Annotated in this window: 50 protein-coding genes (2 of these 50 only partly in view); 9 read left to right on the forward strand and 41 right to left on the reverse strand. The window is 36.1% G+C overall.

All coding sequences use genetic code 11. The features are described from left to right. The 3 genes from xylB to RBU59_RS10900 all read right to left on the reverse strand — a co-directional run. Positions 1 to 463 carry the beginning of a xylulokinase gene (gene xylB, locus RBU59_RS10890; protein WP_308147894.1) on the reverse strand. It extends 1049 nt beyond the left edge of the window, so 463 of the gene's 1512 nt are visible here — the first part of the coding sequence; its start codon is at positions 461 to 463; the stop codon falls past the left edge of the window. 202 nt (positions 464 to 665) lie between these two features. Beyond that, positions 666 to 1676 (reverse strand): LacI family DNA-binding transcriptional regulator, encoded by a 1011-nt coding sequence (locus RBU59_RS10895; RefSeq protein WP_308147895.1) that lies wholly within the window; start codon positions 1674 to 1676, stop codon positions 666 to 668. A 42-nt stretch (positions 1677 to 1718) separates the two neighbouring features. After that, the gene (locus RBU59_RS10900) at positions 1719 to 2573 is read right to left on the reverse strand and encodes a class II fructose-bisphosphate aldolase (RefSeq protein ID WP_308147896.1); all 855 of its coding nucleotides are present in this window, start codon (positions 2571 to 2573) and stop codon (positions 1719 to 1721) included. 184 nt (positions 2574 to 2757) lie between these two features. Here RBU59_RS10900 and RBU59_RS10905 point away from each other — a divergent pair, with 184 nt between their 5' ends. After that, complete coding sequence (locus RBU59_RS10905; RefSeq protein ID WP_308147897.1) at positions 2758 to 3639, forward strand: aldose 1-epimerase family protein; 882 nt, start codon at positions 2758 to 2760, stop codon at positions 3637 to 3639. 160 nt (positions 3640 to 3799) lie between these two features. On the opposite strand, the gene RBU59_RS10910 is transcribed toward RBU59_RS10905, so the two are convergent. The 4 genes from RBU59_RS10910 to RBU59_RS10925 all read right to left on the reverse strand — a co-directional run bounded on the left by RBU59_RS10910 (position 3800) and on the right by RBU59_RS10925 (position 9453). Then, a complete protein-coding gene (locus RBU59_RS10910; protein WP_308147898.1) occupies positions 3800 to 5164 on the reverse strand; it encodes an MATE family efflux transporter in 1365 nt (454 codons plus the stop codon). Between the two features lie 129 nt (positions 5165 to 5293). Continuing rightward, positions 5294 to 5713, reverse strand: a complete 420-nt coding sequence (locus tag RBU59_RS10915) for a MarR family winged helix-turn-helix transcriptional regulator (protein ID WP_308147899.1) — start codon at positions 5711 to 5713, stop codon at positions 5294 to 5296. Between the two features lie 92 nt (positions 5714 to 5805). Beyond that, complete coding sequence (locus tag RBU59_RS10920) at positions 5806 to 7143, reverse strand: MATE family efflux transporter (protein WP_308147900.1); 1338 nt, start codon at positions 7141 to 7143, stop codon at positions 5806 to 5808. Between the two features lie 390 nt (positions 7144 to 7533). Beyond that, the gene (locus RBU59_RS10925; RefSeq protein WP_308147901.1) at positions 7534 to 9453 is read right to left on the reverse strand and encodes a glycoside hydrolase family 127 protein; all 1920 of its coding nucleotides are present in this window, start codon (positions 9451 to 9453) and stop codon (positions 7534 to 7536) included. 245 nt (positions 9454 to 9698) lie between these two features. On the opposite strand from RBU59_RS10925, the gene RBU59_RS10930 reads away from it, so the two are divergent. Next, a complete protein-coding gene (locus RBU59_RS10930; protein ID WP_308147902.1) occupies positions 9699 to 10580 on the forward strand; it encodes an AraC family transcriptional regulator in 882 nt (293 codons plus the stop codon). 350 nt (positions 10581 to 10930) lie between these two features. Continuing rightward, positions 10931 to 11629, forward strand: a complete 699-nt coding sequence (locus tag RBU59_RS10935; protein ID WP_308147903.1) for a class I SAM-dependent methyltransferase — start codon at positions 10931 to 10933, stop codon at positions 11627 to 11629. Between the two features lie 214 nt (positions 11630 to 11843). On the opposite strand, the gene RBU59_RS10940 is transcribed toward RBU59_RS10935, so the two are convergent. From RBU59_RS10940 to RBU59_RS10950, 3 genes are all read right to left on the reverse strand, one after another. Next, positions 11844 to 13604: a helix-turn-helix domain-containing protein gene (locus RBU59_RS10940; RefSeq protein ID WP_308147904.1), complete on the reverse strand. Its 1761-nt coding sequence runs from the start codon at positions 13602 to 13604 to the stop codon at positions 11844 to 11846. Positions 13605 to 13863: 259 nt separating this feature from the next. Then, positions 13864 to 14283, reverse strand: coding sequence for a hypothetical protein (locus RBU59_RS10945; protein ID WP_308147905.1), 420 nt, complete (start codon positions 14281 to 14283; stop codon positions 13864 to 13866). Positions 14284 to 14477: 194 nt separating this feature from the next. After that, positions 14478 to 14786, reverse strand: coding sequence for a GyrI-like domain-containing protein (locus tag RBU59_RS10950; protein WP_308147906.1), 309 nt, complete (start codon positions 14784 to 14786; stop codon positions 14478 to 14480). Positions 14787 to 15037: 251 nt separating this feature from the next. On the opposite strand from RBU59_RS10950, the gene fosX reads away from it, so the two are divergent. Then, positions 15038 to 15466 (forward strand): FosX/FosE/FosI family fosfomycin resistance hydrolase, encoded by a 429-nt coding sequence (gene fosX, locus RBU59_RS10955; RefSeq protein WP_308147907.1) that lies wholly within the window; start codon positions 15038 to 15040, stop codon positions 15464 to 15466. Here the strand turns inward: fosX and RBU59_RS10960 are convergent. From RBU59_RS10960 to RBU59_RS11015, 12 genes are all read right to left on the reverse strand, one after another. Continuing rightward, positions 15394 to 15690, reverse strand: a complete 297-nt coding sequence (locus RBU59_RS10960; RefSeq protein ID WP_308147908.1) for a hypothetical protein — start codon at positions 15688 to 15690, stop codon at positions 15394 to 15396. The two genes, fosX and RBU59_RS10960, sit on opposite strands and share 73 nt — an antisense overlap. Before the next feature lie 94 nt (positions 15691 to 15784). Next, entirely contained in the window at positions 15785 to 16525 is a 741-nt protein-coding gene (locus RBU59_RS10965; RefSeq protein ID WP_308147909.1) for a response regulator transcription factor, read from the reverse strand. A 68-nt stretch (positions 16526 to 16593) separates the two neighbouring features. Next, positions 16594 to 18348, reverse strand: coding sequence for a cache domain-containing sensor histidine kinase (locus RBU59_RS10970; RefSeq protein WP_308147910.1), 1755 nt, complete (start codon positions 18346 to 18348; stop codon positions 16594 to 16596). A 205-nt stretch (positions 18349 to 18553) separates the two neighbouring features. Continuing rightward, positions 18554 to 19450 carry a carbohydrate ABC transporter permease gene (locus tag RBU59_RS10975; protein WP_308147911.1) on the reverse strand — a complete coding sequence of 299 codons (897 nt, stop codon included), beginning with the start codon at positions 19448 to 19450 and terminating at the stop codon, positions 18554 to 18556. Positions 19451 to 19454: 4 nt separating this feature from the next. Further along, entirely contained in the window at positions 19455 to 20336 is an 882-nt protein-coding gene (locus RBU59_RS10980; protein WP_308147912.1) for a carbohydrate ABC transporter permease, read from the reverse strand. Positions 20337 to 20487: 151 nt separating this feature from the next. Further along, positions 20488 to 21846 carry an ABC transporter substrate-binding protein gene (locus tag RBU59_RS10985; protein WP_308147913.1) on the reverse strand — a complete coding sequence of 453 codons (1359 nt, stop codon included), beginning with the start codon at positions 21844 to 21846 and terminating at the stop codon, positions 20488 to 20490. A 187-nt stretch (positions 21847 to 22033) separates the two neighbouring features. After that, positions 22034 to 22207, reverse strand: coding sequence for a hypothetical protein (locus RBU59_RS10990; protein ID WP_308147914.1), 174 nt, complete (start codon positions 22205 to 22207; stop codon positions 22034 to 22036). Positions 22208 to 22944: 737 nt separating this feature from the next. Beyond that, the gene (locus RBU59_RS10995) at positions 22945 to 23526 is read right to left on the reverse strand and encodes a GNAT family N-acetyltransferase (protein WP_308147915.1); all 582 of its coding nucleotides are present in this window, start codon (positions 23524 to 23526) and stop codon (positions 22945 to 22947) included. Positions 23527 to 23806: 280 nt separating this feature from the next. Continuing rightward, the gene (locus tag RBU59_RS11000; RefSeq protein ID WP_308147916.1) at positions 23807 to 24148 is read right to left on the reverse strand and encodes a GyrI-like domain-containing protein; all 342 of its coding nucleotides are present in this window, start codon (positions 24146 to 24148) and stop codon (positions 23807 to 23809) included. Continuing rightward, positions 24115 to 24711: a helix-turn-helix transcriptional regulator gene (locus RBU59_RS11005; RefSeq protein ID WP_308147917.1), complete on the reverse strand. Its 597-nt coding sequence runs from the start codon at positions 24709 to 24711 to the stop codon at positions 24115 to 24117. The genes RBU59_RS11000 and RBU59_RS11005 overlap by 34 nt, the downstream gene beginning before the upstream one ends. A gap of 801 nt (positions 24712 to 25512) precedes the next feature. Continuing rightward, positions 25513 to 26718 carry a helix-turn-helix domain-containing protein gene (locus RBU59_RS11010; RefSeq protein ID WP_308147918.1) on the reverse strand — a complete coding sequence of 402 codons (1206 nt, stop codon included), beginning with the start codon at positions 26716 to 26718 and terminating at the stop codon, positions 25513 to 25515. A gap of 1066 nt (positions 26719 to 27784) precedes the next feature. Further along, positions 27785 to 28288 (reverse strand): Rrf2 family transcriptional regulator, encoded by a 504-nt coding sequence (locus RBU59_RS11015; RefSeq protein ID WP_308147919.1) that lies wholly within the window; start codon positions 28286 to 28288, stop codon positions 27785 to 27787. Between the two features lie 206 nt (positions 28289 to 28494). On the opposite strand from RBU59_RS11015, the gene RBU59_RS11020 reads away from it, so the two are divergent. Beyond that, a complete protein-coding gene (locus RBU59_RS11020; RefSeq protein WP_308147920.1) occupies positions 28495 to 28869 on the forward strand; it encodes a pyridoxamine 5'-phosphate oxidase family protein in 375 nt (124 codons plus the stop codon). A gap of 249 nt (positions 28870 to 29118) precedes the next feature. Here RBU59_RS11020 and RBU59_RS11025 read toward each other — a convergent pair whose 3' ends face one another. The 10 genes from RBU59_RS11025 to RBU59_RS11070 all read right to left on the reverse strand — a co-directional run bounded on the left by RBU59_RS11025 (position 29119) and on the right by RBU59_RS11070 (position 42718). Then, positions 29119 to 30117, reverse strand: coding sequence for a helix-turn-helix transcriptional regulator (locus RBU59_RS11025; protein ID WP_308147921.1), 999 nt, complete (start codon positions 30115 to 30117; stop codon positions 29119 to 29121). A 336-nt stretch (positions 30118 to 30453) separates the two neighbouring features. Beyond that, positions 30454 to 33075, reverse strand: coding sequence for a pyruvate, phosphate dikinase (ppdK, locus tag RBU59_RS11030; protein ID WP_308147922.1), 2622 nt, complete (start codon positions 33073 to 33075; stop codon positions 30454 to 30456). Positions 33076 to 33177: 102 nt separating this feature from the next. Then, positions 33178 to 34566: a glycine--tRNA ligase gene (locus tag RBU59_RS11035; protein WP_308147923.1), complete on the reverse strand. Its 1389-nt coding sequence runs from the start codon at positions 34564 to 34566 to the stop codon at positions 33178 to 33180. Between the two features lie 173 nt (positions 34567 to 34739). Continuing rightward, positions 34740 to 35339 (reverse strand): hypothetical protein, encoded by a 600-nt coding sequence (locus tag RBU59_RS11040; protein WP_308147924.1) that lies wholly within the window; start codon positions 35337 to 35339, stop codon positions 34740 to 34742. A 141-nt stretch (positions 35340 to 35480) separates the two neighbouring features. Continuing rightward, positions 35481 to 36224, reverse strand: coding sequence for a DNA repair protein RecO (gene recO / locus RBU59_RS11045; protein WP_308148577.1), 744 nt, complete (start codon positions 36222 to 36224; stop codon positions 35481 to 35483). Next, entirely contained in the window at positions 36166 to 36357 is a 192-nt protein-coding gene (locus RBU59_RS11050; protein ID WP_308147925.1) for a hypothetical protein, read from the reverse strand. The genes recO and RBU59_RS11050 overlap by 59 nt, the downstream gene beginning before the upstream one ends. 167 nt (positions 36358 to 36524) lie before the next feature. Next, positions 36525 to 37433 (reverse strand): GTPase Era, encoded by a 909-nt coding sequence (era, locus tag RBU59_RS11055; protein WP_308147926.1) that lies wholly within the window; start codon positions 37431 to 37433, stop codon positions 36525 to 36527. A 114-nt stretch (positions 37434 to 37547) separates the two neighbouring features. After that, complete coding sequence (locus tag RBU59_RS11060) at positions 37548 to 40496, reverse strand: insulinase family protein (RefSeq protein ID WP_308147927.1); 2949 nt, start codon at positions 40494 to 40496, stop codon at positions 37548 to 37550. A 708-nt stretch (positions 40497 to 41204) separates the two neighbouring features. Next, positions 41205 to 42041 (reverse strand): DUF4097 family beta strand repeat-containing protein, encoded by an 837-nt coding sequence (locus tag RBU59_RS11065; protein ID WP_308147928.1) that lies wholly within the window; start codon positions 42039 to 42041, stop codon positions 41205 to 41207. After that, entirely contained in the window at positions 42038 to 42718 is a 681-nt protein-coding gene (locus RBU59_RS11070) for a LiaF transmembrane domain-containing protein (protein WP_308147929.1), read from the reverse strand. The genes RBU59_RS11065 and RBU59_RS11070 overlap by 4 nt, the downstream gene beginning before the upstream one ends. Before the next feature lie 231 nt (positions 42719 to 42949). On the opposite strand from RBU59_RS11070, the gene RBU59_RS11075 reads away from it, so the two are divergent. Both RBU59_RS11075 and RBU59_RS11080 read left to right on the forward strand, forming a co-directional pair. Next, positions 42950 to 43876 (forward strand): diacylglycerol/lipid kinase family protein, encoded by a 927-nt coding sequence (locus RBU59_RS11075; RefSeq protein ID WP_308147930.1) that lies wholly within the window; start codon positions 42950 to 42952, stop codon positions 43874 to 43876. Positions 43877 to 43945: 69 nt separating this feature from the next. Continuing rightward, the gene (locus tag RBU59_RS11080) at positions 43946 to 44824 is read left to right on the forward strand and encodes a VanZ family protein (protein WP_308147931.1); all 879 of its coding nucleotides are present in this window, start codon (positions 43946 to 43948) and stop codon (positions 44822 to 44824) included. Positions 44825 to 44853: 29 nt separating this feature from the next. Here RBU59_RS11080 and RBU59_RS11085 read toward each other — a convergent pair whose 3' ends face one another. Together RBU59_RS11085 and RBU59_RS11090 are read right to left on the reverse strand one after the other, a co-directional pair. Then, on the reverse strand, positions 44854 to 47253 hold the full coding sequence (locus RBU59_RS11085) for an ATP-dependent DNA helicase (protein ID WP_308147932.1): 2400 nt from the start codon (positions 47251 to 47253) through the stop codon (positions 44854 to 44856). 133 nt (positions 47254 to 47386) lie between these two features. Continuing rightward, positions 47387 to 48013 (reverse strand): hypothetical protein, encoded by a 627-nt coding sequence (locus RBU59_RS11090; protein ID WP_308147933.1) that lies wholly within the window; start codon positions 48011 to 48013, stop codon positions 47387 to 47389. 286 nt (positions 48014 to 48299) lie between these two features. Here RBU59_RS11090 and RBU59_RS11095 point away from each other — a divergent pair, with 286 nt between their 5' ends. After that, on the forward strand, positions 48300 to 48677 hold the full coding sequence (locus RBU59_RS11095; protein ID WP_308147934.1) for a DUF1292 domain-containing protein: 378 nt from the start codon (positions 48300 to 48302) through the stop codon (positions 48675 to 48677). 97 nt (positions 48678 to 48774) lie between these two features. Here the strand turns inward: RBU59_RS11095 and RBU59_RS11100 are convergent, their stop codons facing one another. The 3 genes from RBU59_RS11100 to gltX form a co-directional block, all read right to left on the reverse strand. Continuing rightward, a complete protein-coding gene (locus RBU59_RS11100; RefSeq protein ID WP_308147935.1) occupies positions 48775 to 49401 on the reverse strand; it encodes a nitroreductase family protein in 627 nt (208 codons plus the stop codon). Positions 49402 to 49637: 236 nt separating this feature from the next. Further along, positions 49638 to 51632, reverse strand: a complete 1995-nt coding sequence (locus RBU59_RS11105) for an ATP-dependent helicase (protein ID WP_308147936.1) — start codon at positions 51630 to 51632, stop codon at positions 49638 to 49640. 5 nt (positions 51633 to 51637) lie between these two features. Then, positions 51638 to 53098 (reverse strand): glutamate--tRNA ligase, encoded by a 1461-nt coding sequence (gltX, locus tag RBU59_RS11110; protein ID WP_308147937.1) that lies wholly within the window; start codon positions 53096 to 53098, stop codon positions 51638 to 51640. A gap of 397 nt (positions 53099 to 53495) precedes the next feature. Between gltX and mgrA the strand changes: the two genes are divergently transcribed. Then, positions 53496 to 54485, forward strand: coding sequence for an L-glyceraldehyde 3-phosphate reductase (gene mgrA, locus RBU59_RS11115; RefSeq protein WP_308147938.1), 990 nt, complete (start codon positions 53496 to 53498; stop codon positions 54483 to 54485). Between the two features lie 149 nt (positions 54486 to 54634). Here mgrA and RBU59_RS11120 read toward each other — a convergent pair whose 3' ends face one another. The 4 genes from RBU59_RS11120 to RBU59_RS11135 form a co-directional block, all read right to left on the reverse strand. Further along, complete coding sequence (locus tag RBU59_RS11120) at positions 54635 to 55057, reverse strand: hypothetical protein (RefSeq protein ID WP_308147939.1); 423 nt, start codon at positions 55055 to 55057, stop codon at positions 54635 to 54637. Positions 55058 to 55185: 128 nt separating this feature from the next. Beyond that, positions 55186 to 56010 (reverse strand): carbohydrate ABC transporter permease, encoded by an 825-nt coding sequence (locus RBU59_RS11125; RefSeq protein WP_308147940.1) that lies wholly within the window; start codon positions 56008 to 56010, stop codon positions 55186 to 55188. A gap of 12 nt (positions 56011 to 56022) precedes the next feature. After that, positions 56023 to 56910 carry a carbohydrate ABC transporter permease gene (locus RBU59_RS11130; RefSeq protein ID WP_308147941.1) on the reverse strand — a complete coding sequence of 296 codons (888 nt, stop codon included), beginning with the start codon at positions 56908 to 56910 and terminating at the stop codon, positions 56023 to 56025. Between the two features lie 128 nt (positions 56911 to 57038). Next, a protein-coding gene (locus RBU59_RS11135; RefSeq protein ID WP_308147942.1) for an extracellular solute-binding protein crosses the window boundary here: on the reverse strand, positions 57039 to 57671 show its 3' end. Its footprint extends 798 nt past the window's final position; the window shows 633 of its 1431 coding nt (coding positions 799-1431); its start codon lies off the right edge, out of view; it ends in the stop codon at positions 57039 to 57041.

Raw genomic sequence — 57671 nt, forward strand, 5'->3', positions numbered from 1 at the left:
TATATATCTTTTCATAAACTTCAGGCAGATTTTCTTTATACCACAATATTTTTGCGGTGGTATAAGGAGGCTGAAGAGAATTACCTACCAGATTAAATATAACATCGTCACCTATTTCCTTGTTCAGCCGTTTACAGATGGCATCTGCCCTTGTGTCCATCCAGATCGGTGTATTGGTAAGAACTTTTCCTGCCTTATCAATTGCTATGGCTGACCAGCTCTGTCCGTCAACACCGACACCTGCGATTTCCTCTTTATCGATTCCTGATTTTTGCATGGTAGTATTTATGGTTTGATAAATTGCTTCCCACCATTCATCCGGATTTTGTTCCGCATATCCCGGTTTTGGATAATAAACCGGATAATCTCCGTTTCCGCTGGCTAATACTTCACCCTGCCTGTTAAAAATTGCTATCTTGCAAGCACTTGTTCCAATATCAATTCCAAGTAAGTATTTTTTCACATTAATCCTCCATGCTGCCAACACGCCGCGAATTTGGGCGTCAGCACAAATTTGCTGTTTAAAATAAATATATTAAATCACCGAAATCATTCTCTGCATTTTATTAAATCCGGTAATCTTATTTCTTTTTATTTAAATCTAGAAATCGTAACGTTTCGGCTTGTAATAAAATTGATTTACTTTATGATTTTTGGTTTTATTTTTATAATTTTCTGATAGAATTTCCTTCCATAATGTCTGTTTGCAGTTTTATAATTTTATATTCTATTTCCGATTCATTTTTATTATCTGCAATTCTTTTCAAAATTAATTCCGCTACATTTTTGCCTATCTCTTCTTTGGGCTGTGTTACAATGGTTAATTTAGGTTTGCATGCTCTCGCAAATTCCGTGTTATCAAAACCAATAACAGAAAGTTCTTCCGGTATTTTAACACCCAGCTCGTTGATTCCGATTACCGCACCCATAGTCATTTCATGATTTGCAACAAATACCGCTGTCATGTCTTTATTGTTCTTAACCAGTTTTTCCAGACACCTGGCACCGCCATTAATGGTATAGTCACCATGTTCAATTAATCTGTCTTCAGGAACAATTCCGGCTTCCATCAAAGCCAATTTATAACCGAGCATTCTCTCCTGTGCAGTAAATACATCCTCAGGGCCGCCAACCATACCAATTCTCTTATGTCCATTATCGATAAGCCGCTGTATGGCATTTTTAGCTGCGGTTAAATTATCAACTAATACATAATCACATTCGATTCCGTTAATTTTACGGTCAATCAAAACAATCGGTTTCTTTGCTTTACCAAAACAACTTAGATGGGAACCGTCCGAATTAACCGGCATATTAATAATTCCATCCACTCTTTTACGAAAAAGAAAATCAACGGCATTTTTCTCCAGTTCTTTATTGGTTCTACAGTCACAGACAATGGTAGCATACCCATGGTTTCTTAAAACATCCTCCATTGCAGTTATAATTTCCGTACAAAAGTTAATATTTAACTCCGGAATCACTACACCAATTGTTTTTGTTTTATTTGTCTTCAGGCCACGAGCTACTTCGTTTACCTCAAAATTTAATTCTTTAATTGCCGCCTCTATCTTTTTCCGGTTTTCATCCCGGACATTACCGCCGTTTAAATAGGATGAAATTGTTGCAAGCCCCAGACCTGTGTGCTTTGCTATATCTTTAATCGTAGCTACCACTGCTTTACTACCCGCCTTTTTATAAAATAACTAAACTTTTAATTATTTTATCACTTTATTATCACTGCCGCAAACTAAAATACGGTTTTTAACCAGCTCTTTCACCTTCTCCATGCCTGCTTTACCTAAGTTCTTCGGATCAAAAGTATCCGGTTTCTCATTTAACAATTCCTTAATGCCATCGGTATAAGCAACCCTAAGCTCTGTTGCAAAGTTAACCTTGCAGATTCCTCGTTTTACACAATCCCTTACATCATCGTCGCTTAAACCGGAGGCACCGTGTAATACCAAAGGTATTGATACAACCTTTTTAATCTCTGAAAGTCTTTCTTTATCAAGTACCGGCGTTCCATTATAAAAACCGTGTGCTGTTCCGATTGCTACTGCAAGAGAAGTGATTCCTGTTTTCTCCACAAATTCTTTCGCTTCCATGGGATCTGTATTGGTATCTGCTTCCGCTTCCAGATCATCTTCCTTACCGCCGACTTTGCCAAGTTCCGCTTCCACGGGAATACCATTTGGTTTCGCTACTTCAACCACTTTTTTGCTGACTTTAATATTATTTTCAAAAGTTTCATGGGATCCGTCTATCATAATAGAAGTATATCCCTCCTTAATTGCTCTTACTGCAAGCTCAAAGCTGCTGCCATGGTCCAGATGCAGTGCAACCGGTACGGATGCTTTCTTAGCTTCCGCTGTAACGATAGCCGCAAAGGTTTCAAGTGAACCATACTTAACAGTAGAGGGCGTTGTCTGAAGCATAACAGGTGCATTCAGTTCTTCCGCTGCAGCTATAACCGCTTTTACCATCTCCATATTTTCAACATTAAATGCTCCTACGGCATACCCTCCGTTCTGAGCATCTAAAAGCATTTTTTCCGATGTTACAAGTGCCATATTACTTCCTCCTTTATTCAAATCCGAAACGTTTCTGTTTTCAATTATATTATAAGCATAATGGGCAACAATGTCAACTTTATTATTTTCAACTATTATAATAAATTTTTCTATTGACTTTTCAAAAACAAGTTAATAATATTAAATTTAATATCGAATAAAGGTTTAATAAAAGGAGGAAACTATGCAATATTATTTAAAAAACGACAAGATCACAGCAAAATTTGATACTCTGGGGGGCGGAATCGTTTCGATTCAGGATTCTTTAGGTCTGGAATACCTGTGGCAGGGCGATCCTGCTTTCTGGTCCGGACAGGCACCTGTCATGTTTCCCATATGCGGCAGTATCAGAGATAAAAAGGCTGTTATCGGTCATAATATGACCTGTAATATGGAACGTCATGGAATAGTTCGAAAGCTGGAGTTTACATATGCCGGCCAGACAGAGGATTCCATAACATTCTCCGTCTGTTCCGATGAGGAACTAAAGTCTAAGTTCCCCTATGACTTTGAATTACAGCTTACCTATATCCTTAAAGAGAATACTATTACAACTTCCTTTAAAGTACTTAACCGTGATTCCATCCCTATGCCATTTTTTGTAGGAGGACATCCGGGCTTTAATTGTCCGCTTCTTCCCGGTGAAAAATTCGAAGATTATATTGTAGAATTTGAAAAACCTGAAGTTGCACTGTGTCCGGAATCCATTCCTGCAACCGGCCTAGTGAACGTAGATAACCGTCTGCCGATTCTTAACAATGAGGCTGTACTTCCGTTAAAGCACAGTTATTTCAGTGTTGATGCATTAATTTTTGACCAATTAAAATCCCGTTCCGTGAAATTAAGTAATCCGGGAACCGGTAAAGGAATTCAAGTGGATTTCGCTGACTTTGATTACTTTATTTTATGGTCAAGTTCCAATAATGGTCCTTTTGTCGCTTTGGAACCTTGGACCGGAATCTCCACCTGCAACGATGAATCCGATATATTTGAAGAAAAAAGGGGGGTTAAAATCCTGCCTCCGAATCAATCAGAAGAACTTACATTTGACATAACCGTATTATAATTATAAAAACCATATTCTATAAATGGAATTCGTATAATATTATAGTAATTTTTATACCTTTAATATTTATACTTTTACAGATATGATAGTGTAACTGCATTACACTTAAGACAGCAGTATTATGCTGATAGAGCATAATACTGCTATCTTTTTAATATGTTCAAACTCTTCTATAATTATCTGCAATATAATCCCTGACTCTAATATCATAACTAATATACAATATAACGCCTACCAGGCAAGTTATAATTTCTGTTACTGTCATCGACCAAATGACCCCATGTAATCCAAAATACCGATGCAATATTATTATTACCGGAATGAAAAGAATACCTTGAGTAACAGACATAATCGTTGATGCTACTCCTTGTCCTGAAGCTTGAAAAAGTCCTGTAAATAATGTGGTAAATCCATTAAACAACGCAGAAATGAGCATAGCTATCATAATATATACACCAATACTTAACACCGTAGTATCTTTTGTGAATAAGTTTATTATTGTATTTCTGAAAGTATAAACCAGTGTGACAAAAACAAACGATAATCCAAAAATCCATATTGCTGATAACCTGATTGTCATTTTGAGTCTTTTATAACTGTGATTAGAAAAGTTATAAGCAATTAATGGTATAATCCCTAACGATAAACCCATTGAAAGAAACTCCGGTATCTGAACTATTCTTAACGCTATGCCAAAACCGGCCACTACATTATCGCCATATTTAATAGAAAAATTATTTAATAGCAGTGTTGTAACTATAAGAAAAACCGTCAATAACAATTCTGACACACCAATTTTATATATTTCTATTTTATCTTTAAAGGGTATACTAAAATGTTTTAAAAAACCCTTTAAATGTTCGCTTTTTGACTCTAAATAATAAATATAATAAAATGAAGAACCAATATTGGCTAATACCATGGACAATGCAACCCCTGTAACATTAAGGTGCAGAACTAATATCAGCAATATATCAAAGAATACACTTAATATCGTACTTATAAACATACCGTACATGGATTCCTTTGAAGCTCCCTCAGCTCTTACAACCTGCTCTAAGGTGAAGTTTAGTATAATGGAAAATCCTCCAAGAAACATAACCAATGAGTAGGCTTTTGTATAATTGATAACAGCCATCGAATCCGCACCCATAATCCTCACAATGGGTGTTAGTGCCAATACAGCCATAATAGCAATGAAAACCGCTATTATTATACTGGCGTAAAAAGTATAACCTGCTACTTTTTTAGCTTTTTCTAACTCCTGTTTTGCAATCAATCTGGTAATAAATGTTCCGCCCCCTGCTCCCATCATATTTCCGAAAGCCATTAGTATAGTGAAAATAGGTAAACCTAACGTAACAGATGTTAAAATTTCAGTATTATGCAGAAGTCCGATAAAAAATGTATTAATTACATTATATATGGATCCTACTGACATACCGATCATCATGGGAATAGACAGATGGAAAATTGCTTTTGGAATGGATGCACTTTTTAAATAATATTCATTTGTTTGTTCCATATTTTATTTCTCCTTTCAGCATTAAAATTATTAGATGTATAACAATTAGAATTCTAACTATTTAAGTATATAAAATTATTAAATATCAAGCAGTAAAATAACCACATATATTCTCTTTCTTACAGGTTATTAAAGATTGTTATTAACTTTCAGCAATAAAGCTAACAAATTCTCTTTTTCATCTTCACTTAAATTTGTGGTAATACTATTCTCAATATCAACAAATGTTTTATTGAACTCTTCAACTAATTCTGCACCTTTCGGTAATACATAAATGTTCTTCTGCCTCTCATTATTTTTAGGAATTCTGCGTTCAATATATCCTTTCTTCTCTAATCCCTGCAGCATACTGGTAATACTTGCCTCCCTGCGTTGAAAGGCATCAGCCAAATCTCTCTGAATAATACCGCTATCCTGATGTTCGTAGATATAGCCAATCATACGGCCTTGTTGTGAGTTTAATCCTAATTTATTTATTTTCTCATCAGCACTGAATTTTAACTTCATTGTAATGGTTCTAAATAAATCAGAATAGATATTTTTATCCATAAATTAACTCCTTAATATACTTAGAATTCTAACTATCAATATAATAATCTTTAGATTTCTATTTGTCAACTGCATTTTATAATAAACCAATATTAATTTACATTACCATTTAACTTTTTCATCCGATAATAATAAGCCGGGATTAACGGTATTAATGCAGATACCCAGGCAACAGGGTTTGCAAAACATATTCCGACATAGCCAAATGGCTTAGCCAATATTAAAATAACGAGTACTCTTGCAAATAATTCAAAAACTCCGCCTAACATAGGTAATAGTCCATATCCCAATCCCTGTAAGGAATTTCTATAGACATAAATAAATCCCAGCGCAGGATAAAATCCGGCTACTGCATAGAAATATACTTTTGCTTTTTCCAAAACGCCGCCGCTGTTATCAGTAATAAATAGTCTGATTAATGAATCACCAAAAACCAACACTGCCACCATTGAAACCGCACTGCAGATTAATGTTATAATAATACCTGCCCTGACTCCCTCTTTAACTCTGTCCATTCTCCCTGCTCCGGTATTCTGGCCTACATAAGTTGCTATACTGGCTCCAAGAGAGGGAAATGGCTGTGTAATAATATTCTGAATCTTACCGCAGGCAGTAAAGGCTGCTATATAAATCGGCCCTAATCCATTTAAGGCCACCTGAACCATCATCGTACCGATTGCCGTGATAGAGAACTGAAGCCCCATGGGTGTACCCATTCCAATTAATCTCTTTACACTTTTTCCCGAGAAATAAGCATCTTCTTTGTTTAAACTTAAAATAGGAAATTTCTTTGCCATATAAATGAAACACAAAAGAGAAGCTAACGCCTGGGATATTACCGTAGCATAACCGGCTCCCTCCACTCCCATGGATAATCCTGCAATAAACAAATAATCTAATATAATATTTACTATGGATGAAAGAACCAAAAAGTACAGTGGAGTTTTACTGTCGCCCAATGCCCGTAAAATAGAAGCGAGGTTATTATATGCTATAGTCGCAGTCAGTCCCATAAAAATAACCCGAATGAAACGATAGGTATCCTCCATGATTTCCTCCGGCGTATTCATTACCGTTAATATCCATCTGTTAGCTGCTAATAATCCAACGGTTAAAACAACTGCCATAATAATACACAAATAATACGACATCGCTACATAATGTCTTACTCCTTTTATATCTTTTGCGCCGTAACGCTGGGCTATAATAATTGCAAACCCACCTGTCATTCCCATCACCCAGCCGATAACCAAAAAGGTAAGCGAACCGGTTGATCCTACTGCTGCAAGCGCATTTACTCCCAGGTATTGTCCTACAATAATGGAATCAATCACGTAATATAATTGCTGTACTATGTTACCTATTAAAATCGGGATTGTAAAACCAATCATCAATTTCATAGGTTTATCTGTTGTCATATCATTTGGCATGGACTTAGCCCCTTTCCACCTCTATATTATAGATCAGAAGCTGTTATCAGACTTCTGATAACAGCGCAGTTATTGCGGATGCATTGAATTATTGAAACGACCTTTGTTCCTATAATATAGCTTATTTTCTTATAATTCAACATTAAATAAATATTTTTAAAAAAACACAAATAAATACTTATAAGTTCTTTTCCCATTATTAGATACTAAGGTCATATAATTCCAAGAACGAAAAATATAGGTTCCTATTAAACATATTATATTTAAAAAGACTGTTGCATATCAATAATTTATCCATCTCATTCCTGGAATATGATTCATATTCTCTATTACATAAGATCGATAGTTTATTTTTGCAACAGCCTCTGTGATACAATCCTTATTAAAATACTATTCCTCTTCCGGTATCCATACCCGCATTTGATTTAACCCTCTGTTACCCCAGGTATAATACGGAATAAGTCTGAGCTTACAGGTTTCCTTTGCCGGACGTTCGTGAGTATACAAAGAATCACAAGTTATAGCCCTGTAACCATCAATTTTAACTTCTACAATTCCGTTCAATATATTTGATGGATACGATTCCGCTTCCGATTCTTTCTTAACACTCAGGCTAAGAACATCCTCGTCATTATCAATACCCTCCGCACAATAAACCAGCGGTCCTCTGGAAAATGCAACCTTACAACTATCGGCGCTGACCTTGCCCGAAGCAAATATTCGTCTTACACTCATATCAAATGTAACGGTTACTTCATCTTCAGCAGTAAATTCTTCGGTTAGATAGGCATAACCGTTCTTCGTTTCATAATTGCTTTTTTTCCCATTGAGTTTAATAACGGTTTCCTTACTCCACTGCGGAAGCCGAATTGCCAGTGTCATATGCATTGCAGTATCATCCGGTTTAAATCTATAAGTAACCCTATCGCCATATGGATATTCGGTTATAACCTCTATTTTACCGTGTAGAGTAAAACTAAGGTCAAGGGTTCCGCCTATAAATAAATGAGAATAAACCGTATCTCCCTCTTCACTCCAGGCATATCTGCCCACGGAAGATAATAACCTGGCTACATTAGGGGGGCAGCAGGCACAGGCGAACCATTTCGGTCTCTGCGGCAGCGCATGGCGATGGGTTACGGCTTCGCCGGAGATTCCGGGTATCACTTCCAGGGGATTAACATAAAAGAACTTTTCTCCGTCCAGCTGCATTCCGGCCAGTACACAGTTATACAGCGCTCGTTCCATGGCATCCGAATATCTGCTGTCTTTCTCCAGATCAAGCATTTTTCTGGCAAAGAAAATCAATCCGATGGAAGCACAGGTTTCGGCATAAGCAGTATCATTGGGTAAATGGTAATCCTTCGTAAAAGCTTCTCCCTCATATGCCGAGCCGATTGCTCCCGTGACATACATCTTGCACTGGGTGATATTATCCCATAGTGTTTTACATGCATTTTTCAGTTCCTGATCTTTTGTTTCAAAAGCTACATCTGCCATACCTGTGTAAAGATATACAGCACGGACTGCATGACCCACGGCTTTTGTCTGTTCACGTACCGGGGTCTGGTTCTGCGCATACTCCTTGTTATGACTGTTATTTCCCCATACCGTCCAATTATACTTCTGACTTTCTTTTATAAAATAATCACTGTCAACACCGCGTACATTAACAAAATGCTCTGCCAGTTCTTTATATTTATCATTTTTTGTACATCGGTACATTCTCATAAGCGCAAGCTCAACTTCCGGATGTCCGGGATACCCTTCTGCTCCCTCTTCAATAAATCGTTTGTAAATATGGTCTGCCATACGGCTCATTATGTTCAGAAGTTTTGTTTTACCGGTTGATTCCGCATAGGCAACTGCTGCCTCCATCATATGTCCCGCACAATAAAGTTCATGTGCTTCTTCCAGATTAGTCCATCGCTTGTCAGGCATCTTTACCGTAAAGTAAGTATTCAGGTATCCATCCCTTTGCTGCGCGCGGCCAATTAGCTCAATTACCTCGTCACAGCGGTTTTCCAGTTCTTTGTCCGGATATTTAAGCAGGGAATAAGCGGCAGCTTCCAGCCATTTGGCGACATCACTGTCCTGAAAAACCATTCCGTAAAATTCATCATCACAGGTTCCGGTTTCAAGCATTTTAGCTGCTGCCCTAAAGTTCTCGATTGCATGGCTTTTTTCAGTATCCGGGATCTCATCCTTTAATACTTTTTCCTGATACGGTATCACTACCTCTTTAACAAGTTTTTCATATCTTCCGAGAAAACTGTCGGAAACAATAAAATTCTTCAATAAATCACTCATTTTTATATCCTCCTATTTGATAATAATAAATTTATTACATCTACTAATTTAAGAAATTACTGCCTGGTTAAATTTGATCTCACTATTGTTTTTTCATTAACCACTGCTTCCCTTATCACATAGTAATAAAAGTGTATAAAACAGATAGACAGTAATATTAAAATGTTTTATGATATAAACTAATTATAGATATTATCAATAAATAATCAACTACTATAACTCTATAAAAGGTGGCGAAAACTTAGATGCGGTATTTTTTATCCGATGCAGATTATCCCTTGAAATATCTATCTTGCGGCAATTTGATCAGCAAGCAGGAATTCCTGCATGTGAGGCGTAACTTTAATATAAATGTACTTATTATGGTAAAAGAGGGAATATTATATATTTCGCAGGAGGGTGTAAATTACGAAGTTGGCCCGAATCAATTTGTATTATTGAGAGCCAATGAAGAACACTTTGGATATAAACCATCAATCGGGAAGTTATCCTATGTTTGGGTTCATTTTCTGACTAATGATAAAATGATGGTTGCCACCAAAGAAAAATTTTTAAAGAGAATATTGGATCAAACGTTAGAATCCAGACTAAACAACTTATACGTCATACCGGAGTATGGGGAAATAGCCCTTACCCAAAGAGCTCCCTTACTCTTTAATCAACTATTGGATTTATCAAGACAGGAAATGATTTATTCCAGTCAGATAATAGATTATGCACTTAGTTTATTGATAATGGAGATCTCCCAGGAATTTATAGAAATGCATTATAAAATAAGACATAATATCTCTCCAAATATAGCAAGGGTTATGGAATGGATCAAAGCAAATTATTATAAATCAATTACGGTTAAAGAAATAGCCAATGAATTCGGATATAATGCAGATTATTTATCTTCTCTGTTTAAAAAGACTACAAATACAACGTTAACAAATTATATTAACAAAACAAGGATTGAAATATCAAAGTCACTCATAAGCAATTATGATTTATCGATTAAAGAAGTTGCATATTCCTGTGGTTTTTCAGATGAAAAGTATTTTATGAAATTATTTAAGAAAGCAGAGAGCATGACCCCATCCCAATACAAGAAAGCATTTACCAGGAAAATGATAAACGACAGGTAGATTAGATTATGTACTGCTAAAACAGTTTATTATAGCATCCTGGCATTCTCAAACAGAACTGGGGTTATCTCAGGATACGTCAAGGTCTCGGGCAGTTGATCAAACGTCCTTACTTCTTTCATCTCACTATCCGGAATATCCGCTAGTTCGGTTATTTGTGGGGAGATTTCCGTTAATATTTTAGCCAGTGACTTTTGGTGTAATTCGGCGTTTGAATCAATTCTATATTTATTTTTATTATATCACTTAAAATGTCACTTGACCAGTGGTCAAATATGTGCTATGTTATAGATAGTTGACTGACGGTCAAATTTATAGTAAAAATACTTTTAACCCAAAGGGGAAATATTATGAAAAAAGGCAAATATGGTTTAGATGCACCAGCAGTTGTAATAGGGTATTTCACGTCCGGAATCCTATTATCTCTTATTGGATATATTTACTTACCCAGTGAGAGCTGGATGATCTATTTGGGGGTTTTATGTTTATTGATTGGTTTTTATATGATTTATAGCAGTAAAATAGGTAAATACAAGATGAGAGAAAAAATAATTCAAAGACTGTCTATAACCGGAGAAGAAATATCCCTGGATGTAGGCTGCGGCCGAGGTCTGATGCTTAACGGAATTGCATCTAAGCTCAATTCCGGAAAAGCATACGGTGTTGATATTTGGAATGGGAAAGATCAAACCGGAAACAATTATGGCGCCTTAATGCAAAATGCACACATTGAGGGTACTGAAACAAAAATAGAAGTAATAAATTCAGATATGAGAAACTTACCATTTGCAGATGATTTTTTTGATATTATTGTATCAAGCCTCGCAATCCACAATCTAAAAAATAATCAGGAAAGGAAAAAAGCTCTTCTTGAAATAGCAAGAGTGGCAAAGAATGACTGTAAATTAGCTATACTGGATATCGCACACATTAATTTTTATAAAAAGATTCTTACAAAGCAGGGTTTTATTATTGAATATGTAGATCAACGTCCTTTTCAGATATTTCCTCCCTGTAAAGTGATCTATGCCAGGAAAATGAATGATTGATATTGGTGGTATTATAATCGTAAAGCCGTCTAATAAAATATGGAAGAGCTGATTGTCGGATTACACAGGCTGACTAAATATCTGCAAATGAAATCCATATCGGAAGTTTTAGAATCTCGAATTCCATACCGAATTGAAAAAGTTCCATATCATCTAATCCATTGATTGATATGGAACTTTTTATTATACATTAACAATTATTTTATACAGTTTATTATCCTATATTATATATGATTTTCTCCGCAATAAACATCGCTTTACGTTCTGAATCAAGCATCTGTGAAAGCAGTTCAGCTTGTCTTATACGCATTTCCATTGTCCAGAATTCCCGAGCTCTTGCACCTTTATAGTGCTCCTCACTGCCTAGTAATTTATGAATCTGTCCAGCCATTTCAGAAATATCATAGAAATACTTTATGATTTGTTCCATGCTGTCAGCCTTATCAGACAGAAAGCTTTTATTATCTGAAAGATAAATATAAGCTGATTTGCGTGCATCAAATAAAGCAAGGGAACAGAATTGATTAACTGAAAGCCGTCGAGCAAACTGCTCATCATCGTTATTTTCATACCAGGCTTCGTCCAGCAGGTCAATCTGCCATACCTCATATGCCTTTAACCCCATAGCGTAACCCCTACCGATTTCCTGCTTTGTACAATCGGCAAACACACGCAAAGAATTTACTAAATTTTCTTTGGGTGTTGGGGGAGGAGTCATATCACTGAAATAAGTGATGATAAACGGCCAATTATCAACAAAAAGATAATCATAGGGGTTGTACTTTCCTTTTTCATAGCCAGAAGAATTATGAATCTCTGAATCGTATTTTGTACGACAGAACAAATCTGAGCCGTTATTTTTATAACCACAGATAACACCCCATTCCGGTGCAACCCGAAGATTAATACCTAGTACAGGCATATTGTGCCGTATTTCATTTATCATATGTTTGCGTTCTTCCGCTCTCGCTTCTTTATCAATCCGTTCAGCAAAATCAGGGGTAAAACCAAAAGCTTTATAGCCGGGCATCGCATAATCATATGCAACAAGGCCATCAACTGAACTATAGTCCCATCTCGGGGAGCAGAACGCGAGCCGGTAGCAAGCTCCTGATACACCCATAACATGCTCATATGTCGTTTTAATATGCATCGCTTGCAGCGCGGCGGTTAAAGCGGCCGCCCAGGAGCATTCCATACCCTTACCAAATTCAGGGAGAAGGGGAACATTCGGTATAAAATACTCGTTTTCATCTTGTTTTCTGTATAGCTCCGTTTTATCGATATTATATGCTATACTTTCATTTTCTTCACAAGTAACCAGATGAATACCGTCCTTGTTTAGATATACAAAAGTAAGATAATCCTTGTCATCATTGTTCGGATCACTCGGAAAAGTTTCATGGTCTGCGTGATATTCGTTCCAGTTAAACAAGTTGTAATGTTCGATTTTGAGCATTACATCATATTTAGCTTTTGCAGTGCCATACGACGCTGCAATTATTAAAACACTTTCGGCATTTCTAAATCTCTTGCTATTCAGGTCAATGGTAAGCTGACTGTCCTCGTCTGCAAATGTATAATAAATATTCTGTTCAATCTGATATTTCAAGATCAGATATTTCGGACGATTATTGTCCAATGGGCAAGCCAGTGTAAGTGCGTTCACCATAATATCTAAATTGTCGTTTTGAATTAGCTTATTCAAACGCTTCGCCACATTGTAGCTTTCTATTCCGTCACCATAGAAAGCGGATAAAATTTGAATTTTACTGTCAGTCAGCAGTGAGTCAATACTCGTACCTAATGCTTTTGCAAGATTTGGCAACAGGACTGTTTCAGGTAATGCGTGGCCATTTTCCCACTTCGAAACTGCTTGGGGGCTAATATTCAATATTTCAGCAAGATTTTCCTGTGTATACCCAAGTTCTTTCCGCAGGGCAGCGATTTGCCTTCCAATTTTGTTTATATCCATACAGAATCTCCTTTAAATAAACTTATCAGCTGATAAAACTATTTTATACACTAAAATAAAAAAAAGGAATACATCTTTGTTTAATTCCGGAAAGTAAAAACTCAACTGTGGGTTGTATTACAAACACTCATAAGGATCTCATGCTCAACTTACACCGCAGGATGATAATCTCATAAAAAAATTCGCCTTCTTAAGATTAAAAACTGCATGTGCTGCTGTGGGCTCTGGTGAATTATTCAGGCTGAAATACCGACCGATATTAGTCATCAATTATGCTTTTTACTATATCCGCCAACTCCAAAGGATTTTCAATCATCGGCATATGACAGGAATTCTTCACAAACCGAAAAGTTATTCTTTGGCATATATCTTCCGGCAAACATAAATCTTTAATTCGGTTATTATAATTTGCATATCCTCGATCGCCATAAATTCCATAAATTCTAGCATTGGTATTTTTAATATAATTCGTAAAATCATCCTCTCTTTGCATATATTTTTTTAAAGAATCACCATAGTATTGGTCTTCTTCTTTAATCATAGAGAGCACTTGTTCTCCGTAATCATCCATATTAACAGGAAGCATTAAATTTCGATAGAAGACTTCTGTAGGTTTTAAAATCGAATCAACTAAAATACATTTATTGCATTGCAACCGCAATGATGATAACAATTCCAACGCTATAATACCTCCCATACTATGACCAATAATAAAATCATAAGTATTGTTCCCATAGGTATGATACAACCATTGGGTTATATCAGAAAAATTTTCAGCCTTTTCTGTTATTTCACGTGGATATTCTACATAAGTAATATCATAAGAGAAGCGATTAAAGAAATAGCAATGAATTGATTTCCAGAATGTGCTTTCTATTTCAATTTCACTGGTTCCATTAATCTTAATGAGTATTCATTACCACACCTTTCCGGATTGTCATTACGAATATGCTCCTCCAAACATAACCTTGAACTGTCCGATTTATATTTATCATGACTTAACAACTGTTTCATTAATATTTTCCATGAAACCTCAATATCATCTGTACTTTCTATTACTGCATATAATCCACCGGGAAGCACCATTTCCTTTAGATATTCTGGTATTGTGAGACCCTCTGGAATAGAAGCACAAAATCCATATCCATATGGATTCCCCTCCCCACTAGGCATTGGTTTCATATTACCTCCGAATAATCGGGCAGTGCCCACAAGATTAGATGACTTAATCCAATTTAGGACGGGCACCAACTATTGGTTTATTCATTAATATTCCTCCTGAGATATCTCAAGATAATAATAACACTTATCGCTGCGTCAATTGCAATAGTTTTTTAGCAGCCATAGAACATTTTCTTGAAGTTTACACCAGTGCTAGTTATAATATAATAATAAAGTAAAATATTGTAATTAACAATAGGAGAAGGTATCATATGATTGAATGTATAAGCCATATAACTTTTATCGTAAATGATTTAGAAAAAACAACCCTATTATTTAAAGAATTATTTGATGCCAAAGAAGTATATTATAGTGGTGAAAAAAAACATTCTTTGTATAAGGAACGCTTTTTTGTTATCGGAGGTCAATGGATAGCAGTCATGGAAGATATAAATATACTAAATAGAACTTATCATCATGTGGCATTTAAAATATCAGAATACGATCTAGATAGTTATTTAAATAAAATCAGAACTTTAAATCTAGAATTAAAGCCCCAAAGAAAAAGAGTACAAGGGGAAGGATTTTCTATATACTTTTATGACTATGACAATAATTTATTTGAACTTCATACAGAAACATTAGAAAAAAGATTGGCATTATACAAATCCTCTGCTGTTGCGCTTAATCTTACCGTATAAGCATTGTTTTCTCCAAGCTTTGAAAGGTAGTGAGGTATCTCTTTCTTAATATCTTTGGAGATGCTTATACCCTCCAGCGCTGTGCGGTTCTCTCCACTGATTACACTTATTTTTTCTCGGTTTTCTACACAATACTCCGATAATATACCTTGATTTTTTACGATATCCTTTCCATCAACGAAAGTTTCGTCAACTACATAATCGTAGTACCTACCCCAATACAAAAAAGAGACCCCTATAGCAACCTTATCGGTTAAAATTAGGGTCCCAAACTTATTCTTAAGAAAAAATGGTTTTCAATATGTAATACCAAAAAGTTTACCGCAAGGAATGTGAGCTGATATAATCTGAATAGCTGATGCCTGTATATTTTTTGAAGCAGCGTCCAAAGTAGTTCGGGTCAGGGATGCCGACATCATTGGCAGTACAGAACATCTTCTTGTTTGTTCCTGCCAACTCAATCGCACGTTCCATCCGGCACTTGATAAGAAATTCGACAAAGCTCTTTCCTGTTTCCTGCTTAAATTTCCGGCTAAGATAGCTCGGGTTAAAGCCGAAATGCTGCGCCACAGAGGTTAGGTTTATGTTAGAATCGATAAAGTTATCTCGTAAATACTGCATTATCTGCTCGATATCAGAGGTCGTAATTTCCTGTCCGGTCTCCTGTGTACGAGTATTGTGTTTATCAAGTTTTTCCTTTATCTTGGTTAACACCTCGGTCACCTCTTGCCGGACAATCGGTTTAAGCATATACTCTATCACCGGCAGTCGGACACACTGACGTGCATACTCAAAATCATCAAATCCAGTCAAAACGATAATCATCAAGTCTGTATATCGCTTTGTTGCAATCTCTATGAATTCTATCCCATTCATAAAGGGCATGGATATGTCAACAAAAACAATGTCTGGCCGTAATTCATCAATAATGTTAATCGCTTCTATACCGCTCTCGGCCTCACCCACCAACACCATATTAAGCGATTTCCAATCTATGGATACCTGTAGTAGCCTACGAGCGGACATCTCGTCGTCTATAATCATAACTCGGTACATCATTCTTCCCCCTCCTGCATAACGCAGGCCTGTCTGCGTCACTGTTTTAATAAGTAGTTTGAAAGGAACTATCAAACTTCCCCCTCTGTTTTAGTTTTCCTCATCTTAGGTATGTATATCTCAATTTCAGTATACTCGCCAGGCTCACTGCGTATCTGCACTATGTTGTCGTAATCATAGTAATAACGTATTCGATTAATGGTGCCACGCAGACCGAAACCTGACAGCCCCTTTATGTCATCCTTCTCGCTTGCCTCCAGCACGTTCTTTATCTGGTCAGCACTCATGCCAACACCTGAATCGTACACAATTATTTGCAAACCGCTCTCTTCCATGCAGGTAGTGATGCGAATTACACACTTTTCACCCTTGAGGCGCACTCCATGGTAGATGCAGTTTTCCACAAGCGGTTGAAGAATCAGCTTAGGTATCATGTAATCAAGTGTACTATCGTCAAGGATATATTCATCCTCAAATATCTCTCCATATCGAAGCTTTTGCAGGGAGAGATAATCCTGTGTAATACGCAGCTCACGCTTTAGTGGTATCTCGCGGTCACCTTTACTAAGGAAATTACGGTAAAAGCTGCCCAGTGTTTCCAGTGCATCATGTGCTTTGTTTGCGTTCTCCTGCACTGCCATATAACTGATCGTTTCTAATGTATTATAGAGAAAATGCGGCTTTATCTGCTCTTGGAGCACACGCATCTCTGCCTTCTGCATATTCTTTTCATTCTCCAGCAGGCGATTGAACAGCTCATTAAGATACTCTATCATACTATTATAACTTTCAGCCAACCTGCCAATCTCATTGTTTGGCATTTCAGTATCAAACTTCTTAAGCCACCCGGATGATCTTGTGCGTTCCATTGCTTCACTTAAATTTCTGATAGGTCGTGCAATATTACTTGTAATAAACCAAGCACAAACAAATGCCGACAGGATAAATGCTGTCAGAGTGATCATCAACGCATGTAAGGTATCCCGCGGCAGCGGCTCTGCCCCCTTACCGCTGGCACACAAAACAACAAGCGGTTTTACTGCCAGTTTGCCAGTCAGCGTCTTCCTCTCACCTCCTAAGCGAATACTCTTATAAACTATACTGTTACTATCATAGTCTCTGTCATACAATGCACTGATTTCTTTATTCCCACATAGAAGTGTACCATTACGATCAAGTATACACATACCGCTGGGATTCTGTAACGCAAGGGCATCATCGAACACATCGCCTGATATGTTCATCATCAGCATACCCAAGAGCTTTTGTGAATTAATATCATATATTGCACGTGACATAGTAAGCAACGGCTTACTTCTTTTTTTTGTAATCGTACCGTTGCCATTAATTGAAATAACTGTGGTACCACGGGCATCCAAAATATTAGAACGCTCTACGCTGTTTATATTGATAGAATATTCACCTATTCCTGTACTTACATGCTCACCATCGTTGCGGAAGATATATACCGAATCAATATAGCTATATAAACTTTGTATTTCATTGATACCCTCTCGTGCATCATATATCTTTTCTCTATCTGTTTCTTCCGTTTTTAAATAATTCACGACTCTGTCATTGAGCATGATCAGACGTGTCAAATAATTATAGTTCACCAAACTTGCTTTGATGGTGGATACCACATTGTTGACTGCTGTTTCCGATGTTCTTGCTTTGAAATCATCTTCCGTTTTCTTAATTATAATTGAAGTTGTTATCATAAACATCATACAGAAAAAAAGCAACAGAATAATAAGCATTAACAGGGCCTTTTGCTGCAGCGACATTCTAATATCGCGTTTTAATCCATTGCCGCCATGCCTCATTTCTACACCTCAATCATGTATATTTATATAAATGCTAATTTTATCCATACTTTCCATATGTTATCGTATCACACCTGCTCCTAATTTTCAACACAGCACATCCAAGTTATCCATAACTCTGATATTGCAACGGGTCTCTGACTCCGTTGTGTATAAAGCCACTTTGCAGAATCCGAAACCCATCTGAAAAAATATTTACTTATCACTAGCCCTTGATTGCTCCTGCAATGAAGCTATCCTGTATCTTCTTGCTAAAGAATATGTAGAATAAAAGCGTCGGGAATGTTGCTAAAACCAACGCCGCACCAATAGGTCCCCAATCCGTGTTATACTGTCCGTAAAAAGCCTGTATACCGACAGGCAGAGTTTTGTGCACAGAATCACTAATAAAGATAGTCGCAAACATCAGCTCGTTCCAGCACTGCAGGAAAGTGTAAATTGACACTGTTGCTACAGCCGGCTTCATCAACGGTACTATAATTCGGAAGAAAATACCCCATGTACCGCAGCCATCGATACATCCTGCCTCATCAAGATCTATGGGCAATTCTTGCATGAAACCTGTGCAAATAAGTATCCCCATCGCTAAGGAAAAGGCAGCGTAGGGAATAATAAGAGCTAAGTAAGTATTGAGCAAATCCAGTTTTGAAAGAGTGACATAGATAGGCACGATAGCCGCATGAATAGGAATCGTCAAACCAAGCATAAAAAATGCGTTCATTTGCTTCCTTCCCTTCCAAATAAATCTTGTCAGGGCAAAGGTCGCCATAAGTGAAACCAGCATAACGATTGCAATAGTCACAACGGCAATAATGGCACTATTCAGGAAATATCTTCCAATATTTCCTGTACTAATTGCCTTTTCATAGTTTGACCACAGCCAGTCATTCGGAAGACCAGCAACATTTTTGCCAAATATTTCCTCGTTGCTCTTGAGGGAGAAAGTAAACATCCAATAGACAGGGAACAGGTTTATAATCGCCCATAATCCAAATATGATGTTTATTCCTACCTCTTTGCCCTTAATTCCTTTATACTGGAAGGATTTATTCTGAGGTCCGGATTTCTTATTTCTATCCGGAAAGATATCACCGAGTTTCATGTTGTTAATCCTCCTTATTCTTGAATATGCGGCCTATAATCAAAGCAAATGTGAAGCATAAAATGATGAGAAGGAAAGCAATCGTACTGCCCATACCATATCGATTACGCAGGAACAACATACTTATCATCAGAGTACTGGGCACTTCTGTTGCGTGTAACGGTGTGCCATTTGTTAATACATAGATTAAGTCAAAAGACTTCAAGGAGCCTGTAACAGCAAAGATAGTGCATATCTTCAGTATAGGCTTTATATACGGTAAAACAATATAACGGTTTACCTGTCCCTCTTTTGCTCCATCAATCATTGCTGCCTCACGATACTCGGGTGGAACACTCTTGATACCTGCATACATCAGCAGCATATGATAACCGATATACTGCCATAAAATAGGTACAAAAACAGCACCAAGTGCGGTTTTTAAATCACCAAGCCAAATCTTTGCCAAACTATCCAGCCCAAGAGATCTTAGCACTACATTAAGTATACCATTGGATGGATTGTAAATTTTTAGCCAGAGCTGACCGATAACAACAGTCGATATAAGAACAGGCATAAAATAAATTGAAAGGAAACCTCGTTCCCCCTTTCTTCCCTTACCGAGAAGAAGTGCAAGCCCCAACGCAAGAGGCAATTGAACTGCTACTGAAAGAAGTGCCAAAAGCAGCGCATTGCCCAGAGCCTTCAAAAAGCCGATTGAGTTGCTGGAAAACAGTTCTCTATAATTTTCCAATCCAATGAAAGTCTTTTTTCCAAAACCGTTCATATCAAAAAGGCTGTAATAGCCCGATATAAATATCGGTGCAACAAGAATGAGAAAAAAAAGCAGTAGCGCAGGGAGAATAAAAAGAATAATTGTCAGTTTATTGCTATATAGTTTTTTCATCTTGATTCCTTCCCTAATAGATAAGAAGCGGTTCCCAGATGATTATGATCCAGACAATCGTTGGGAAACCGCTTCTTTCTTTATCGAATCAGAACCCAATGGTTTAACGGCTCTCATTCATGTTTCTTAAATTATCATTTACGTCCCATAATTATTTTTTAAGGTCTTGATCAAGCTTTTCAACAAATTTCTTACCATCAATTGCAGAAGCATAAATCTGGCTAACATAGTCAAGATAAATGTTTGCATTATCAGCAGACTGAATACCGTCACCAAACAGAACACTCTGTTTAGAATTATTAATAATATCAGCAACTGTCAGTGTCAGTTTGTTGACTGAGCTTGTGTCATAATCAGGTGTCCATGCCGGAAGTCCATTGCCATCAAGGTAACCATAGTGGCTAACGCCCTTAGCAAGTTCAAATGCGGCCTTTGCAGCAACCTCAGGATTCTGGGAACTAGCTGAAACAGCAAGTGAATCACTAGGACCTCCAATGAGCTCGCCTAACTGAGACTTGGTAGAATCAATAACCGGGAACTCAGCAATCTGAACCTTATCTGCTATATCAGTAAAACTTGCACAGTTCCATGTACCATTAATATAGAAAGCATACTTTCCTGCTATGAAGTTTGCTTTAACCTCGTCATTACTAAGTGCAATTCCTTCTGGATCAAAATACTTCTTGTTAATCATCTCCTGGAAATTGTCAACTGCCTTTATAACACCCTCGTTATTCCATGGAGTTTTGCCAAGATACATATCGGTAAGTGTTGAAGCGCCAACGCTCTTCTCGATAATAGATTCAAGATACTCGGTTACACACCAGGTCTCTTTCCCTGAACAGCCAAAAGGAATAATTCCCTTTGCAACAAGAGCGTCACAGCAAGCCATCAGATCTTCATATGTACCAGGAACTTTATCAAAACCTGCTTGTTTGAGAAGATCCGTATTGGCGAACATAGCAACAGCATTGTAATTTGTTGGCGCAGCATAACGCTTACCGTCAAATGTGTGGTTTGTCAACACTTTATCAGGCAATTCAGAAGCATAATCAGCATAGGCATCATCTAAGCAATAAACACGACCAGCATCAACGAATTCTCTAAGAAAACCGCCTCCCCATGTGAAGAAGATATCTGGCAGTTCATTTGCTGCTGCTGCAGCCTTAATCTTCGTCTTATAATCCTGGTTTTGTGTAGCTTCCCATTTAAGGTTGATTTCCGGATGAGCTGCCTGGAAATCAGCGATGGCAGTTTCATAAGCATGGCGATTTGAATCACTCTCTACCGCTATACACCACATAGTGAGGTCGGTAGGCTCACTCTTGCTTACGGCAGGTGTTTCAGTTGCGGTAGGTGCCTCGGTTGCGGCAGGTGTTTCAGTTGCGGTATTAGCTTTAGTTTCGGCAGGTTCATTATTGCCGGTAGCTGTGCTATCACTTTTTTTCCCACATGCGGCGAGGGATAGAAGCATCACCATAACCATTAGTAGCGCAAAAACTTTTTTCATAATACTCCTCCTAAGAAATAATTTTATTTATGTTAATGTGATATGACCCCTATGTATCTTGGAAGCATCCGGATTTCTGCCGTATGTTTCTTAAGTCCAAATCACATTTCCATCGTTGTTATTTGTTGCTTATTTTATCCACATTTCACGGATATTCAATTTGCAACTTATTCTCGTCTCACTGAAATTAGCACATTGTATCTTCAAAATACTCATTGCACTCATACTGTGCGGTACCATCTTTATGAAATACTTCTATCGCTATCTCTTTATTATGTAAATAAGCCCACTGCCGCATATCCGCTTTCCTTATGTTCGATTTAGCAGTGGCATTCTTACCACATGCTGTCATCAGCAGCATTATAAGTACTAACCAAAAAGTTGTCAGAATTTTGAATATTTTTATGCAATTTCCTCTTTCTTGTACCATTATATAATTATATATCTGGAATTTAAATGGAATATATTTACTTCAACAAGCACTATTTTTACCATTTTGCCTATTTGTATATTTTTAATTTATATTTATGTTTAGGGTTATTTATAATTTAGCAGGAGGGCATTAACAGTTTCCGCCTCTCAGTCGATTAATTAAAAGGAATCTAACCTTTAAATATCTTAGTTCTAGATACAGTATTTATGCCCCGGAGCATCAACTAGGATAATTTCCTTAGTCATACAGTATTAATTAATTTGGAATTCTTTCGCATTAAAAATCTCTGGTGATCTATTGGTGATTTTCGGCATTCATAGTTAATTTTCCCTCATAGTCCCCAAAAATATAGCACTCTGCCATTATCCTATGATCGAGTGCTGTATTTTTGAATTTTGATATATCTACTATTTTATAGTAAATTAGCAAAATTCAGGAAAGGCAACCCTTTTCCGGGAAAATAATAGTTACAATTCAGCCTATGGCTGAATTGTAACATATGATGCACAGAAATTATGCATTCTGCATAATTTCGCGCAGGTATGTCTCGGGTTTTCTGTGACTTTCGCTTCGCTTCACTCACAAAAAACACCTCGCCGTACCAAAGGCTGAACTATAACAAATAATACTAATCACCCCATATTTGCATTAACTGGAATATTGGTTCACTTAACGTCTATATATAAGTATTCAGATTTTAATATTGAATATAATTCTAAATCGACTACGCCTCTGCCTTTCCAGTAATTACCCTGCCTTATTGTACCCTCTTTCGTAAATTTGTTCCGTAGAAGAACATTTTTTGATTTTTCATTTTGAGGCATTACAAAAGCTTGAATCCGATTTACATCAATTACATTAAAAAGATATTTGAGTAGTAACGATGTCGTCTTGGTTGCGATACCTCGTCCCCAATAATTCTGATTTAAAGTATATCCGATTGTGACTACATTAACTGTTCTATCAAAATCAAAAACTTCAGCAACACCTACCATTTTATTATTCATAATTTTTAAGTAAATTCCAAGATTAATAATTTTCTTTTTATTAAAATCTCTTTCATGATGTCCAATAATATTATCAACAGCAGCAATGGTTTTTCTTGGTTCCCCAGGTTTAAAACGATAAAGTTCTTCATTCATATTGATTTCTGCATAATCATTTAAATCCTGTTTCTCAATTTTCTTCATTAATACATCATCGTCTTCTATAATTGGAAAATTCTTAAATAATTTATCATAATGCATTTTTCTTCTCCTTTTGTCTATATCTGATTTACCTGTTTTATACATGGAATATAATCAGCTCAACTGCGCTATTACAGGATTACAATATCTTGCAAAAGTATAAATATCGTTTTCTCAAAACAATTCATTTATATTTCCTCTTCAATGTAATTGTATCAGTTTGTCCATCCAACTGCTTTACTTTTTACGTACAAATTAAGTATAATCGTAAGCCTAAATAATTGTGTCATCCCATAAGCTTTCACTGCTATGAAAAAATCTACACAGATAATGTATAAATTCACTGCATCAGTTTCAGCCAAATTTCCATGCTTGTAGTTTCAGGGGAATGACTTTCATATCGCTCCGCACAAAATATATCAGTATGCAATTTATGATTTGGCAACCATGTGTTGTAAATATATTGCTGTGCCTTGTATAGAGCATCCATAACAAGAGCCTCAAAACACTCCGCTTCAAAGGAACAAACGATATACTCTCCAACTGGCAGTTCCCAATTCATAAAACCGTTTGCTACTTCATCCTGTCTGGCCTTTGCACCTGCAAAATAGCTAAAATACCCTTCTTCCAAACATGGATATGCCACGCCTATCTCCTCGTTATCAGCTGAAAGTTCCAGCATTGTAAGTTTTTGCTCATGGAAACTCCGCCAAAGAGTATCCAATGGGTCAACACCCGATTCTGTTCCCAATCTTCAATAAAATGAATCGGTATATCTTTTTTAATACCTATAAAATGGATGGGCACCGTAATCTGCTGATGATTTATTTCAAGAACAATTCCATCAGTGATTAAAGGGACTCCTTCATCAACCAGAGTATAATGAAGTAAAAGCTCCGGTTTGGTCATTCGGTTTAACGCTACAGGATTCTTGCGATAATCATCCGGTATCATCCCAAAAGTATCCTTAAATGTGCGGGTGAAGTGTTCATGTGAGGAAAATCCAAGGTCTAATGCGATATCTAAGATACGCTTATCCCTTTGAAGTAAGGTTTCGGTTGCCTTTGCCATACGACGGAGTTTTATATATTCGGCAACTGTTTTTTTTATCTGCCTACTAAACAATCGTTGATAATAAAAAGGCGACAACGAAGCCATTTTAGCAAGATTATCAATATAAATTTCCTCACTCAGATGACCCTCAATAAATTCTATGGTCTGTTGTATTTGTTCCCATGCGTGCATCTATAAGCACCTCCTTCACGTATAGTATACAATGATAGAGTGTACTACCGCTTGACTGTGAATGCCCTTCTTAATTATAGTTATTAGCCATTGCGACATTATTACCTGACATTCTACATTAATCCATTACCTTCACAATCACATAGTATAATACGTTCACAAGATTGTAATACTAAACAAAATTCTCAGTAACCTACCTAGACTTTCAACGAACCACAAGATTCCTCCAGCATTAAATTATTATTTATATTATCATGAATATATTCAAGCGACCGAAAAATATCATTTAAGCACCTCATGTATATCCTCCTAATATATGATACATCTAATATACCATGATTTAGCAAAAAATACTTGACCTAAAATAAGTATTTATGTGGGCAACTACAAGCAAATAGGCTTCGCAAAAAATCTTGACGGTATCTGGGATTATTTTTATTTCATCAAAAAAACTTGTATAATATTAAAAACCCCATACCAACTATCTTTCAATAGTTAATATGGGGCTCCCAGTTTATCTATTGTTAATTTACACCCTCAGGTGCTAATATCATAATTGTTTTTTACTTGTTTGACAATACTGCCTGTACAAGCCCACGCTGTCTCCCATAAACGAAAAAGAGGACTTACGTCCTCTTTTTTATTTGCTAGTTCTATATCAATTATTTATTGTTAAGGACTGCCTGTGCTGTCCTCAATGAAAACATAGTGATAATAATTTACATAACAAAGCATTTTCATTACTATTTCATACAAATTACAGTGTTATATTCATAATCAACTATCAGTAATTGATATCTGCTATATATGCAACTTGTCAAAATTATTTACTATCCAATTAGTCATTGCCGTGTTTACTCGATAAATCTCTTTATATTTTTCACTGTCATATCCCTCAATAATATTTCTACATATCTCTAACCACTGTGTAAATTTTTTGTCGGCGCAATATAAAAAGCTTTCAGATAAAATGGCAGTTGCAGCATAACAAGGGTCATAAATTCTCAAATTCCTTTCTGAAAGTTCAAAATCAATAAATCCCCATCGTTCCTTATTAACTATAATATTGCCAGGGTTTGGGTCACGATGAATAATTTGTTTTGGTAGTTTAGGGTAGAGATTGCCGAAAACTTCTATATAATCCTTGCAAATATCCTCTGGCATATTCATAATCTCTCTAACTTTTGGCATAGCCCAGTTTTTTACGTTCTCATACATATCAACATTATTAACTACTATATCTGCTTCCTTCAAAGCCAAGTGAAGCTGCCCGATAATTTCACCAACAAAGCGTACTTTCGTAACATAATCACCTTCATACATATCTTTTGACTTAATCTGGCTACCACCCAGTCGTTTAGTTAGATAAAAATACAATTCACCGTCTTGGATATATTCCTTTTCCTCTTCGATCTTTATTGCTGTTGCTGAATAAAGGCCTACATTTTCAATAGCTTTTGAAAGTTCGATATGATTTATTAACTTACCTACATTTGCTGTGAATTTAATTACATAATCATTGCCAACATAATATGCACTTTCGTTATGATTTCCAGTTCCCTCGTAATAAATATCTTTAATAGTTTCATTTTGAAGTCCCCAGTTCTTAAGAACTTCACTGATTTTTTTATGTGTTATCATAATGTGTTCCTCCATAAATAGATTTATTCTATAAGGTTTTTTTGCCTTATATTTCTTGAGAAACTCAGACGGTGTATAACCGAATTCACGTTTGAATGCTTTATAAAATCCTGCATAAGTATCAAAGCCGTATAGCAAGGCTGAATTTATCATTTTTTGACCTTGACTGGTTTCGTAAACTACATTGATAAGTTTTCTCCTTATAATATATTGCATAACTGGCATACCAACAGCTGACTGAAAAAGTCTACAATAATGGAAAATTGAAAATCCCGCATTTTCAGAAAGCTCATGTGCAGTTATTTCAGTTTTAAGGTTCTCTTCAATATAATCAATACTGCTTTGAATAATCTCTCGGTTATCCATCTGTCTCACCTCTCTTTATTTGTGTGCTTGCAAGCTACACACATATAATAACACTAAAGTTTCAAAAAACCTTTCCTGCTTTGCGGATTATTGAAACCTCTTTCATGAACTTTTCATAATCATTTTGTACATTCCAGTATCAGTTAAACACGATTAAAGAATTGATTTACATTAACAGTGTACTACAAATGTAAATAATTCACAAACTCCCGTCAATAGCTTTTCCTCAATAGACTATTTTTTCTTGACTGGTATCCACAATTCACAAAAAACTTTTGGTTCTCCATTTTTTTATAACAATAAGGGTCTCATATTCTCAAGAAAAACTACGTTCTTCTCTCAGAGCAAATTCTCATCTTACTTATTATTTAATACAGCCTGTGCTGCTGCGGTTCAGTGGTGAGCAATTATTCCTGTTTAGACATTTCTGATTTATTATCATTCAATAAGATTGAATTAATCTTATTTATCTCAATAGCATTAGCATACTTTTAAAATGAATATAATCTTCATTAAACTCTTCGTTCATACGTCCAAATTCTTCAGATATTCCCGTTCCATCCGCCACTCTCATTTGCTGTCATAATTTTATCATAGATAACAGCAACCTAGTCAAAGAATCCACAGTATTCGAAGTATAGGAAGCGCCTGCTATCGTCAACTCTTCTTTGTAACCAAATCCATAGAATACTCCAATGAACTATCTCCTCTCGCAGTTTGAATTCTACACGGTTATATTCTTTTGAAATACTGCGTTATCAATAGCTTACATCCTAATACTTCCATTTTCAATAACCTAATACGCGATAGTAATTCGCCTGATGGTTGAATTAATATGTTTCTATCCAATTTCTTTGTTTTGCTTCCTCATGATACCCCATTAATAACCCTTTATTTTATATCATTTTTATTAAAACGTATTAAAAAGAGACCCTCATATTAACTTTTCAATCAATATAAGGGTCTCATCTTTTTCTCAAGATAAACTACGTTCTTCTCTCAGAGAAAATCTCATCTTACTTATTATTTAATACTGCTTGTGCTGCCTTCTATGAAAACATAGCTATCACTTTCCTTTATTGCCAAACCATTCAATCATAGCTTTTTCCATATCTGTCGGAAGCTTTTTTTTATAAACTTCATCATAGAGCCATGCTAATGTCTTATTACTTAAATATTTTCTCATTTCATTCTCTGCTTCCAGCATTACAACCTTTATCAGACAAGGGCACTTAGTATAAGTATCCGGCAAATTATCTTTATCTAATAGTATATTGTTTTGTCTAATTTCTGCACATTGAAAAAATGCTTCACTTCCTTCTACTGATTCAACAACATCCCAAAATGTAATTTCATTTGCTCTACGAGCCAGTGCATAACCACCTTTTGCACCCGGTAAGGATTTAATAATACCTGATTTACTTAATTTTGCATATACTTTTGATAAATAGGTTTCCGAGACACCTTGAAATGTTGCTAATTCTCTTATTCCGACAGATTTACCTTCTTCAGTATTTACCATATATAATAAGCAATGTATTGCATATTCTACTCCGACTGAAAATCTCATTTTTCATACTCCTTTGATACAAAGCATTTATCATATTTAATAATAACCTATTATTTTTTCTTATTCAAGATAATTATGCAGCGTTAAATATATATTCCCGTCCATAAATAATTCTATTGACAATAGGTTTGTTAAATGATATTATTATCGACATATACTATCCACGATATTATTTATCCATTAATCAGAGAAAGAAGGAATATTAAATGCTTACAGAAAAATTTTATGAGGTATTAAATCACGAAGGAGTAGTTTCAATCGTATCCTGGGGGGTAGATGAAGCGCATGTAACCTGCACTTGGAATTCCTACTTAGTTGTAACAGCAGATGAAAGAATTCTAATTCCTGCAGCCGGTATGAACAGTACAGAAAAAGATGTTAACCAAAATGATAGAGTAAAGCTTACTTTAGGTGCCAGGGAAGTTATGGGATATAATAACTACCTAGGAACAGGTTTTGAAATTGGAGGAAATGCAAAATTCCTTACCATTGGTTCAGAATATGATATGATGAAAGATAAATACCCATTTTTAAATAGAGTATTAGAGATAACAATTACATCAGCAAAACAATTGCTCTAAAATGAGCAACATTACGAAAGGCAGCCCTTACGGACTGCCTTTCGTATATTAATATTACTTTAATTTGTAAAAAGTCACAGTAGTAGAATTTCAAGTTTCCAATCAAACGATAAGTTTTATAAAACTACCTTTAAAAAGCGCCCTATCATTTACATGATAGAGCGCTCCGTAATCTTTTCGTTATTATTCAATACAGTCCAACCTAAGTCAAACCATTGAAAAACGTTGAAAATCAATATTATTTATTGTTCAATACAGCCTGTGCAGACCACAATAAATGAAATCCGGTAAATGATGAAACATTTCATTTAAATTTTCACAGACATACCTATCACATGCTATACACCGACTGGCATTATGTTTTTTACAGCAAGGTTTCCATGGACAACCTACATTGCAGAAAGAAGCTCTCATGTTCGACATACATCCAAAACAATAGACTTCATCTTTATTAATATCGACACCTTGCTCTCTCATGTCATTCACATATTCTATTCGCAAGTCATCATCATCTTCAATCGTAGCTAAAAAAGCTTTACACTTAAAACAATTAGAACCACAACTTCCTATTTCCATCCCGCTTGTGAATCTATTTTCATATAATTCATATGCTAACTTAAAGAATAAAAGTCTGGATATCTTTACTATCTTTCTGGTAAATTGGTAACATTCCTCTGAATCGTTTGAAATTTTGTAGCTTTGTAGTATTGCAGATGTGCTATCAAAATAAAGCTTTTCGCTTAACTGCTTACCTTCGATAGTCCATTCCATTTCTTCTCTGTTAATATAACCTTTTTCAATTAAAGAATTTTGAATTTCTTCATGACCTTTAAATATATCGGAGCCTTTTCTCATGTATACATCATTTGAATGAAACAGAAATGCGCATTCCAATTCATTCAACTCTTCTATTGACTTAATTACTATTTGATGCAATCCTCGATATTCTAACGGTGACATGCCAAATTCCTTTTTAAATGCTCTCGTAAAAGCTTCATGGCTGTAGTACCCGGAATCCATTGCAATATCAACGATTTTTTCACTTCCAAACAAGCATTTTGCACTGTATAGAAGCTTTTGCTTTTGTATATATTTCATCGGTGTCTCACCAATATAAAAGGTGAACATTTTACTATAATAAGGCTTAGCCAGTAATGCCACTTTACTGCATTCCTCCAGCGTTAGATTATTATTTAAATTATCATGAATATATTCAAGTGACCGAAAAATATCATTTAAGCAACTCATGTATATCCTCCTCATATATGGTTCTTCTAATATACCATGATATAGCAATAAATACTTGACCTAAAATAAGTATTTATGTAAGTAAATCACAAGCAACTAGGATTATTCTTATTTCATAAAAAAAATCATGTATAATATGAAGAGCCACATACCAACTATTATTCAATAGCTGATATGTGACTCTCAGTTTATCTCTTATTAATTTACACCCTCAGGTGCTAATATCATAATTGATTTTTACTTGTTTGACAACACTGCCTGTGCAAGCCCAAGCCGTCTCCCATAAATGAAAAAGAGGACTTACGTCCTCTTTTTCATTTACTAGTTCTATATCAATTATTTATTGTTAAGAACGGCTTGTGCTGCAGCAAGTCTAGCGATCGGCACACGGAAAGGTGAGCAGGATACATAGTTAAGACCTACTTTATGGCAGAATTCAACGGTTGAAGGATCTCCACCGTGTTCACCGCAGATACCAAGTTTGATGTTTGGTCTTGTCTTACGGCCTTTTTCAGATGCCATCTTAACTAACTGGCCAACACCATCCTGATCAAGTCTTGCAAATGGATCGGATTCGAAAATCTTATTAGTATAGTAAGCATCTAAGAATTTACCAGCGTCATCACGGGAGAAACCGAATGTCATCTGTGTTAAGTCGTTAGTACCGAATGAGAAGAATTCAGCTTCTTCAGCAATTTCATCAGCAAGTAATGCAGCACGAGGAATTTCAATCATAGTACCGATATGGTATTCGATGTCAGATCCTTTTTCTTTCTTAACTGCTTCTGCTGTTTCAACAACAACATCTTTAACGAATTTTAATTCTCTCTTTTCGCCAACTAATGGAATCATAATTTCAGGAATGATATCAAAACCTTTTTCGTTCTTTACTTCGATTGCAGCTTCCATAACGGCTCTTGTCTGCATCTTAGCGATTTCCGGATAAGTAACAGCAAGACGGCAGCCTCTGTGTCCCATCATAGGATTGAATTCATGTAAAGAATCACAGGTAGCTTTAACTTCTTCTACAGAAAGGCCCATATCTTTTGCTAATGCAGCGATATCATCGTCTTCTGTTGGAACGAATTCATGTAACGGAGGATCTAAGAAACGAATCGTAACCGGTCTTCCTTCCATAACTTCGTATATACCTTTGAAATCTCCTTTTTGGAAAGGAATCAATTCGCTAAGAGCTTCTTCTCTAGCTTCAACAGTCTTAGAAAGAATCATCTTTCTAATCTTATGAATTCTTTCACCTTCAAAGAACATGTGCTCTGTACGGCAAAGACCGATACCCTCAGCTCCGAATTTAACAGCGTTAGCTGCATCTGCAGGAGTATCTGCGTTTGTTCTAACTTTTAATGTTCTGATTTCATCAGCCCATGTCATAATTCTATCAAAGTTACCGCTGATAGCTGCTTCTACAGTAGGGATGTCTCCAACGTAGATGTTACCGGTTGAACCGTCAAGAGAGATGTAATCTCCTTCTTTTACAGTCTGTCCAGCGATAGTGAATACTTTAGCTTCTTCATCAATATTGATTTCACCGCAACCGGATACACAAGCAGTACCCATACCACGAGCAACTACTGCTGCGTGAGATGTCATACCACCACGTACCGTTAAGATACCCTCAGCTGCATGCATACCTTCGATATCTTCCGGTGATGTCTCAAGACGAACAAGAATGACTCTTTCACCTTTTTCATGATGATTTTTAGCATCTTCTGCAGTAAAGTATACTTTACCAGCTGCTGCACCAGGGGAAGCAGGAAGAGCTTTTCCAACAGGTTTAGCTGCTTTTAAAGCTTTTACATCAAATCCCGGATGTAATAACTGATCTAAAGATTTCGCTTCAATTCTTGCAATAGCCATTTCTTTTGTGATCTTTCCTTCATCAACTAAATCACAAGCGATCTGAAGAGCTGCAGGAGCTGTTCTCTTACCGTTACGTGTCTGTAAGAAATAAAGCTTTGTATCTTCAATTGTAAATTCCATGTCCTGCATATCTTTATAATGATTCTCAAGTAAAGTTGCAATTCTCATGAATTCTTTGTAAGCTTCTGGCATATCTTCTTCCAGCTTAGTGATAGGCTGAGGTGTTCTGATACCGGCAACAACATCTTCACCTTGAGCATTGATTAAATATTCACCATAAATCTTAGCTTCACCAGTAGATGGATTACGAGTAAATGCAACACCTGTACCGGAAGTATCTCCCATGTTACCAAATACCATGGCCTGGACATTAACTGCTGTACCCCAATCGCCAGGGATATCATTCATTCTTCTATAGTAAATAGCACGAGGGTTGTCCCAAGAACGGAAAACTGCAGTTACAGCTTCAATTAACTGTTCTGTAGGTTCCTGAGGGAATTCTGTACCTTTTTCTGCTTTGTATAATGCTTTATATTGAGCAATTACATCTTTTAAATCATCAGCACTAAGTTCAGTGTCATATTTAACACCTTTCTTTTCTTTGATTTCGTCTAAAACTCTTTCAAATTTTGCTTTGCTGATTTCCATTACTACGTCAGAGAACATCTGGATAAATCTTCTGTATGAGTCATATGCAAATCTTGGGTTTCCAGTCTTCTTAGCAAAGCCTTCTACTGCAACGTCAGTTAAGCCTAAGTTAAGAATGGTATCCATCATACCAGGCATGGAAGCTCTAGCTCCTGAACGAACGGATACTAATAAAGGATTTTCAGTATCTCCGAATTTCTTTCCCTGCTGCTCTTCAAGAATTTTTAAAGCATCAAAGATTTGTCCCTTTATTTCATCTGTAATTTTTTTACCGCTGTTATAGTAGTCCGTACAAGCTTCTGTAGTTACGGTAAAGCCTTGAGGAATAGGAAGTCCTAAATTAGTCATTTCTGCTAAGTTAGCTCCTTTACCACCAAGCAGATTTTTCATGTCTGCTTTACCTTCTTTAAACAAATATACCCATTTTGCCATTTTAGTAATAACCTCCTAAAATATTTCATAATTTTGACTTTCTAGTCGCCATTTAACATTATATCATAACTTTACTAAATAAGGAATAATTTTTTTCTTTTTTTAAAATTCAAATTTTTTCTCAAAATATGCCTTTAAATCAGCTATTTTGATTCTTTCCTGTTCCATGGTATCGCGGTCACGAACGGTTACGGATTCATCGGTTTCTGATTCAAAATCATAAGTAACACAGAATGGAGTACCGATTTCATCCTGCCTTCTATAACGTTTACCAATGTTACCTCTGTCATCGAATTCGCAGTTATATAGTTTGCTAAGTTCGGTGTAAACTTTTTCTGCACCCTCCGATAATTTCTTGGAAAGAGGTAATACACCTATTTTAACCGGTGCTAATGCCGGGTGGAAATGAAGGACAGTACGTACATCCCCTTCTCCGATTTCTTCTTCATCATAAGCCCCGCAAAGGAATGCAAGTGTTACTCTGTCAGCACCTAAGGATGGCTCAATAACATAAGGAACATATTTTATTTTCTTATCATCATCAAAATAGGCTAAATCTTCTTTGGATACATTCTGATGCTGAGTTAAATCATAATCCGTTCTGTCTGCAATTCCCCATAACTCACCCCAGCCAAAAGGGAAAAGGAATTCAATATCGGTGGTTGCTTTACTGTAGAAAGACAATTCAGCAGCTTCGTGATCACGAACGCGCATATCTTCTTCTTTCATTCCAAGCGTTTTTAACCAATCGATGCAGAATTGTTTCCAATAAGCAAACCATTCTAAATCCGTATCCGGTTCACAGAAAAATTCCAATTCCATCTGCTCGAATTCTCTTGTTCTAAAAGTAAAATTACCGGGAGTAATTTCGTTACGGAAAGATTTACCGATTTGTCCGATACCAAAAGGAATTTTTTTTCTGGAGGTTCTTAATACATTTTTGAAATTAACAAAGATTCCCTGTGCGGTTTCCGGTCTTAAGTAAACAACATTCTTTGCATCCTCGGTAACTCCCTGAAAGGTTTTAAACATTAAGTTAAATTGACGAATATCAGTAAAATTATGTTTTCCACATGTGGGACAACTTATACTATGTTCTTCAATATATCTTGCCATTTCTTCATGTGACCAGGAATCTACGGAACTATCTAAAGTAATATCATGCTCATGGGCATAATCTTCAATTATTTTATCGGCGCGGAATCTTTCATGACATTCCTTACAATCCATCAGGGGGTCTGAAAAACTTCCAAGGTGTCCGGAGGCCACCCAGGTTTGTGGATTCATGAGAATAGCGCAGTCGACACCTACATTATAAGGGTTTTGCTGAATAAATTTTGACCACCAGGCTTTTTTAACGTTATTTTTTAATTCAACACCCAGATTCCCATAGTCCCAAGTATTTGCAAGACCGCCATATATCTCGGATCCAGGGTATACAAATCCTCTCGCCTTTGCTAAGGCAACTATTTTTTCCATTGTCTTTTCCATCTTATTTAAGCTCCAATCTGCCACTTACCTGGCCATGTATATTAATAATCATTCTATCTCTCGGAATTTGCTTTCCAAACTTCTGAGAATAAGCGGTGCTTTTCCGCTGTGTTTATGATTACTATTAACTTTAATTCTATTCTTTTTTTAAGCTCAAACAGAGAACTGTTCTTCTAGGGTTTATAAACAATAACCGATTTTTCCTCTGAATTAGTCTGCAATTGTGATTTGCTTAATAAAGCTGCATTGGTAAAATATTTAACCGTACCGTCTACGATTACATCCGTTTTCTCATTTACAATCAAAATTTTATATTTATCGTTTTTAAGGGCAACATCAGGAGATGCAAAAGCTCCATCCGATGCACTGACATATACATCCGGTAATTCAAGATTACTGGTTTTCGCATCCGCTACAGTTGTTAAAACAGCATCCACTTTATTAAATGCCTTATAATGTTCTAAGTTTGAATAATTTAATATCAGAACAGCATTTCCATCCTTAAGTTCCAGTGAACCAAGTCCTATTGAGTCCTGTCCGTTTGCCTGATTATACTTTTCTATCTGTTTCGTGATAAATGATTTCAGTTCATCCAGATTATAATATTCTTTATCAAAGATTTCCACTGTGGCTGACTGTACTATACCGTTATTTTTAACCAGAATTGTATTGCTTTTAACATCATCCACAGTAATTATTCTATCTTTATTTTTACAACCGGCCGAAAAAACAAGACAAAAGGCCAGGATTGCATAAAGTAAAAACTTTTGCATAATGATTTCCTCCATCTATATAAATTAAATTATGTGCCTCTCAGCCACAGATTTTTTTTGAAATCACACAGAGTAAACTGAATGGTTACATAGTTTTTTACCATTGTAACCTTAAATTGGATTATTTTCAACTTAAATTTACTATAAGAAAAGTTTTTCCAACATATCCAGGGATTTCATTTTTTTATCTATGTAGATTTCCTTATAATTTTCCACACACTTTTTCAGTTCAGACATAACTTCCTCCGAAACAGTAAAAGTAAATAGCTTTTCTATGGTAGAAGAAATTATATACTGCATGGTGTAAACGGTGGCATCAATAATTTTAATTGATTTCGGAAAAGATTTCAGGCAATCGCTGCATATAAGACCGCCCTCTTCTCTGTTAAAATGATATAGTTTCTCTGTTTTACCGCATTTTACACATCCAAAGACCTGTGGCGCCACCCCATTTACTTCCAGAATTTTCAACTCAAAAATAGCCCGTACAAGCGGTCTCAAAATAGATTTTTGACTTAACGCCCGCAGGGACTGATATAATAATTTAAGAGTAAGAGCTCCATCTTCATTTTCGTGGGTAAAGTAATCAGCTAATTCACAAAAATATAACCCATAATAAGCGGCTTCTAAATCTCTTCGCAACTCTTCAAAATAATTGGAGATATCTACTGAAATCAGATTATAAGAACTTTTCCCCTCATATAGGGTAAATTCACCGAAAGAAAAGGGCTGACTACATGCCAAAAAGGCACTATTGGGTTTTCTAGCGCCTTTGGCAAATGCTGTAATCTTACCTTTTTCTTTTGTTAATATAACCAAACGTTTGTCATAATCCCCAATAGGCATGGTCGATAAAACCATTCCCATCACTGAGGCTGCTATCATCACTGTATTCAACCTCCTCAATATTAATGGATAACAGTTGATTCAATTCTTCTAACGTGCAAGCCGTATAATTTAAATAATCTAATATGTTTCCTGTTTTAGTGAATTTTTCCCAATAATCTTTATTTCTCATAAAATGCCCCCTTACCGAAAAAACTCTGTGGCAGAATAGCCGCAAATTTCATATGTTACATTAATATGATTACCATATGGCTCTTTTCTAAACTGATAAGAATATCCCATATGTTTTTTTTGCAAAAGGGCTTGACAAAATAAAATAACCATTAAACGGAAAGCAGACTACAATTCCATTTTGTTATAACCATAATTTTTCAGAAGAAAATCACTATCTCTCCAATCCTTTTTCACTTTTACCCAGATTTTTAAATTTACATGCATATCCAGTAAATTTTCAATTTCTTTTCTGGCCGCCATTCCGATTCGTTTCAGCTTTTCTCCGTTTTTACCAATGATGATCCCTTTATGGGAATCCCGTTCGCAAACTATGGTAGCATCAATATCAATAATATCGCTTCCACGGCGTTCTTTCATCCGGTCAATGGCTACCGCAATCCCATGAGGGATTTCATCGTTTAAAAGACGAAGAGCTTTCTCGCGAATCAGTTCTGCAACAATCTGTCTTTCCGGTTGATCGGTTATGGTATCCTCATCAAAATACTGCGGTCCCTGTGGAAGGTGTTCAAATATAATATCAATAAGCTGCTTGGTATTCTCCCCTTTTAAAGCGGATACCGGGATAATATCCGCAAAAGAGTAAATGTCTTTGTAAGCGGCTATAAATTTTAATACTTCATCTTTTTTAATGGTATCTACCTTATTAATTACTAATACAACCGGAGTTTTCACCTTTTGAAGTTGCTCCACTATATATCTTTCGCCGGCTCCGATAAAAGTAGTAGGTTCTACCAGCCACAATATGACATCTACTTCGTTTAAAGTCCGCTCCGCTACATTGACCATATATTCTCCCAGCTTATTTTTAGCCTTATGAATACCTGGCGTATCTAAAAATATAATCTGTCCGTCATCGTTGGTATATACCGTCTGTATCCTATTTCTGGTTGTTTGCGGTTTATCGGAAGTAATCGCGATTTTCTGTCCGATTAAGTGGTTCATTAATGTGGATTTACCCACATTGGGACGCCCGATTAAGGTTACAAAACCCGATTTAAATTCATTCTTTTTCATGTGTTTATCCTCTTTAAAGTATATCCGAAACTTTCTATAAGTAAGAGTCTGGCTTGCCAACTGCTTATTGACTTGCCAGACTCTGCGCTGGAGGCGCTGTCACTTTAGTTACAATTATTTTATTAGTGTCTTAACTTCTAAGAACATATCTTTATTTTGTTCTATCTTCTTTTCATTACCTATAACACAGAGATTCCTGCAATTTAAGATTGCTTTTACAGTATCCGCTAAATTCTGGATATCTTCCTGGGTTACTCCAAGAATTTCATCTCTTTGTTTCTGGATATCTTCCTGGGTGGTACCGGACAGATAAGCACCCATGGATACATTCCCCTGGGTTCTTGGCGTCCTGGGGGTATCCATTCCGCTTATGGTACCAATAATATATTTCGTCATATCTCTCTCATCCGCAGTAAAATTACGAATGTAATCCACCGCTTTCTCATACACTTCATTGGTTTCTCTCAGATTAGGATCGCGGTAAGAAGTAAAGTATCCATTGCCGCTGATACTGGAAAATCCGCACATGCAGCCATAAGCTCCGCCTTTAACCCGGATATTATTCCATAAATAGTCATAGCTCATTATTACTTTTAATACATCCAATGCTCCGGTGTATTTATAACCTGCATCCAGGAAATTACCGGTTCTTGCTACATATTGTACCTGTCCTGAGGTTTTAAACCCTTCGTTACTGCAATGCAGATCAAAATGTTCTGCTACTTTTTCTACCGGTTCTGTCTTTAACTGTTCTACAAAAGGCAGTAATTTACCGGATAAGGTTTGAAGACCCTCCTCATTGGAAGTAAAACTGATTATGAGATTTTCTTTACGGAAAATATAATTCATTAAGAGTTTCATTTTATCTATTAGCTCACTCTTCCGGTTATTATAATCTGCTTCTAAACTCTCAATGAATTTGTAATATGCAATTCCTCTGGTTTCCTCACTAAATCTGGATGCCTCTGAGAAATAAGACATTGCTCTGTCCACCGCTGCGGAATGTCCGGAAGAATTCAGATGCATCTGCAGTCTTGATTTAATTTCCGAAATTATTTCTAATAAACGTTTCTCATCACTTAATTTAGTAAAACTGATAATTTCCTTTAATAGATCAAAAGCATTATCCATTTCTTCATACAATACTTTAACATCGATCTGGAACGTAGGCAGGTATTCACTGGAGCTGCCCTTCTTGCCGAAGCCTGCTACATCACTGCTGATACCGCCGGTGTGTATATTAATCTCATTGGATAATTCCAGATAGCTGTAATGTTCCGTATCAATATATCCGAGTACTGTAGATAATAAGCCTACATAAGGAATTAATGCTTTTGGAATATCCTCTAAATCAAATAACAATTTCAGATAAGCAATTCCGTTTGTGTAAACATTATGATGAATAATCGGTATACCATCTATTTCTTTTTCTTCATTATTGATTGGAAGTGGAGTCCTGCCGATATCTTCACGGCCAAGCAACGGAATTTTCTCAACGTCTTCTCTGGAGGATGGTTCATCCTGATATTCTTTCAGGCGGTGAGTGTCGTCCACAATTTTTTTGATTTCTTCTTTGGTAAGCTTTGCTTTATATTCTGCAAGTTTATTTTTTAGTTGTTCTTCTTTAAGCGCAGTAAGACCGACCTGTGGTTTTAAGGTTACCAAAGCTACATGATTGTTATTTAAAAGGTATCCGGTAATTAATTTCGTATAATAATCAGTGCCGATTTTGGATTTTAGAACTTCAAAAACTTTATTGGAATTAAGTTTTATAAATGGTTTATTATCATCATACAGCCAGCTTGCAAGCATCTGCAGGCCATACATCAGTCCCTTTGGAAATTGCCCAAAGTCTGCTTCCCTATATTTGAATTCATAGTAATTAATAGCCGCTTTTAGTGACTTTTCATCCAGGCCTTTTAACACCAATTGCTCTAAAGTCGTACGGATTAATGACACAAACTGCTCTTTTTGTTCTGCTTCCGCATTTTTTGCTATGATAGTAAAAATAGGCTGATAGGTATCCGCATCAAAACTGCTGATAATATCTTTACCAATTCCCGCATCCAATAAAGCCTGTTTTAAGGGAGCCCCCGGAGCGGATAAAAGGACATATTCAAGAATCTGGAAAGCCATACATAAATCTCTGTCAAGGCTAGTTCCGATTGATAAATTATAACTTAAATAGGTATTGGATGTGCAGTCTTCATTTTCACTTAACGGATAAACTGCTTCTATTTCTTTCCTTTCATTAAATGGTACCTGATATTTGATTTCCGAATCTACCGGTTCATCACCGAAATCTTTTAAATATTCCTCATCCAGCCAATTAAGTTTTTCCAAAACCTCCATATCGCCATACAGATAAATATAACTATTGGAGGGATGATAATACCTGCTGTGAAAATCCAAAAACTGCTCATAACTTAAATCCGGTATAAAATCCGGATCTCCACCTGATTCCACACCATAAGAGGTATCAGGAAATAAAGCATTCTGAATCGTACGGAATAACTGCTGTTCCGGTGAAGAAAATGCACCTTTCATTTCGTTATATACAACGCCATTGTATTTTAATTCTGCTTCTTCATCCTCTAATTCAAAATGCCAGCCTTCCTGCCTGAATATCTCTTCTTTCTTATATATATTAGGATAGAAAACCGCATCCATATATACATGCATCAGATTTTGAAAATCCTTGTCATTACAGCTGGCTACCGGATATATAGTTTTATCCGGGTAGGTAATGGCATTTAAAAAAGTGTTAAGCGAACCTTTCGCTAATTCTATAAAAGGATCTTTGGCCGGAAATGCCCTGGAGCCGCATAATACGGAATGCTCAATAATATGCGGTACACCTGTACTGTCAAAAGGTGGTGTACGAAATCCTATGGAAAATACTTTATTATTATCGTCATTGGTTACTACTGCAACTCTGGCACCGGTTTTTTTATGCCTTAATAATAACCCTAAGCTGTTAATATCTTTTAATTCTTCTTCACTGATTAATTCGTAAGCAGCAAGACCGCCTAACTCTTTACTGCTTTTTAGATTTCTCGGCATATCATATCCTCCTTTAATTCGTTTAATTTGCATATAATATTATGGATAAAAGTCTTATCTGACTGCCTAAGACTTATTTTATGTCATCTCAAGTAAATTTTACGTACTCCAAATAACTATCTGGTAATTATATCATATTATAGCAAAATTGTCATGTTAAAGATAACTGCAGTTTTTATAATGTATCCGGTGTGTGTTACTGTTCACAGGCAACAGCGCGACGTGTTTTTTGTGTGCATCGCAAAGCGTGTTATTGTTCATGGAACTACTGCTTTTGCAGGAGAGTGAACAGTAACTCTGGTGATTAACCTGTATTCCTATTATTTATTTCCATATATAGCAAACAGTATTCGAACTAAAGGCTGAAATTAAAATTTTATTTAACTGGGCTTTTTTATACTTGCAGTTTTTAAATATAAAGAGACTAATTACAAACTGGCGGCAATGTCACTTCTGTTCCTGCTTTCCCATATAAAACGAAAAAAGTTTCCTCAAGGCATTGATTTATGCCAATTGAAGAAACTCTTGCTGATTCGAGTGTGGAAAGCAAATTTATAAATATGGTTCGTCTATTTTAACAAGACTGAACATCAAACTAATCTAGAGTGATCAACGTACAAATTGGTGGATGTATATTAATTAAATTGCTTTTGACGCTCGGATCAATATATATAAATAATTATAGTGTATCATATTGAGAATGCTGTCTTATTGAAAATTAATATCAATATCTCCCACACCGCCATCCACGTCTAATACATTATCAGCGGTCCTATTGTTCCACTTAAGGTCGGAGTATTTCTCGCCGTTGATATAGATAGAACCCAGACCTTTATCTACACTGAGTCTAAAATCATCCGAACTTTGATCCAGGTCAAGAGTTACTCCACCGACTCCGCACTCTATTTTATTTTTTCCGTATAAAACTCCTTGAAGTTTTATATTTCCCACACCACTGTCAATATCGGAATCTGTAAATTTAACCTCATTAAAATTAATTTCTCCGACTCCGCCATCTAATTTAACCTGTTCGGCGATAATTTTGCTTCCTTCGATATTGCCTGCACCAGCATTAATATCAAGCTTTTCTGTCTGCACAGAATCTATATCAATATTCCCTGCACCTGCATCCAGTTTTACCCGGTCGAAAGTAAATCCTTCCGGAATATAAATCGTTATTTTAGATTTATCATTGACACCATTATTTCCTCCGATAAAATTCCAGAAATTAAACTTACTCTTAACCCGCAATTCCCCGCTGAAACTTTTTTCTACAACAAAATCGTCGGTTACATTACTGGCATTCACTTCTACATTATTACCGGATCCGCTTTCTATATTCAGATTACCGATGCCATGATCTACGGACAAACTTTTTACATTTTCAAAACTTTTGTTAATATCAATTAAATTCCTGTTTGATGTATTGGATAAAACTCCTGTTATGGAAAAAACAGCTGTTACAATCCCTGTAATAATGGTAAATGCAAGAAAAGCCGCAAATGCAATTGCACAATATTTAATTACTTTTTGAAATTCACTCATTTTACATCAATCCCCCCAAACATACATGTAGAATTCAAAAATATGGTCGGTGCGTTAGGGTCCTGTGATGTTCCGGCTTTATTATCAACACCGCCGAAAATAGGGACATTGGATACCTTTACTTTAACATTGGCAGGCACCAAAATATCAATACCACCAAAAACTGCTGTTGCATTAATTACAATATCTTCGTCAATAATTGCATTTCTAAGATCTAAATCAACACCACCAAAGATAGCATTAATGGTGGTACCCAGGAATTTTTCTCCTGTTACCTGATATCTGTTTCCGGAGAAGATGGCAGAATGTTCCATAGCACCGCCCTGGTATTTAACATCAATACGAAAGTTTCTGTCACCATGGTACAGATTTTTAAATATCATACTTAATCCTATCAATACAAATATAAAAGGTACAATTAATTTGCCCATAACGTTACCGTCAACGATACCCTGACTGGACATTAACAACATGATACCAATAATTAAACCTGCCAGATTACTTACGCGGAAGCCATTCTGAATTAAACTGATGGCACAGGGGATGATTATAAATAATGTCCACCACCCACGGAAGAACAGTTCAAAATTCCACAAATTAAATGCATTTCCTGCAAAGCCAACTCCGATTAATATGAAGAAAAGCCCCCATAACATATTTGATGTTTTTATTCTCATAATAAACCTCCCAAAAACTTTTATTTGATTTGATGATTTAATGATACTTTATGACCGTATTATTAACAAGTTACATTTGTCATAAGGACATCCTGTATATTGTCATAACTTTATGATGATTAAAGTAATATAGGGAGGTTGCTTTCTTATCATCCTCCTTGACTTTAAATTGATTATCATATAATATTTACATAGATATACAGAAATGGAATTATTAGACAGGAGTGCTTTATGTATCACTTTATCATTAATCCGAAATCCCGCTCAGAAAGAGGAATCAAAATATGGCATTTGGTAAAGGAGGAATTAGATAAAAAAGAAGAAGTATCATATACTTTCCATATTACCAGATATCCAAACCATGCGACCGAATTGGCAAAGGAAATCTGCAATACTTATTCCGGTATTAAAAATATTATAGTCCTTGGAGGGGATGGGACGATTAATGAAGTAATTAACGGTATTACTGATTTTCATGATGTACTTTTGGGTTATATTCCATCCGGGTCCAGTAATGATCTGGCAAGAAGTTTAAAACTGCCGAAAGATCCGATTAAAAGCCTTGAGAGTATCCTGTCTCCATCCCGTTTTCAATACGTAGATATGGGGTTAATTAACAGTACCGATACCAATTACAGCCGATTATTTGCGGTAAGTTCCGGTATCGGGTTCGATGCTGCTATTTGTGAAGAAACTTTCCATTCCGGCTTAAAGTTATTCTTAAACCGATATGGATTAGGTAAACTGACTTATATCCTTATCTGTTTGAAACAATTAATATCCTGCAGGTTTATGAATGGGACAGTTACTATAGACGGTGGTAAACCTCAGGTCTTTAAGAAGATCCTTTTAATAACAAGTATGATTCATAAATATGAGGGTGGCGGAATGCAGATAGCTCCGGCAGCTGATCCATATGATGGACAGTTATCTGTATGTATCGTTTTTGGTGCTTCCAGGCTAAGAGTTTTGACTGTATTGCCTTTTTTATTATTTGGTAAACACATTCATTTTAAAGGTGTGCTAACATTTAATTGCAGTTCCCTTACTATCGGGATAGACAAACAATCCTGGGTGCATATTGACGGGGAATGCCCTGGTACTTTTACAAAGCTTACTGCATCCTGTATTCCGAATCAACTTAGGATTATTGTATAAATAGTCCCGCAAAAGACGCTATTGCCAAAACCGATTTTAGATAATTTACAAGAGAAAGAAGGGGTTTATATGAAAAGGGGTTCCGTTAATAATGCTACACTTATTATTTTATTTAGTATTGCAACCGTACTGGTCCAGTTTGCTGGTTATTACCTTCTGGATTCAAATTACTTAGGTTTTGGTATAGCTGCAATCATTTGCTTCCTGTTCTGCCATATAACTTTAGAACAGACATTAAATTATGAGTTTTGCTTTAGCTATTCTTTACTGAATATTTTTCTATGCACTATTATCATACTGCTTTCTTTTGTGGGAAGTAAAGAGACAATCCTGACTTATCATCCGGTTTTATTTTTGTTTATAGCAATTGACTGGTTTATTCCTCTTTTATACAGTATGATACGCAACTTGGCTGATCATTCACTTAAGTACTCAGATTTTAATGTTTTTTATCGAAATACCAGTATTGTTTTTATTATTTTTTACTTGGCTATTCTTATAGTTTTTCTATTTTTAAGAAATAATTCCTTTGTTTCTTATTTTACTGATATAAATTCCATTAATTATGTTCCATTTTTATCGTTAGCTACCTTAATTGAACACTATATCTCCGGATATTTTACACTGGCAGAGTTAATAAGGTATTTAGCTTTGTGTATCGCACTATTTATTCCTTACGGATTTTACTCGACTCTGATGTTTCGTTACCAGAACCGTATCTTTCGATTCTTTGCTCTTTTATTTCTGCCTCTGGTCATAGAAATTTTACAATTGGTTTTTCTACTTGGTAAATGTGATGTAGACGATGTCCTTTTAGGTTTATTGGGAGGTTTTATGGGTGCAATCCTTTATCATATCGTAAATTCGGTCTACCGTACAATTACTGATGAAGATTTTCTGTATAAACGGACTCGATATTCCTTTTATGGAAGTTCTATTCATTTTTAGATCAGCAAAATGAACTTCTACCAGGCAGATTAAGAATTCCAAAAATTCTTAAGTTCCGTCTCCATTCTATTCGTGTTAACCGGTATATTGGGATACCATTCTCTGGGGAATAAATCTGTATATTGATTCTGTCGGAACCGTTCGTCCAAAAGAAGGATAGCACCTTTGTCCTCCAAGGTTCTTATGACTCTTCCGGCAGATTGCAACACTTTATTCATCCCCTGATATAAATAAGCATAATCAAAACCTCTTCCATTCCTATTATCGTAGAACTTACGGAACAGTTCTCTCTCATTTCCTACCATGGGAAGGCCGGTGCCTACAATAACCGCACCGATCAATCGGTCATTTTTCAAATCAATCCCCTCACTGAAAATCCCACCCATTACGCAAAAACCAATTCTGCTTTTATCCGGATCCAGGGTAAAGTTCTGTAAAAATTCCTCTTTCTCGATTTCTGTCATATTATTTGTTTGTATTACCATACCCTCTAGCTTTCCCTCTGCAAGTTCGGCAACTTGATTTAACATCTGATAGGATGGAAAGAAAACCATATAGTTTCCTTTCCTGGCACCGGTAAAAGCTATAAGGTATTCCACTATCTTTTCGTATTCCTCCTTATTACGTCTGCTATATTTTGTACTTACATCACTGCCTATCATCAGCAGCCGATTCTCTGAGGGAAACGGAGATGGTGCGTAAACTGCATAATCCTCTTCTCTTCCCCCCAATTGCTCTTTATAATACTGAATCGGTAACAGGGTAGCAGAAAAAAAGACCGCACTCTTTCCTTTCTCAAGGCATGCTTTCAGATTATCCGATGGGTCCATACATAATAATTTTATTCGGAATTCACCCTGCTCGTCATAGTCTGTATAGGTTATATATTTATCACTGTATATTTCATAAATACTTAGAAAATGACGGATATCCATAAACAAACCAACTATTTCGTCTCTTCCCTCCGAATCCGGGAATTCCGTTAAATATTCTTCATATTCCGTCATAAGCCTCATCAGATGAAGCACAAAATCAGTTATATCATTGATAACGCTGCAATTATCACAGCTTCTTTTCAGCTTAAGCAAGTCACTGTTGCAAACTTCCAGCCGTTTTTCTAATTTGGGACCATTATAAGGTTTGGGTACATGATTATTGGTTTCAATGAGTTTAACTATTTTCTTTACCGATAAGAATTGATTTTTATATAATACGGCACTGTACATCTCTCTGGCGCGATCTACCAGATTATGCGATTCATCGATTAAAAATACATAATCATTTTTCTTCTCACCAAGGAAAAACCGTCTGAGATAAACATTGGGATCGAAAACGTAATTATAATCGCATATAATAACATCCGCCCAATTGGTTACATCCAGGCACATCTCGAACGGGCAGACTTTATGCTTTTCCGCATAGTTTAAGATTAAATCCCTGGAAATATCATTTTCATTGATTAATAAATCGTAGACAGCATCGTTTACTCTGTCGTAATGACCTTTTGCTCTTTCACAGGAAACCGGATTACAGTTTGATTTATCCAGGATACAGATTTTATCTTTTGCCGTTATGGTTACTGATTTACTGAGAAGACCGCTTTCTTTAAATTTCTGAAAAGTTTCTTCCGCTACCGTTCTCGTAATCGTTTTTGCAGTCAGGTAAAATATCTTACTCACCAACTCCTCTCCCATAGCTTTTATAGTGGGAAATATAGTTGATATGGTCTTACCCACACCGGTAGGTGCTTCAATAAACAGCCTTTTATCCCGAATTATAGTCTTATACACGTTTGTAACAAGTTCTTTTTGGCCAAACCTGTATGGAAAAGGAAACTCTAAAGCTTTTATGCTGCTGTTCCGTATACTGTTCCAGCGAATCTGCCAGGCTGCCCATTTGCCATATTCCTCTACCAGATTCATAAACCAGCTATTCAGCTGCTCATAAGTAAAAGTTTCATGAAAATACTTGAGACTTTCCGATTCCAGGTTACAGTAAGTCAGCCGGATACCTATCTCTTTATGATCATATATCCCCGCATAAATATAGGCATAACACATAGCCTGTGCCCGGTGTACCGGTACCGGTTTTTCCAGATGGCTCAATTCCATATATACACCCTTTATCTCGTCAATTACAATAGCAGGATTCTCCTCCGGTCTGCTGATAATACCATCGGCTCTCCCCTCTACACATAGATCAAAAGTTATCTCCTCACAGGTAATCGGTACGATAATACTTAATGGAAATTCCGCACTATACTCAGAACCCATCTGCTTTTGTATTTTACGATGGATTCTGCTTCCTTCCTGCATTGCATCTGTATCCTTTCTCCCGCCTGTCCGATTATCCAGATCACCGGAACGCAGAATAAACTCAACCAGATTTCTTACGGATATTTTTATTTTATCTCCGGTACCCTTTTCCATATATTTTTCCCCTAAATTAATTTTAATCAATTATTTTATAAACAATAATTTTGATCCTGATAAGTAAAATAAGGCACCTTCCATGTTTTCCATTTCAGATGCCTGTTTTTATGTTTATTATGAATGATTCAGCTTAGATAAATTCCGTATAATCTTCATCATCGTCACCGTAACGGCCATTAGCGTAACCTTTCGTCCAGTCAATATTATTTGTTCTTCTTTGCTTTAATTGAGGTTTGTTCGGTCGTTCCGATTTTTTATTACTAATTTCCTGGCTTTTCTTCTGTATTGCTTTCTTTTCTCTTTCAAGACGTTTAATTGTTTCTAATTTGTCCGGCTGTTGTTCTTTCTCTTTATTTTGTGAACTTTTGTTTCTGGAGTCACCCATTCGTTGGTCTTTTCCGCCGCTATAGCCTTTGCCATACTTATTGTCGCTGTCATAATCCTTATCCTTATTATAACCGCTGCCCTTAAGATCCTTATTTCTACTATAGTTACCCGTTGACTTAGTTTCTTTTAAATCTTTCCCGCCGTAGGGTTTAGAGTCTTTATTATAAGGTTTATTTTCCCTATTATAGGGTTTATTTTCTCGATTATAGGGTTTATTCTCTCGATTAAAAGGTTTGTTGTCTCTGTTTCCTTGTCCGGTAATTCCATTATTTCCGGTTTCACGACTAGTTCCTGGCCTGTGGTTATCGTTTAATCTGGCATTGCCACGATTATCTCTTGGTCTGCTATCATTAGCATTGGTTGTAGCCACTGAATGTTCTCCTCTCTTACTATTAAATACAAAATGAATAGCCATAAACACATGATTTTCTTGACAAATCTATTGTATATTTTATTCTATTTTTATATAAAGTCAATATATTTTTACTAAAAATAAATTTATTTTTATGGATAGATTTACCTTGCAATTTAGCTGTTTATCTGTTAAAGTCAAATTGTATGAAACGATAGAATGGAATCACCATTTTATTGCCATAATATTATTTGCCGGTATAGGAATCCTATTCATAGGCTTACTGAAAGAGAGGTATATTACAATGAGCGAACACGAACACGATTGCGGCTGTGGTGATGGTTGCGGTTGCGGACATGACCACGAACATGATCATGATCATATGAATGTAACTTTAACACTGGATGATGGTACAGATTTAGAATGTGAAGTTTTATGTATCTTTCCAGTTGGAGAGAAAGATTATATTGCACTTGTTCCTGCTGAAAGAGAAGATGAAGAAGACGGAGAAATTTTCTTATATCAGTTCATTGAACATGAAAATGATGAAATTGAATTACTCAATATTGAAGATGATGATGAATTTGAAGCTGTATCCGATGCTTTTGACGAATTAATGGACAGTGAAGAATTTGATGATATGTTTGATGAAGATGACGAAGACGAAGATGATGAAAATTAATATTCGTTAATCAGGCGAATATATTTAATCGGGACCACCAGTGTGAACTGGTGGTTTTTCTGTTATAAGACAGTATAACCTTGTTCCCGATCAGCAATCACCACTGGTTTATATGTATCTTTTCTTCAATGTTAACTTGTTTCTGTTCTATCGTAACGGTTTCCTCAGACGGATATCCGATGGACAAAAAACAGGGCATAAAATAATCTTTCGGATTGCCAATAATTTCTCCCAGATATTCAAGTTCTGCTGCCATGGGAATTCGCATAGCACAAGCCAGTCCTTCTGCTGCGGCTGCTAAAAAAATATTCTCAATACAGCACCATATTGAAGCAAATCCATTAAGTGAACTTAAGGTTTTGGGTGCTAGAAGCGGGGATTTCTGTTTAAAAAATGGCAACACCAGACATCCTCCGTCACGTAACATGGAAAACTGCTTTGGTATTGCATCATAATACATCTTCTGCTGACACTCATCCTTTAGCCTCATAGAGTTCATAATGAAATCCAATCGTTTCTCGGAAACCTTTTTAGGTATTTTCTTTAGTACCTTTTCTATTTCGGTTTTATCATTTATCACAACAAATTCCCAATTCCGTAAATGGTCATTGGTCGGAGCCTTTAGCCCTGCTTCCAAAATTCTTTTTATTACTTTCATATCTACCGGTTCTGCTTTAAAATCCCTGACCGTCCTTCTGTTATCCACCACTTCATAAAAGTCCATAATTTTCTCCCTTATCACATAAAATATTCCTTTAGGCAATTGCAAAGCTATATAGTCTTCTGAATATACCATAAACTAGTTTTGCAATCACCTATATTATTCCTTATTCCTGATATGCTTAACCGTTTATAATTATAGCACATATGTTCTATTTTGGCAATAAGTGGTAAATATTTATTAGAATTCTTTAACTTTAATGTAAGTAATAAACCATCAATACTCAAAAGTCCCCTTTATTATTTTAAAGTCAGAAGTTTATTCTGGATGCAATATTCTAAATCCAGGGTACGTTCTTTTTTTAGTTCATCAAAATAAATGATAAGTTTTCCCTGGGCATTGGACTTTATCGTACCTGCACCATAGGATTTGTGTTCAATTTTAGTTCCGGCTTTTAAGGCTTCCCGGTCCAATAACATCTCTCCGACAAATCTGGAACAGGATAATTCTTTATTGTATCTTTCCTTTACAGAGTAGATATGCAGGTATTCCTTGGCTCTGGTGACTGCCACATAAAATAGTCTTCTCTCTTCTTCCATATCCGCTTCCAGCACCGCCTTTCGGTGGGGTGTAATACCCTCATTGGCATCTACAATAAAGACCACTTTATATTCCAACCCTTTTGAGCCATGCATGGTAACCAGAGCAACACTATTTTTATCCTGCTTCTGGCTCTGGACCTGTTTTTTTAATTCCTCCTGATACTCTTCTATGTGGCGAAACCACTCTTCATATGTCTTAAATTCCCTGGTGGATTCCTGCAATTCATTTAAAGTATCCATTAATTCTTCTGCTTTGATTCTGCGAAATGCTGCATATTCAGTCAGGTAGTCCTCATATCCGATACCTTTTCGTATATAATTAATGGCTGCATAAGGACTTTTGTTCTTTAGAAATTCCAAATCATATTCCAATTTATCAATCCGGTCTAACATCCATTCCTTATCCCCGTAATATTCCCGTAACTTTATAAAGTCCACCTTAGGTTCCGCAAAGCATTCCCGGCTTATATAACGCTTCGGCCGGTTTGCTATTTGTAAAAAATATGACCTGTCCCGATAACCCATAGCTAATTTCATATAAGTAATGATATTAACCGATATCCAGTGGTCATATAGATTGGGTATTATATCTCTCATTTGAAAAGGCACATTAAATTCCATTAATTTATCAATTAAAGCTCTGGGCTGGGTATTGGTACGAAACAAGACCGCCATATCAGAAAAAGGAATACCCATCTTATAATATTGCAGAATATTGGCAACTACCAGGCTGTTTTGTTCTTTTAATTCTTTAAAAGATTTCATTATAACTTCCTGTCCGCCCTGTCTATTGGCTTGAATATTTTTAGGGAACCGTTTTGTATTATTCTTAACAAGTCTGGCTGCGCATTCCACGATTTTTTCAGTAGACCGGTAATTCACATCTAGCTGGACCTGTTTCCCTTCCGGATAATCTTTATTAAAATTCAGCATAATCTCGGGTTTTGCACCACGAAAACGGTAGATAGACTGATCGTCATCACCAACGATAAATAGATTATTTTCCGGTAATGCCAAAAGTCTTATAATATCATATTGTACCTTATTAATATCTTGGAATTCGTCTATTAAGATATATTGAAACTTTTTCTGCCAGATTGCCAGAATATCTGCCCGCTCCCTAAATAGTTCATAACATAAAACCAACATGTCATCAAAATCAATTAAATTTGCTTTACGGAGCCTGTTTTCATAAGACTTATAGATTTTCTTGAATATTTCTTCAGAACAGTTTATGGAATAATAGTGCTCTAAATCCATCCTCTCGCCTTTGATCAGGCTGATTTCGGAGGTTATATTTAATATAAATTCTTTTTCATCTTCGATTTCCATATCCAGATGTTCAATTATTTCCCGGAAGAACTGATTTTTCTGATCTTCTCTAATAATGTTGGCAGCACTATAATGATAAGCATATTTTAATATGGTAAAGAATACGGCATGAAAAGTTCCAAAGTTAACACCTTGTCCCTTCCCTCCCGTTAAACGGATAAACCGCTCTTTCATTTCCTCTGCTGCTGCTTTGGTAAAAGTAATTACCAGAATATTCTGGGGGTTAACCCCACACTCACTGATCAGATATTCTGTTCTTCTGGTAATTACCAGAGTTTTACCGGAACCGGGCCCAGCTAATACCAGCATGGGCCCTTTGTTATGATGAATTGCTGTTAATTGTGACTGATTGATATCCATAGGCATTACCTGCTGCTTAATTTATCAATTGCAAGCTTAATACGACGGATACTTTCCTCTTTGCCAATGATATTCATGATTTCGTAAGCGCCTCCGGGTGTGGACTGTTTACCGGAAACCGCAGTTCTGACCGGCCATAAGCCCATACCGTTTTTAATCCCTTTTTCTTTGATATATCCCATAATTACTTCTTCAATTCCGGCTACGGAATAATCATCGAGTGCCTCTAATAAAGGTAATTGTTCTTTAAGGATATTTAAAGAAATTTCTTCGTCGGTTTTCATTTTCTTATGAGTATACATAGAAGTATCATATTCCGGTATGGCCTCAAAGAAATCTATCATATCTTTTATATCTAAGAAGGTTTCAATTCTTGATTTTACTAAATCCGCGATTTTCTTTAAATCCAGATCTTTATGGATTACTTCACGGATATAAGGAATCGCAAGCTCATAATAAGCCTCATTGTCCATCTTTTTAATATATTCACTGTTCATCCATCTAAGTTTTGCCATATCGAAAACCGCAGGGGATTTATTAATATGGTGGTAGTCAAATTCTTTTATTAATTCCTCTAAGGAAAAAATCTCTTCATTCGTACCGGAACTCCAGCCAAGCAATGCAATAAAATTAACAATTGCCTCTGTAACAAAACCTTGTTCCAATAAATCTTCAAAAGAGGAATGTCCGCTTCGTTTGGACAATTTCTTATGCTCTTCATTGGTAATTAACGGACAATGTACATAGATTGGTTCTTCCCAGCCAAATGCATGATAAAGTCTGGTATATTTCGGTGATGAAGAAAGATATTCGTTACCTCGGACAACATGGGTAATAGACATTAAATGGTCATCTACTACATTGGCAAAATTGTAGGTGGGGTATCCATCGGATTTAATTAAAATCATGTCGTCTAATTCTGCATTGTCAACCGTAATATCACCGTATATGGCATCATGAAAAGTAGTGGTGCCCTCCAACGGGATATTCTGCCGGATAACATAAGGAATCCCTGCTGTGAGGTTTGCTTCGATTTCTTCTTTGGATAAATGTAAACAATGTTTATCATATTTTACAATCTCTTTATCTTCTTCCGATACAACACTCTTAAGGGTCCCTAATCTTTCTTTCGTACAGAAACAGTAATAAGCTTCCCCTTTTTTTATTAATTGTTTTGCATATTCCATATAGATTCCGGTAGCCTGACGTTCACTTTGTACATATGGTCCGCATCCGCCGTCTTTGTCAGGTCCTTCATCATGAATCAAACCGGTTAATTTCAAAGTTTTATATATGATTTCAGTCGCACCCTCTACGAATCTTTCCTGGTCGGTATCTTCTATTCTAAGAAGAAAATCTCCACCCTCATGTTTTGCAATCAGGTATTCATATAATGCTGTTCTTAAGTTTCCTACGTGCATTCTGCCGGTTGGACTCGGTGCATATCTGGTTCTTATTCTGTTCATGTTTATCCCTGCTCCTACTATAATCTATTTTCTATCTATTGTATCTTTCACTATTTTACCTGATTTGTTTATAAAAATTATATAGCAAATATCAGGTTTATATAGGTTATAATATAATCCATGTACCAGGTTCTGTCAAGTCTAACCAAACAGGCAAAAGTTATAACTATTTGAATTTAGTTAATTTTTCCGAGTTTATCAAAGACCGGCATTAATTCTATAAGAAACTACATACATTGATGGGTTTTGTCCCTTGTTTTTTATACCAATAGATAATAATATTAATTTATTACTTTGAAAACTTAAAATTCAATATTCGTCTAATTATCTAGAAAGACGGGTACTTCAAAGCCATTTACTACCAAAATTCAACAAATAGAAAGAGGTGTTTAAGAATATGTATCAGGCAAATGAGAAACGTTATGATATTATGCAATATAACCGCTGCGGTAAAAGCGGCCTGAAGCTGCCTGCTTTTTCTCTCGGTTTATGGCATAACTTTGGGTCAGTTAATAATTATGAAAATATGGTGGATCTGGTAACCACTGCCTTTGATTATGGTATTACACATTTTGATATTGCTAATAATTATGGTCCGAAACCAGGTTCAGCAGAAGAAAACTTCGGTAAGATTCTTAAGAAGGAATTAAAACCCTACCGGGATGAATTAATTATATCTACAAAAGCCGGTTATGACATGTGGCCGGGACCTTATGGAGATTGGGGCAGCCGAAAATACCTTGTATCCAGTCTGGATCAGAGCCTTAAACGACTTGGTCTTGATTATGTTGATATCTTCTATCATCACAGACCGGATCCGGAAACACCTTTGGAAGAAACTATGGGAGCTCTTGATCATATCGTCCGTTCCGGCAAAGCTTTATATGTTGGCATCTCTAACTACAATGCGAAAGATACTGCCAGAGCAGCTGAAATTCTAAAAGAATTAGGCACTCCTCTTTTAATACATCAGCCAAACTACAGTATGTTTAACCGTTGGGTCGAAGATGACCTCCTTACCGTATTGGAAGAAAACGGTGTCGGCAGTATCGCTTTCTGTCCGTTAGCTCAGGGACTTTTAACCGATAGATATCTACAGGGTATTCCTGCCGATTCCAGAGCTGCAGACCCCAGGAGTAGATTTTTAAATACAGATTCTGTTACGGAAGAGAAAGTAGAGAAAGTAAGAAAACTGGATATCCTGGCTAAAGAACGCGGACAGAGTATGGCACAACTGGCTCTTGCCTGGGTACTCAGAAAAGGCAGAATAACTACTGCATTAATCGGTGCAAGCAAATCTTCTCAAATAATAGAAAATGTCGAAACTTTAAAAAATCTTGATTTTACACAACAAGAATTAGATGCAATCGAAACAATCTTAGGTTAAGTGCAAACAAAGTGGCTGAAAAACAACTAAATGGTACACAAATCCTGTCTTCAGGTACCATGTAATTGTTTTTCAGCCACTTTGTTTATGTCTATTTCTGTATAAAAACTACACTTTTCAACAATTTTATTGCTAAATTGCCTGTTGTCTTATAATTTATACAATTGATTCATATATTCTTCAATACTAAGACCGCTGTTCATAATATCCATCATAGTTGATGTAAGCATAAATACAAATAAAATGATTGCAATTACGGATATAATAAGGCTTGCTCTAGCCCAATTTTTTTTGCTTTTCGGTGTATCACTTCCAAAAGCCCATACAAACATCATCACTAGATAAATAAAAATTCCTACAATAGGAATGAAAGGTAACAGCATGGTTCCCATCCAGTTACCGAATGAAATTGGTTTTTCATTTCCTGTACTTTCTATTTCCATACTTTTATCTTTTCCTATTGAATAATCCTCCTGACGGATTGGTATATTTTCACGAAAAGAGGTTCCGCAATATTCACAGTAGTTCGCATTTTCATTCGCTGTATTTCTTCCACAAGCTTTACAAACCATTTGTTATCTTCCTTTCTTATCTGTACTTATTCCCTCTGATAAACCATCCTATCCATTATAACACATTCGAAAAAAAATCCAAATAAAAATATTATGAAACAATATAAAAGACCTTGCTATATGAGATTTTAACCTTTTGAGGCTCCAGCCATATTAAAGCCTTTTGACATATAATTCTGCGATAAAATGTATAGAATAATGGAAGGAAGCGCATAAAGAGCTGAATAAGCAGCAAGTTCGCCATATGCAATCATTCCATAATTTCCGAAGAATTGATAAAGTTTTACAGATGCAGGAAATTTTTCCAGAGTTTGCAATAAAATATAAGGAACAAAGAAATTACCCCAGCTGCCGGAGAATGTAAATATTGCTGTAACACAAATACCAGGAAGCATTAACGGTGCTATTACCTTTCTGATACTGGTAATGGTAGATGCCCCATCTACTTTAGCGGCCTCCTCCAACTCAATTGGTACTCCGTCCATAAAATTTTTCATTAGCCAAATGCCATAAGGTAAGGAGGTTGCCGTTAAAAATAAAATAACTCCTATAATACTGTCATATAATCCAATAGATAAAAAAAGTTTAAATACTGGGACCATAACTGTTGTCATTGGTAAAGACGTCATAAATAGTATTGTATATAGAAACATTTTACGGTAACGCAGTTCGTATCTGGATAAAGGGTATGCAGCAAGACCCGCTATGATTACTACACATATAGATTGAACGAATGAAATAACAAGACCGATCGCAAATCCTCTTAAATTAGCGTGTTCCAATAGTACTTTCCTATAATTTCCGATTGTCCAGGATAATGGTATTTTTAAAGACTGTGCTGCATCCGCATCAAAGGAAGCAATTATAACCCACATTAAAGGTAACATAAATACAATAGATAAAATTATCAGTATGAGGTAAGGAATTGTTTTATCCGATCTCTTTCTTTTCAAAATACCACCTCTCTATTCTTTGATAAGTCTTGTGTAAATAACACCAAAAACAATACCAATAACTAAAAGTATCATAGAGATTGCGGTTCCATATCCTAGTTGATAACTTACAAAAGCCTGTTTATACATAAAGATTGGTAAAGTTAACGTCTTCATTCCCGGACCACCGCCTGTCATGGTATAAATTAAACCAAATATACCTAAGGTAGAGAGGGTATTAAGCATCGTATTTGTTGCGATTGTATTTTTAATATTCGGTAAGGTAATATTTATCAGCTTCTGATACCGGTTGGCTCCGTCTACTTTTGCAGCATCTTCGATATCGTTTGGTACTCCATCTAATGCAGACTGAAAGTTCATCATGGAAAATGCGGTCCCATGCCATATATTCGATAAAACAACCGTAAGCATTGGGAATTTATATAACCACTCAACCGGCTTAAGATGCAAAGTTTGCAGGATTACATTTAAAGTTCCGGAATCTCCGAAAAAAGTACTGCAGCATAATGCGACAACAATCTCCGGCATTACCCATCCTGCCAATATGCAAGGACCTATAAAGCTACGGAAAATTTTATTGCAATTTTTCATATAACTGGCTAACGTAAAACCCAAAATCTGCTGACCGATTAAACTTCCTGTTAAGAAAATCAGTGTATTTAAAATACTGATTTTTACAGATGGATCTTCAAACATTTTCCCATAGTTTTTCAATCCGACAAAATCAAGGGTTTTCGCATTTTCCCCTGTTAATGCAAGATTTGTGAAAGAATAATAAACCGTTAAAAGTATTGGCAAAACAAAAAATACTGCCAGCATAACAACAGCCGGAATCAGTAAAACTGATTTACTTACTTCATCTTCTAAAACATCTTTTCCGGATGCATTCACCGCTCTCATGACTTAAGCCTCCTTTCCTTTTATTTCCATAATAAAACCTCTAAAAATTAACTCACCCCCAAAAAAATGAGCGGTTTCCGGTTGCAGTTAAACTGGCAACGTTATACCGCCCACTTGAATATTATTTATTATTTAGAAATAACATTATCTTCTCCAACCGTTCTTGTTACATCTACAGCATAGGTTGCCATTGCATCTTCCGGATTAGCACCGGATACAACGGATTCAACCATTGTCTGGATACTGGTGGAAACTGCCGAATATTTACTGTCTTTCGGTCTGAAAGCCGCATCTTGTAAGAATTTGGTGGCAGTAGCTATGAAAGGCTGTTTTGAGTATCTTTCATCATCTGTAATATCAGCTCTTGTTCCGATGCCTCCCGTTTCAATGATTGCATCAATATAAACGGATGGGTCCATTAAATGTTTAATAAATTCCATAGTGATGTCTTTGTTATGGGATTTAGCTGGAATGGACCACGCCCAACCACCTGCTAATGTAACAGTACCTGTACCGTCACCTTTTTCGGTAGGCATAGCAGTAAATCCCAATACAACTTTATATTCCGGCCATGGTGATGCACCGGTTTCCAGATAATTGCCGGTAATCCAATTACCATCTAATGATATTGCAAGCTTACTTTGCGGTAAGTATTCTCTTGCTGAAGTATTACTTGCCTGGCCATTTAAAACTTTCGATAATGGCGGCCCAAAATTGTTTTTATATATTTTATCAAGGAATGTTAAGGAATCCACTATACC

It is taken from the genome of Anaerocolumna sp. MB42-C2, from assembly GCF_030913705.1.
Classification (GTDB): Bacteria; Bacillota; Clostridia; order Lachnospirales; family Lachnospiraceae; genus Anaerocolumna.

What these genes read in the sequence shown, in the direction of transcription:
- RBU59_RS10900 (WP_308147896.1), bottom strand. Translation starts at nt 2,573, where the DNA reads ATGGCACTTGTAACATCGGAAAAAATGCTTTTAGATGCTCAGAACGGA.
- RBU59_RS10905 (WP_308147897.1), top strand. Translation starts at nt 2,758, where the DNA reads ATGCAATATTATTTAAAAAACGACAAGATCACAGCAAAATTTGATACT.
- RBU59_RS10910 (WP_308147898.1), bottom strand. Translation starts at nt 5,164, where the DNA reads ATGGAACAAACAAATGAATATTATTTAAAAAGTGCATCCATTCCAAAA.
- RBU59_RS10915 (WP_308147899.1), bottom strand. Translation starts at nt 5,713, where the DNA reads ATGGATAAAAATATCTATTCTGATTTATTTAGAACCATTACAATGAAG.
- RBU59_RS10920 (WP_308147900.1), bottom strand. Translation starts at nt 7,143, where the DNA reads ATGCCAAATGATATGACAACAGATAAACCTATGAAATTGATGATTGGT.
- RBU59_RS10925 (WP_308147901.1), bottom strand. Translation starts at nt 9,453, where the DNA reads ATGAGTGATTTATTGAAGAATTTTATTGTTTCCGACAGTTTTCTCGGA.
- RBU59_RS10930 (WP_308147902.1), top strand. Translation starts at nt 9,699, where the DNA reads ATGCGGTATTTTTTATCCGATGCAGATTATCCCTTGAAATATCTATCT.
- RBU59_RS10935 (WP_308147903.1), top strand. Translation starts at nt 10,931, where the DNA reads ATGAAAAAAGGCAAATATGGTTTAGATGCACCAGCAGTTGTAATAGGG.
- RBU59_RS10940 (WP_308147904.1), bottom strand. Translation starts at nt 13,604, where the DNA reads ATGGATATAAACAAAATTGGAAGGCAAATCGCTGCCCTGCGGAAAGAA.
- RBU59_RS10950 (WP_308147906.1), bottom strand. Translation starts at nt 14,786, where the DNA reads ATGAAACCAATGCCTAGTGGGGAGGGGAATCCATATGGATATGGATTT.
- fosX (WP_308147907.1), top strand. Translation starts at nt 15,038, where the DNA reads ATGATTGAATGTATAAGCCATATAACTTTTATCGTAAATGATTTAGAA.
- RBU59_RS10965 (WP_308147909.1), bottom strand. Translation starts at nt 16,525, where the DNA reads ATGATGTACCGAGTTATGATTATAGACGACGAGATGTCCGCTCGTAGG.
- RBU59_RS10970 (WP_308147910.1), bottom strand. Translation starts at nt 18,348, where the DNA reads ATGAGGCATGGCGGCAATGGATTAAAACGCGATATTAGAATGTCGCTG.
- RBU59_RS10975 (WP_308147911.1), bottom strand. Translation starts at nt 19,450, where the DNA reads ATGAAACTCGGTGATATCTTTCCGGATAGAAATAAGAAATCCGGACCT.
- RBU59_RS10980 (WP_308147912.1), bottom strand. Translation starts at nt 20,336, where the DNA reads ATGAAAAAACTATATAGCAATAAACTGACAATTATTCTTTTTATTCTC.
- RBU59_RS10985 (WP_308147913.1), bottom strand. Translation starts at nt 21,846, where the DNA reads ATGAAAAAAGTTTTTGCGCTACTAATGGTTATGGTGATGCTTCTATCC.
- RBU59_RS10990 (WP_308147914.1), bottom strand. Translation starts at nt 22,207, where the DNA reads ATGCTGCTGATGACAGCATGTGGTAAGAATGCCACTGCTAAATCGAAC.
- RBU59_RS10995 (WP_308147915.1), bottom strand. Translation starts at nt 23,526, where the DNA reads ATGCATTATGATAAATTATTTAAGAATTTTCCAATTATAGAAGACGAT.
- RBU59_RS11000 (WP_308147916.1), bottom strand. Translation starts at nt 24,148, where the DNA reads ATGCTGGAACTTTCAGCTGATAACGAGGAGATAGGCGTGGCATATCCA.
- RBU59_RS11005 (WP_308147917.1), bottom strand. Translation starts at nt 24,711, where the DNA reads ATGCACGCATGGGAACAAATACAACAGACCATAGAATTTATTGAGGGT.
- RBU59_RS11010 (WP_308147918.1), bottom strand. Translation starts at nt 26,718, where the DNA reads ATGGATAACCGAGAGATTATTCAAAGCAGTATTGATTATATTGAAGAG.
- RBU59_RS11015 (WP_308147919.1), bottom strand. Translation starts at nt 28,288, where the DNA reads ATGAGATTTTCAGTCGGAGTAGAATATGCAATACATTGCTTATTATAT.
- RBU59_RS11020 (WP_308147920.1), top strand. Translation starts at nt 28,495, where the DNA reads ATGCTTACAGAAAAATTTTATGAGGTATTAAATCACGAAGGAGTAGTT.
- RBU59_RS11025 (WP_308147921.1), bottom strand. Translation starts at nt 30,117, where the DNA reads ATGAGTTGCTTAAATGATATTTTTCGGTCACTTGAATATATTCATGAT.
- ppdK (WP_308147922.1), bottom strand. Translation starts at nt 33,075, where the DNA reads ATGGCAAAATGGGTATATTTGTTTAAAGAAGGTAAAGCAGACATGAAA.
- RBU59_RS11035 (WP_308147923.1), bottom strand. Translation starts at nt 34,566, where the DNA reads ATGGAAAAGACAATGGAAAAAATAGTTGCCTTAGCAAAGGCGAGAGGA.
- RBU59_RS11040 (WP_308147924.1), bottom strand. Translation starts at nt 35,339, where the DNA reads ATGCAAAAGTTTTTACTTTATGCAATCCTGGCCTTTTGTCTTGTTTTT.
- recO (WP_308148577.1), bottom strand. Translation starts at nt 36,224, where the DNA reads ATGATAGCAGCCTCAGTGATGGGAATGGTTTTATCGACCATGCCTATT.
- RBU59_RS11050 (WP_308147925.1), bottom strand. Translation starts at nt 36,357, where the DNA reads ATGAGAAATAAAGATTATTGGGAAAAATTCACTAAAACAGGAAACATA.
- era (WP_308147926.1), bottom strand. Translation starts at nt 37,433, where the DNA reads ATGAAAAAGAATGAATTTAAATCGGGTTTTGTAACCTTAATCGGGCGT.
- RBU59_RS11060 (WP_308147927.1), bottom strand. Translation starts at nt 40,496, where the DNA reads ATGCCGAGAAATCTAAAAAGCAGTAAAGAGTTAGGCGGTCTTGCTGCT.
- RBU59_RS11065 (WP_308147928.1), bottom strand. Translation starts at nt 42,041, where the DNA reads ATGAGTGAATTTCAAAAAGTAATTAAATATTGTGCAATTGCATTTGCG.
- RBU59_RS11070 (WP_308147929.1), bottom strand. Translation starts at nt 42,718, where the DNA reads ATGAGAATAAAAACATCAAATATGTTATGGGGGCTTTTCTTCATATTA.
- RBU59_RS11075 (WP_308147930.1), top strand. Translation starts at nt 42,950, where the DNA reads ATGTATCACTTTATCATTAATCCGAAATCCCGCTCAGAAAGAGGAATC.
- RBU59_RS11080 (WP_308147931.1), top strand. Translation starts at nt 43,946, where the DNA reads ATGAAAAGGGGTTCCGTTAATAATGCTACACTTATTATTTTATTTAGT.
- RBU59_RS11085 (WP_308147932.1), bottom strand. Translation starts at nt 47,253, where the DNA reads ATGGAAAAGGGTACCGGAGATAAAATAAAAATATCCGTAAGAAATCTG.
- RBU59_RS11095 (WP_308147934.1), top strand. Translation starts at nt 48,300, where the DNA reads ATGAGCGAACACGAACACGATTGCGGCTGTGGTGATGGTTGCGGTTGC.
- RBU59_RS11100 (WP_308147935.1), bottom strand. Translation starts at nt 49,401, where the DNA reads ATGGACTTTTATGAAGTGGTGGATAACAGAAGGACGGTCAGGGATTTT.
- RBU59_RS11105 (WP_308147936.1), bottom strand. Translation starts at nt 51,632, where the DNA reads ATGGATATCAATCAGTCACAATTAACAGCAATTCATCATAACAAAGGG.
- gltX (WP_308147937.1), bottom strand. Translation starts at nt 53,098, where the DNA reads ATGAACAGAATAAGAACCAGATATGCACCGAGTCCAACCGGCAGAATG.
- mgrA (WP_308147938.1), top strand. Translation starts at nt 53,496, where the DNA reads ATGTATCAGGCAAATGAGAAACGTTATGATATTATGCAATATAACCGC.
- RBU59_RS11120 (WP_308147939.1), bottom strand. Translation starts at nt 55,057, where the DNA reads ATGGTTTGTAAAGCTTGTGGAAGAAATACAGCGAATGAAAATGCGAAC.
- RBU59_RS11130 (WP_308147941.1), bottom strand. Translation starts at nt 56,910, where the DNA reads ATGAGAGCGGTGAATGCATCCGGAAAAGATGTTTTAGAAGATGAAGTA.